Genomic DNA, 57,671 nt, shown 5'->3' with positions numbered 1-57,671 from the left:
CCAAGTTGGTGGCGCTGGCCGCCCTGATGCCGATCGTGGCCGGCATGGGCGGCAACGCCGGCACCCAGGTGCTGGCGCTGATGGTGCGCGGCCTGGCCCTGGGCCAGATCGGCGCCTCCAACGTGATCGTGCTGCTGCGCAAGGAACTGTCGGTGGCGCTGATCAACGGTCTGGCGCTGGGCATCGGCCTGGGCCTGATCGTGCTGCTATGGTTCAAGCAGCCGCTGCTGTCGCTGGTGATCGGCTCGGCGCTGACCATCAACCTGCTCACCGCCGCGTTGGGCGGCGTGCTGGTGCCGCTGACGCTCAAGCGCCTGGGCTTCGATCCGGCGCTGGCCGGCGGGGTGATCCTGACCACGCTGACCGACGTGATGGGCTTCCTCAGCTTCCTCGGCCTGGCCACGCTGGTCCTGCTCTAGCGCGGCGGGCGCTCGCCGCGGGATTGCGCCGGTCGGCGGCATCGCGGAGACAGGAAGCGCCGGGGACAGGAGCGAACCGCACGCGGCCGCCGCCGCGGCGCGGAGGCGCCGACCTCGACGTACGTGAAAGGCCTCGACGCCATCCACGGTTGCGGCACCACGCAGCAGGCGCACGACACGGCGCCGCGGGAAGCAACGTCCGACGCCGTCATCGCCGCATCGGCAGGCCCGACCGGACGAGACGCACGCCATGCGCCGCGCCGCCAGGTCGACCGACCCGCAGCGCTCATCCCCAATCCCCAATCCCCGCCCCATTGCACGCCCTCCCTCGCCCGGGGTCAGCACCTGACGCGCTACCCCGCCACCGCCGCCGGCTGACTGGCGCATGTCCGCCGCCGCTGCCCGGGTTGTCGCGGGGATGCCCCGACCACGATACTGCGGGCTTACCATCCGAGGGCCGGCCATGTCGATGCGTTCGCTGCTGCTTCTGCTGTGTCTGTCGATGGTCGGATGCAGCAGCCTGCCCAGCGACCCGTCCACCGGCCACTTCGTCAGCCGCCAGCTCACCCTCGACGGCCGCGTCTATCGCTACCAGGTGTTCGTGCCGGCGCCGGCGCATCGCCAAGGTCCGGTGCCGGTGGTGCTGTTCCTGCACGGCTCCGGCGAGCGCGGCGACGACGGCCGCGACCAGACCACGTCCGGACTGGGCCCGTACCTGCGCCGCCACCTGGCCGATTTCCCGGCCCTGGTGGTGATGCCGCAGGTGCCCGACGGCGAGGAATGGAACGGCGTCAACGCGACCATGGCGCTGCAGGCGCTGGACGACAGCAGCGCCGAATTCAACGGCGACCCGCAGCGCACCTACCTGACCGGCATGTCGATGGGCGGCTACGGCACCTGGGAGATCGCTCTGAAGCAGCCGCAGCGCTTCGCCGCGCTGGTGCCGATCTGCGGCGCGATCCTGTCCCCGCACGAGGACCGCGAGTACCTGGTGGTGACGCCGGTGGCCTACCTGGCCGATCCCTACAGCGCGCTGGCGCAGCGCCTGCGGCACGTGCCGGTCTGGATCTTCCACGGCGCCCAGGACGACGTGGTGCTGCCGCACGACGACCGCAAGATCGTCCGCGCGTTCAAGAACCTCGACGCCGACGTGCGCTATACCGAGTACCCGCAGGGCAACCACAACGCTTGGGATGCCACCTACCGCGATCCCAAGATGTGGCAGTGGCTGTTCGCGCAGAAGCGCAGCGACGCCGCCACGCCGACCGCCGCCGACAACTGAGCCACCGGCCTGCGCTGCGCGCGCGTGCGCGACGGTGCAGCCGGCCAGGCCGCGCGCCGCCGGTCCTGGAGCACCGCTCAATGCAGCGGGATGCGTGCGACACCACCGGATGCTCGCGGCGCAACGTGCACACTGCCGCCACGGCGCGGCCGCAGACCGAGCCAGTGACGCCCCACCTGCACAGCGCGGCGGCGACACCCCACCCCGGCGCGGAGTAGCGCAAGCACATCGCCGCGCTGTCGGCTGCACGGCGCCGCGCGAAAGCGCGTACAGTCCGCGCTTTCGCGCACAGGCCGAGCATGGCGACCGCCCCCTCCTCATCGCAGACCGCCTTCCACGCCCGTTTGCGCGCCCTGGAACCGAGTGCGGCGACGATCGCCGACGCGGCGGTTCCGCCGTTGCTGGTGCCGGCATGCGACGACGCCACCGCCCTGCAACTCAGCGACAGCGGACGCTGGCTGCTGCAGGTGCTGGACGCGCTGGAGGCCCTGCACCAAGCCGCACAAGCCACCCGCCTGTCCGCCGATGTGCTGCGGCGCGACCAGAAGTTCGCCCCGCCCGGGCGGCCGTCGCTGCACCTGGTGCAGTTGCGCCAGCAGCAGGCGGCCGCGCAACAGGCCGTGCGCCGCGCCAACCAGGCGCTGGCCCAGGCCGCTGCCGGCTTCGTGCGCAGCGCCGGACTGACGCCGCCGCCACGGATCGCGCCGGTGGCGTTCGTGCAGGGGTGGATCGCGCGCCATCTGCGGTAGAGCCGGGACCCGTGATCCGGGACCGGGAAGCGCGGGAGCGACGTCCGGGCACCGCGAATAATGACGGGCAGTCTGTGGCAGGAGCGGCTTCAGCCGCGACGAGGCGTTCCCGGTAAAGCCTGTCGCGGCTGAAGCCGCTCCTACAACGGCGTGATGCGTCGCCGACGCGGGGCATTCGAGGTGCGCTGAAGCCGCTTCCACCAAGCAAGCTGGATCCAGCTTGAGTGTGGCGAAAGCGAGCGACCAGAGGCGCCCTTCTTTCGCGTTTGACCGCTATGCAGCGAGGCTTGGCGGGACCGTCGCGATCGCGAAGCGAAGCTGGACCCGGCCAGCACCGCGCGGGACATCGCTTGCGCTGTTTCCCGGGCCCCGGGTCCCGAGTCCCGGCTTCATGTCCCACACGCTATCCTTCCCCGCCCCACGCCTGCCCCGACGCCCCATGCCCGCGCCCGCCCCCATCGCCCTCCCCTGCCCTGTCGCGGCGACCTCCTCGCGCGCGCGCCTTGGCGCCCGCGCTACGGCAACAGCGGCATGAGCATGCCCGGCGCGCACACGGCCAATCTCGCCACCTGGGGCATCTGCGCACTGGCCACGGCCGGGGTGATCGCGCGGCCGTTCAAGCTGCCCGAGGCGTGCTGGGCGGTGGGCGGCGCGCTGCTGCTGATGGCGCTGGGGCTGATGCCCGGCGGCGAGGCCTGGCAGGCGGTGCTCAAGGGCCTGGACGTCTATCTGTTCCTGATCGGCATGATGCTGCTGTCGGAGACCGCCCGCGCCGAAGGCCTGTTCGACTGGGTGGCGATGCATGCGGTGAACCTGGCCAAGGGTTCGACCCAGCGCCTGTTCGCGCTGGTGTTCGGCGTCGGCATCGTGGTCACCGCGTTCCTGTCCAACGACGCCACCGCGGTGGTGCTGACCCCGGCGGTGTACGCGGCCGCGCGCAAGGCCGGGGCCAAGCCGCTGCCGCTGCTGTTCGCCTGCGCGCTGATCGCCAACGCCGCCAGCTTCGTGCTGCCGATTTCCAACCCCGCCAACCTGGTGCTGTACGGCGGCAAGATGCCGAGCCTGGGCGCGTGGATGGCCGCGTTCGCGCTGCCGTCGCTGCTGGCGATCGGGGTGACCTTCGCGATGCTGCGCTGGGCCGAGCGCAAGGACCTGACCGGCCGCTGCGCCGCGCGCGTGGACACGGTGCCGCTGACCCGCGGCGGCACCTTCGCCCTGGTCGGCATCCTCGCCACCGCCGCGCTGCTGGTGGGCGTGTCCGCGCTGGGCCTGGACCTGGGCCTGCCGACCTGCCTGGCCGGCCTGGCCACGCTGGGCGTGGTCTGCCTGGGCGGCCGGCAGTCGCCGCTGCCGATGGCCAAGGCGGTGTCGTGGTCGGTGCTGCCGCTGGTGGCCGGCCTGTTCGTGCTGGTGGAGGCGCTGTCGCGCACCGGCGTGATCGGACTGCTCGCGCGCACCCTGGCCGACGCCGCCGCGCAGTCGCCGCAGGCCACCGCCGGCATCGCCGGCACCGTGCTGGCCTTCGGTTCCAACCTGATGAACAACCTGCCCGCCGGGCTGATCGCCAGCACCACCGTGGCCCAGGCGCAGCCGCCGCAACTGGTGGTGGACGCCCTGCTGATCGGTGTGGACCTGGGCCCGAACCTGTCGATCACCGGCTCGCTGGCAACCATCCTGTGGCTGACCGCGATCCGTCGCGAGGGCGAGGACGTGGGCTTCTGGCGCTTCCTCAAGGTCGGCGCGCTGGTGATGCCGCCGGCGCTGCTGTGCGCGCTGGGCGCGCGCCTGCTGCTGGGCTGAGCGGCGCGCGTCCATTTCGCGGGATCAGCGCAACGCGCGTCGCGGCTGAAGCCGCTCCTACAGCGGAATTGCTGCGAGCTGTCGGTGCGGTGGTAGGAGCGGCTTCAGCCGCGACAGGCATTACCGCGGACGCCTGCCGCGGTTGATCCCGCGAAAAGGCGACCAGCGCCGCCCTCCAGCGACACTCACGCCGCAAGCGAAACCCCCTGTGGGAGCGACTTCAGTCGCGACGCGCAGCACCCTCCGGCCATCGGCAAACCAGCGGGCCGAAAACCCCTCCGCAACGGCATGCCCCCAACGGGGCGGCTGCGCCCTACCCCGCGCGCAGCCGCCGCGCCACGCCGCTGACCAGCGCGATGGCCGCGGTCAGCGCCGCCATCGACAGGAACTGCGTGCGGGTGTCCGGCGAGGCCACCAGCAGGCCGAAGATCAGCGCCAGGATCGCCAGCGCCAGCACCGTGAGCACCGGATAGCCGCGCATGCGGAACGGCAGGCGGGTGCCGGCGCGGTCGGCGCGCGCGCGCAGGATCAGTTGCGACAGCAGCGAGATCGTCCAGACCAGCAGGCAGGTGGCGCCGACGATGTTCAACAGCACCGGCAGCACCCGGTTGGGATACAGCAGTTCCAGCACCGCGGCGACGAAGCCGAACAGCACGCTGGCCAGCACCGCCAGCCACGGCACCTGCTGCCGGCTGGACGCGGCCAGCGCGCGCGGCGCTTCGCCGCGCTGGGCCAGCGAGAAGATCATCCGCGAGGCGCCGTACAGATTGGCGTTGAGCGCCGACAGCAGCGCGATCACCGCGATCAGGGTGATGCCGGTGGCGGCGCCGGGGATGTTGGCCGCCTGCAGCACCGCGGCGAACGGCGACCGCAGCGCCTCGCTCTGCCACGGCACCACCGCGATGATCACGCTCAGCGAGCCGATGTAGAACACCAGGATGCGCCAGGCCACGGTGCGGATGGCGCGGGCGATGCTGCGCTCCGGGTCGGCGGTCTCGGCCGCGGCCACCGCCACGATCTCGGTGCCGCCGAACGCGAACACCACCACCAGCAGCGCGGCGCCGATGCCGGCCAGCCCCTTCGGCGCGAAGCCGCCGTTGCCGGTGACGTTGGACAGGCCCGGCGAGGCCACCCCGGGCAGCCAGCCGGCCAGCAGTGCGATGCCGACCAGGATGAAGCCGACGATCGCCGCGACCTTGAGGATGGCGAACCAGAATTCGAACTCGCCGAAGTTGCGCACGCCCAGCAGGTTGATCGCGGTGAAGGCGGCCATGAAGGCGATCGCGGCCAGCGGCACCGGCAGGCCCGGCCACACCGTCGCCAGCAGGCCGGCGGCGCCCACCGCCTCGGCGGCGATCACGATCACCAGTTGCAGCCACCACAGCCAGCCCACGGTGGCGCCGGCGGTCGGCCCCATCGCATCGGCGGCGTACACCGAGAACGCGCCGCTGGCCGGCTTGGCCGCCGCCATTTCGCCCAGCGCGTTCATCACGATGATCACCAGGGCGCCGGCGACCAGGTAGGAGACCAGCACCGCCGGCCCCGCCGCGTGCACGCCGACGCCGGAGCCCAGGAACAGGCCGGCGCCGATCGCGCTGCCCAACCCCATCATGATCAGTTGCCGCGGTTTCAGCGCATGGCGCAGGGCGGGAGCGGCGGCAGGCGGGACAGGCGCGGACGGATGCGACATCGGCTCGGTCGGGTCGGGTGCGGGAAACGCGACACGATACAGCCTGACGGCGACGGCGTGCGGCTGCGCGTGCGTTTGGCCAGTTGCGGCCACCGATCGCCCCACCCCCGCGGCGTGGCTGCTGCACCGCAGCGCCGATCCGCGCATGCGGCGGCGGAACGGGCCCCGCGCCCCGATGTGGGCGACCTCCCTGGCGCGCGCGTCCCTCCCCGGCAGCACTTGGGAACGGCACGATCGGGACGGAGTACGGAATAACCTTACATTCAGTCGCCAGGCAAATTCTTCGCATCCCGTTGATTTTGCATATTGACAGCGATACTAACGTCAGAAATACTGAACTCGACGCCCGCCAGATCTCCTATCTCCGTACCTGCCGATGAGGGCGCGAACGCGGAGCCAGGCGGCGGCAGGCGACGACGGACCGGGAGACGGCCCGTTGCGGGCGTTCCGGCCGGAAAGGACCACGGCCACCGCTCGTCCCATGGCGTACAGGTCCGTACATCCAGACAAGGAGAGACACCATGATCAAACCGCTGCTGACCCTGACCATGCTGGCGGCCACGCTGGCCGTGCCCCGCCTGCAGGCCGCCGAGCGCGTGCCGCTCAACGCCGCCGATGCCATCCAGGGCATGGGCGAACGCCTGCCCGTCGGCAAGAAGAACGTCAGCCTGTCGCCGCTGTTCAAGGTCTACACGTTCGAGAAGGCCGGGCTGCGTTTCGTGCAGATCAACTCGCTGCAGGACGAGGTCATCACCGTGCTCACCGCCACGCCGGGCACCGAGGCGCGGCTGCCGATCGGCAGCGCCGCCGAGGAGCAGATGATCGCGATCAACGACGCGAAGAACCAGCCGCTGGGCATGGTCACCGCCGCGGCGAGCTGCCCGTGCAACGCCACCGTGGTCTACCGCGACGCCAACACCACCATCGTGGTGGTCTACGGCTCCAACGGCGAGTACATCACCTCGTACGTGATCAAGACCCCGCGCAGCGGTCCGCCGCAGTAAGCCCCTCCATGCGCCGCGGCCGCACCCGGCGGCCACGGCGCGCTTGGCTGCTGACGGCCATGGCCCCGGTCGCCCGATGGGACCGACCGCCGCCGCATCCGGCGAGGGCGATGCCCTGCGCATGCGGCGTCGCTCCTGCTGGCCCCGAAGGACGTCCGCCCGGGCGCCAGCCGACGTTCGCACAGCACGTCTCCGCGGCGGCCCACCGCCCGCCTACTCGCATCCAGTGCTCCATCGCGCACGCCGGGCAGCGACTCGCAAACGCAAGCGGCCGCCTTCCGAAGAAGACGGCCGCACAACAGCGGTTCGCAGCAGCGGACCGCGTCGGATCAGAACTCCTGCCAGTCCTTGTCCAGCGCCACCGCCGCCGCGAACGCCGGCGCGCGTCGTGCCGGCGCGGCCGCGGTCTGCGGGCGCGGGCTGCGCGTGGTCGTCGGCGCGACATTCCTGGCGCGCGACGGCGACGGGGCTGGCGACGGCGCTGCAGCATGCGTGCCCTCCAGCTTGAACAGCGCCACCGCCTGGGTCAGCTCCACCGATTGCTGCTCCATCGAACGCGCCGCCGCCGTGGCTTCTTCCACCAGCGCCGCATTCTGCTGGGTGCTCTCGTCCATCTGGGTGACGGTCTGGTTGACCTGCTCGATACCCGCCGACTGTTCCTGCGAGGCGGCCGAGATCTCGCCCATGATGTCGGTGACGCGCTGCACGGATGCCACGATCTCCTGCATGGTGCTGCCGGCCTGGTCGACCAGCGACGAGCCCTCGGCGACGCGGGTCACCGAATCGTCGATCAACGCCTTGATCTCCTTGGCGGCATTGGCCGAACGCTGCGCCAGGGTGCGCACCTCGCTGGCGACGACCGCGAAGCCGCGGCCCTGCTCGCCGGCGCGCGCCGCTTCCACCGCCGCGTTGAGCGCCAGGATGTTGGTCTGGAACGCGATGCCGTCGATGACGCCGATGATGTCGGCGATCTTCTTCGACGAGGCCTCGATCCCGCTCATGGTCTCGACCACCTGGCCGACCACCGCGCCGCCCTGCGAGGCCACCGCCGCTGCGCCGCTGGCCAGCTGGTTGGCCTGGCGGGCGTGTTCGGCGTTCTGCTTCACGGTGGAGGTCAGTTCCTCCATCGAGGCGGCGGTTTCTTCCAGGCTGGCGGCCTGCTGCTCGGTACGGCGCGAGAGGTCATCGTTGCCGGTGGCGATCTCGCTGGCAGCGGCATTGATGCTGACCGCGGCGGTCTGGATGCGGCCGACGATGCCGGTCAACTGGTCGGCGGTGGCGTTGGCGTCGTCGCGCATCTGCGCGAACACGCCCTGGAAGTCGCCTTGCATGCGCGCGGTCAGGTCGCCGGAGGCGATGGACTGCAGCAGGGACGACAGCTTGCCCAGGTTGCGATCGCTGACCTCCATCATCGCGTTGAGGTCCTGCACCATCAGCCGGAAGTCGTGCTGGAAGCGGTCGGCGTCGCCACGGGCGCTGAAGTCGCCGGCCGCGGCGGCCGCGGCCAGGCGCTTGATCTCGGTGTTGATCGCCAGCAGGCTGGCCTTGGCCGCATCCATCGATTCGTGCAGTACCGCGCGGCTGCCGGGCAGGCGACGCGCGTCGCGGCGCAGGTCGCCGTTGGCGTATTCGTTGAGCACGTCGATCGCGTCGACGATCGCGTCCAGGTGCTCGAACATCATGGTGTTGATGCCCTTGCTCAACTCGCCGTACACGCCCGGGAAGTCCTGCGGCATGCGGTGGCGCATGTCCTTGTCCGCGTGCAGTTCGATCATCAACGCGGTCTCGTGGGAGAAGCGCTGCAACTGGGTCTGCATGCGGCCCATCGCCAGCAGCAGGCGGCCGGGTTCGTCGCGCGCGTCGGTAGCCACGTCGTTGTCCAGGCGCCCGTCGGCAATGGCCTCGGCGGCGCGGGTGGCGCGGGCCAGCGGCACGGTGAGGCTGCGGGTGATCATCCACGCCAGCAGGCTGCTGACCAGCACCACCGCCAGGCCGCCGGCGATGAGCATAGCGCGCCCACGCGCCATCGCCGCCGTCGCGGCCGCATAGGCCTCGCTGCTGCGCGAGGCCTGCAGATCGGCATAGCGGGCGATGGCGTCCTGCCACTTCTGCGTCAACGGCGCGGACTGCGCCATCAGCAAGGCCAGCGCCTCATCCGGCTTGCCGTGCATGCCCAGATCCATCACCCGGTTGTTGATGTCCACGGTCATCTGCCGGGTGCGGTCGACCTCCGCCAGCACGGCCTGGCTCTGCGCGCTGCTGGGAATGTCCCCGACCCGCTTGCGTGCCGCCAGGTAGCGCGCGCGCTGTTCGGTGATGACCCTGGCGAAACGCAGATTGTCTTCCTGGGAGGTCGGCAACACGATGTTGCGCACGTTCACGGCGATGAGCGAACACGCGTTGAGCATCTCGTTGGAGGTGCGGATCGAGACGATGTTGCGGTTGACGATGCCGTCCAGCCGCTCGCGCGCCTGGAACAGGGTGAACAGCCCGGCGACGACCAGCGCCGAGGACAGCAGGATGAGGATGCCGAACGCGGTGGCGAGCCGGGCGCCAACGTTGTAGCGCTGAAGGAAAGCAATCATGGAAAAGGCCTGTCTGGGGGAATGAAGAGGCAATGGAGCGCCCCGAATCGCGCACGCGACCACTGGCCGTCGTGCGCGCCGGCATGGAAACAAGATGAACAACCCGTGAAAAAGCGTTCCGAATCAAACGCTTGATGACGCAGCCCGCTTACCGTGCGGGCAAAGTAACGGCGCTTCCGCGCGCGTCTTGAGAGGCGATTGCAAAGAATTTATTGAACGCCCTCAGGCACATCATCGGCGTGTGGAGGGCATGCTCACACAGTGCCCGGATCGGCGTTTTTGCGTGAAGGCTGCGTGTACGTCGTGTTGCAATGGACGGCATGGCGCTTGCTTGCGGTAGAAACGCGAGGCCAGAAAAAAAGATGAGCGATTGCGCACCGCGCCGCCCGTCCATGCGCACGGCGCAGGCCAGGAGCGCGATCGCAATCACGCCTTGATATCGACAGGGAACGCGGGGTCGCGCGCCAGCAGCCAAGCACGTCAGCGGATACGCCATGCCGTGTGTGCGATGCGTCGGGCGCACGCGGGACGGCCGTTAAGGTGAAGCAGACCGGCACACGCCCGCCTGCGCGGCGTGCACGCGCGCAGAACGAAGACGGGGATGAGGGCAGCGCGCGGCGCACAGGCACGCGGCCTGGCATCGGTCGGCACCAGATCGTCGCGCCGAGGCAGGCACGGCATCGCGGCCGCACCAGCGGGCGTCCAGGCTGCTGGACGCGATCCCGGCAGCAGCACGACCGCCGGCCTTCGACAGAACGGGCGGCGCGCCTTGCGCCGCCCGCCCGATGACACCCGTGCTACGATTCAGAATTCCTGCCAGTCCGTGTCCAGCGCCACGGCCGCAGCCGGCTGCGCCGCGTGCCGTACCGGTGCGGCGGTGGCCGTGGCCACCGCCGGGCGGACGCTGCGCTTGCCCGCCGACGTCGCGCTGGCCTGGCGCCGCGGCGCCTGCGCCACCGGCGCGGCCGCCGCGGCGTCCAGCTTGAACAGCGCCACCGCCTGGCTCAGTTCCACCGCCTGCTGCTCCATCGAACGCGCCGCCGCACTGGCCTCTTCCACCAACGCCGCGTTCTGCTGCGTGCCCTCGTCCATCTGGGTGACGGTCTGGTTGACCTGCTCGATGCCGGCCGTCTGTTCCTGCGAGGCCGCGGAGATTTCGCCCATGATGTCGGTGACGCGTTGCACCGAGCTGACGATCTCGGACATCGTCTTGCCGGCCTGGTCGACCAGCGCCGAGCCTTCGGCAACGCGGCTGACCGAGTCGTCGATCAGCGTCTTGATCTCCTTGGCGGCATTGGCCGAGCGCTGCGCCAGCGTGCGCACTTCGGTGGCGACGACCGCAAAACCGCGGCCCTGGTCGCCCGCACGCGCGGCTTCCACCGCCGCGTTCAAGGCCAGGATATTGGTCTGGAAGGCGATGCCGTCGATGACGCTGATGATGTCGGCGATCTTCTTCGACGAGGCCTCGATGCCGCTCATGGTGTCGACCACCTGACCGACCACCGCGCCGCCCTGCGAGGCCACCGCGGCGGCACCGACCGCCAGCTGGTTGGCCTGGCGCGCATGCTCGGCGTTCTGGCGCACGGTGGAGGTCAGTTCCTCCATCGAGGCGGCGGTCTCTTCCAGGCTGGCGGCCTGCTGCTCGGTACGGCGCGACAGGTCGTCGTTGCCGGAGGCGATCTCGCTGGCCGCGGCGTTGATCGATACCGCCGAGTGCTTGATGCGGCCGACGATGCCGGCCAGTTGTTCGGCGGTGGCATTGGCGTCGTCGCGCATCTGCGCGAACACGCCGCTGAAGTCGCCGTGCATGCGTGCGGTCAGGTCGCCTGCGGCGATCGCCTGCAGCAGCGTCGACAGCGCCTGCAGGTTGCCGTCGGCGGTGGCCATCAGTTGGTTCAGGCTCTCCACCATCACCCGGAAGTCGTACTGGAAGCGCTCGGCGTCGCCGCGCGCGCTGAAGTCGCCGTCGGCGGCGGCGATCGCCAGCTGCTTGATCTGCCCATTCATCGCCGACAGGTTGGCCTTGACCTCGTCCATGGTCTGGCTCAGCACCGCTTCCTCGCCAGGCAATCGGTCCATGTCTTGCGACAGGTCGCCGATCGCATAGCGGCCCATGATCTGCGCCAGGCGGTTCTTGACCGCCAGATGCGAGGCCACCAATGCATTGGTCTCGGCGGCCATGCGCCCGTAGTCGCCGGGGAAGGCCTGCACTTCGATACGGTGGCTGACTTCGCCCGCGTCGTGGCGCTTGGCCATCTCCAGTTGTGCGCCGATCAGGTTGCGCACCTGTTGCTGCATGCCCTGCATCGCCACCATCAGACGGCCGGTCTCGTCGCGGGCATCGGTACGCACGTCGTTGTCGAGCTTGCCGTTGGCGATGTCCTCGGCAACGCGGGTAGCGCGGGTCAGCGGCACGGTCAGGCTACGCGTGATCAACCAGGCCAGCACACCGCTGACCAGAACCACGATGGCGCCGCCGGCCAGCAGCAAGGCACGGCCGCGGCCCATCGCCACCTGGGCGCTCGCATACGCCTTGGCGCTTTGCTCGCGCTGCCGGTTGGCGTAGGTGTCGATCGCCTCGCGCCACAGATTGGTCGCCGGCGCCGCCTTGCTCATCAGCACCTTCAGCGCCTCTGCGTCCTTGTCGGCCATGCCGAGATCCAGCACCTCCTGGTTGGCACTGCGTGTGCGCTGGTAGGCAGCGTCGATCGTCTTGCGCATCTGCACGCCGACCGGACTGGTGTTGGGAATCGCGTACAGCTTGTCGTGGGTCTGCTCGTAGTACTGGCGCTGCTGCTCGATGACCCTGGCGAAACCCTCGTTCTCTTCATGGGAGGTCGGCAGCACGATATTGCGCAGGTTGATCGCGATCTGCGAACTGGCGCTGCGCATTTCGCTGGCGTAGGCGAAGATCTGCATGCGTCGATTGACGATGGTATCCATCAGTTCGCGGGCCTGCTTCAACGTGAGCAGGCCCGCGACGACGAGCGTACAGGAGAGCAGGATGAGGACGCCGAAGGCGGATGCGAGCCGCGTCCCGACGTTGTAGCGCTGAAGGAATCCGATCATGTGGAGGGCACCAGGTGAGAAAAGGAGAGGAGCCCGCGCCACGACCGGGATCGCGCAAGACAACGTCAGGCCTGCGGCCTGGACGCGATGCGACGGAGAAGAAGGACAACACACTTCCACCGACCGCATCAGGAACGTCCCGTGCGGGTACTCGCTTTAGGTAACGGCGGCGCCGTCCGATTCTTGATGCGTAACTGCGCACATTTTTTACGATGCACCAACATCGGGAAAAGGGACGCACAAGAATGGGGAAAAAGACCTCTGGGCACCATACGGCATCAAATTCACGTGAAAACGGCAGATCCCGGTCGACGGACACCGCCGCGCACGCTGCGCAACGCGGCACCGGACAATCTCCCGAAATGCCGCAAACGGCATACATTTGGTGACACTTCCATGACAGCCGCCTCCGCGCCGCGGCGCGGAGGCGGCCACGCCTCACTCCGCCAGATGGGTGCCGGCGCCGGCGGTGGCGATGACCTTGGCCTTGACCTGCGCGGCGGGAATCGCCGTGTACAGGTAGCCCAGCGGCTCGGGATAGGTCTTGGACGAAATCCAGGTGGTGGCGTTGGCGTAGGGCTTGCTGGTGCTCTCCGGCACGGTCCAGGTGATGCCGTTGCCGACGTAGTTGTTGATCAGGTCCCAATAGCCGATCTCGCTGCTGTCGCGCGAGGTGACCGGGTTCTTGATGTTCTCGAAGTAGTTGGCTTCGATCAGCGCCACCCCGCCCATGCGCACGTTGATGCCGGAGGTGAAGACGTTGTTGAAGTAGTTGTTGTAGATGTGGCTGAGCCCGCGCCGCTGCAGCGGCAGGCGCGATTCCACGTTCTCGAAGCGATTGTGGTGATAGGTGGTGCGTGCGGCGGCGTTCTGGGTGTCGCTGTCGCTGTAGCCGTTGAGTGCGACCTTCTGGTAGTCGTGGATGTAGTTGTACGACACGGTGACGTGGTTGACGCCCTTCTTCATGTCGATGCCGCCGTCGAAGGAGGCGTCGCCCGCGCCCGGGCACTTGGTCAGCGAGGCGAAGATCGTGTTGTGGTCGATCCAGATGTTGGACGGCTGGCCGCTGGAATTGCCTTCCAGCGCGATCGAATCGGCATCCTCGCCGCCGGGCAGCAGGCCGATGGTCATGTTGCGGATGATGACGTTGTGCGCGTTGCCGACCACGCGCACGCCGAAATTGGCCGAGGAGCCGTTGGCGCCCTGGATGGTGATGTCGCGCTTGTTCTTGATCTGCACGGTCTTGGCCGGCAGTTTCCATTGGGTGCACACGTCGGTGATGCTGGCGAAGTTGAAGCTGCCGGTGTAGTGGAGCACCAAGCCACCGGAACCGGCGTAGTTGTCGATCGCCGCCTGCATCGCCTCCATCGTGGCGACATTGACCGGGATGGCATTGCCGCCGCCGGTGGTATTGGCCCCGTAACCGACGGGGCCGGCGAAGGCCGGGGTGGCGCCTGCGGCCAACGCGAGCGCCAGTGCGCCCCTGCGGAATTGCTGCTGCATGATTGTCTCTCCCAGTTGTCGCGATGAGTGCGGGACGCATGGCGCTGCGCGCATGCGCCGGCACGGGGCGTGGGGGCCGGCGGCATTCTTGGAATGCGCGCTGCGGCCCACGCAATCGCCGCGACGCCGAACTGGAACCCCGCGCCCCGTTCGCGACGCAGGACAGGACAAGCGGACACGCACGGTCCGCAGGAGACAGACAGCGACAGCCGGGGACAGGCCGTCTACACGCGCGCCGCGTGGGCCACAGGTCGTCGACAATGACGGCGAACGCACGCGCATCGCACGCAGCGCGATCGAGGCCGGTGCACCGCATCGGGACAAGCGCGCACTGGCGGCGCGCAACGGCAAATGTTGCGGCCGCAGCACGTTTGCGCGGGCCATCCGACGCCGACGACGGCGCGGATGGCCGCGGCGCGATCAGCTCACCGTATCGAGGCGGTTGTCGCTGCGGTCGGCGTCGGGCAGCACATGATCCGGATCCAGGGTCACGTGCAGCACCTTCTGCGTGCTCGGCACGCGGATCTGCGGCTGGACCTGCTGCATCCAGGTCTCCACCGGCACGCGCTGGTCCAGGTGGCTGCCGTCGGCGAAATCGATGCGCAAGGTCGCCGGCATCACCAGCTTCTGGCGGCTGCGCAGGGTCACCAGCAGGCCCTTGGCGGGGTCGTGGTCGACATAGGCGGCCGCGCGCACGCCCATGTCCAGCTGCCAGTTGTTGAAGTACCAGCCGCGCCACCACCAGCTCAGGTCCTCGCCGGACTCGCTCTCCATCAGCCGGAAGAAATCCGACGGCGTCGGATGCTTGTAGGCCCAGCTGGCGATGTACCTGCGGAACGCCGGATCGAAGCGCGCCGGGCCGAGGATCTGTTCGCGCAGCAGCACCAGGCCCAGCGCGCCCTTGAAGTAGGTCAGCGGATGCCGGTAGGTCTCGCTGGTGGCGTCGGCGCGATCGAGCAGGGTCGGCGCCTGCGCGTCGGCCAGCAACGGCAGGATCTCGTCCACCGGGTTGCCGCCGCCGGGCGCGTACTCGCCGTCGCGCTTGGGTGCGAATTCGCCGTGGTTGATCGCGTCGGAGGCGTAGACGTCGATGAAGGTGTTGAAGCCCTCGTCCATGAACGCATGGCGGCGCTCGTTGGAGCCGACGATCATCGGGAACCAGCCGTGGCCCAGTTCGTGCGCGGTGATCCAGAACAGCTGCTTGCCGCCGTCCTCCATGTCGTCGAAGACGATGCCCGGATACTCCATGCCGGCGCCATGGCCGCCCAGGTTCACCGCCGCCGGCCAGGGGTACGGGTACCACTGCGAGAAGTGTTCGATCGAGGCTTTCACAAACTCGGTGGAGCGGCCCCACTTGTCGGTGCCCACCGCGCTGCGCGGATACACCGACATCGCCAGCGCATGCTTGCCCTCGGGCAGGTTGATCCGCGCCGCATCCCAGACGAACGCCGGCGAGGCGGCGAAGGCCACGTCGCGGGTGTGGTCCATGTGGAAGCGCCAGGTCTGGGTGCCGCTGGCGCTGGGCCGGCTGGCCGCGGCGCCGATCTCGTCGGCGCCGCGGATGGTCACCGTGCGGTCGCTGGCGGCCGCCTGCGCCAGGCGCTGGCGCTGGGTGGCGGTGAGCACCTGCGCCGGGTTCACCAGTTCGCCGGAACCGGCGACCAGGTAGTCCCACGGCACCGTCACCGCGTAGTCGAAATCGCCGTACTCCAGGTAGAACTCCGCCCCCAGGTAGGGCTGCGTGTCCCAGCCGCGCAGGTCGTCGTACACGGCCATGCGCGGATACCACTGCGCGATCTCGTAGATGTCGCCGTCGGCGGTGGGGGTGACCGCGGTACGGCCGCCCCAGATGCCGGGGACGGTGTAGGCGTAGTCGATGTGCAGCTTGAGCGCCTTGCCGCTGTCCAGCGGCTGCGGCAGGTTCACGCGCATGCGCGTGTCGTCGATCAGGAAGGTCGCCGGCACGCGCTTGCCGCCCTGCTCCAGTTCCACCCTGGCGATGCGGTAACCGTCGGTGGTCTGCGGCGCGGGCCGGTCCGCGCGCGCGGCACGCAGGGTGCGGGCGCGGGCATCGGCGCGGTACAGGTTCTGGTCCAGCTGCAGCCACAGCACGTCCAGCGCGTCCGGGCTGCGGTTGCTGTAGGTGATGGTCTCCTGGCCGCGCAGCGTGTGCGTGGCCGGCTCCAGGGTGGCGTGCAGGTCGTAGTCGACGCGGTTCTGCCAGTACTGCGGGCCCGGCACGCCGCCGCCGCTGCGGTAGGCGTTGGCTGGGTGCGGCAACTGCAGCGGCGCGAACAGCGCCTGCGGATCGTAGGCGCCCGGGCGGTCCGCGGTGGCGCTGGCGGTGGCGGGTGTGGCGGTGCCGGCCTGGGCGGCGGCGACAAGCGGAAGGCAGGCCGCGGCGAACGCAGCGCGGCGCAGAACAGGGTTCATGGTGGCGTCCGTGGGGAGGATCGCCGCCGATGGTAGGCCGAATCGGGATGGCGCGGATGTGCCGATCGCCATCTTCGGGTGCGATGCCGTCTTAGGCGCGGCTCAGGGCATCGCGCATCACGACGGGACGTGTCCTGTAGCAGCGGCGGCTGCCACGACAGGCGCGACCGGGAATGCCCGGTCGCGGCTGAAGCCGCTCCTACGGAAGTGCCGAGCGCGGGCCTCAGCCCAACAGCGTCTCCAGCACCGCCATGCGCACCGCCACGCCGTTGGCGACCTGGCGCAGGATGCACGACTGCGCGCCGTCGGCGACCTCGTCGGTGATCTCCACGCCGCGGTTGATCGGCCCCGGATGCAGCACCACCGCGTCCTTGGACGCGCGGCGCAGGCGCTCGGCGGTGAGGCCGTACTGGCCGTGGTAGTCCTCCAGCGAGGACACCAGGCCTTCCTCCATGCGCTCGCGCTGCAGGCGCAGCATCATCACCGCGTCCACGCCGTCGAGCATGGCGTCGAAATCCTCGCCGACCACGCAGCCGTCCAGGGTGTCGTCGTCGGGCAGCAGTGCGCGTGGACCGCACACGCGCACCTCGCCGGCACCGAGGGTGCGCAGCGCGTGCAGGTCCGAGCGCGCCACCCGCGAATGCTTGACGTCGCCGACGATGACCAGCTTGAGCTTGGAGAAGTCGCCGCCCTTGGCGTGGCGCAGGGTCAGCATGTCGAGCAAACCCTGGGTGGGATGCGCGCTGCGGCCGTCGCCGGCGTTGATCAGCGCCGTGCCCTCGCCGGCCGCTTCGGCCAGACGCTCCACCGCGCCATCCTCGGGGTGGCGCACGACGAAGCCGCGCACGCCCATCGCTTCGAGGTTCTTCAGCGTGTCGCGCGCGGTCTCGCCCTTGCGCGTGGACGAGGTGGAGGCGTCGAAGTTCAGCACGTCGGCGCCGAGCCGCTGCGCGGCCAGGTGGAACGAGCTGCGGGTGCGCGTGGACGGTTCGAAGAACAGCGTGCACACCGCGGTGCCGGCCAGCACACTGCGCTTGCCGACCCGCCCCACCGCGGCGTCGCGGATCTGCCCGGCGCGATCCAGCAGTTGCAGCAGGGTCGCGCGCGGCAGCCCTTCCAGGGTCAGCAGGTGGCGCAGGCGCCCGTTCGAATCGAGTTGCGGATCAGTCATGGCGGGTCCGGGCAGGGGATCAGGAAAGGGGAGTGGCGTCGTCGGGCGCGGCCAGCCAGCGCTCCACGATCACCGCGGCGGCCACCGCGTCCAGCGCGGCGGCGTCGCGGCGGCGCTTGCGGCCGGCGGCACGGTCCACCGCGAAGCGTTGCGCGGCTTCGACCGAACTGGAACGTTCGTCGACCAGCACCACCGGCAGGCGGTAGCGCGCGCCGAGTGCGCGGGCGAAGGCATGCGCGCGCTTGCGGTTGGGCTGGTCGGCGCCGTCGAGGGTGAGCGGATCGCCGACCACCAGGCCGTGCGGCCGCCATTCGGCATGCAGGCGGTCCAGCGCCGGCCAGTCCGGTCCCTGCGCGTGCACGTCGATCACCGCCAGCGCGCGCGCGCCGCTGCCGAAGCTGCTGCCGACGGCCACGCCGATGCGGCGGTGGCCGACGTCGAAACCGAGCACGGTGCCGTCGCGGCGGATCGTCGCGGGCGCGGCGCTGGCAGGCGCGGGTGCGCTAGCCTCAGGCAGACCGGACTCAGGCATGCCCGCTGTAGTCGGTGAGGCGGAACAGGTCCACGCCGATGCGCCCGGCCGCGGTCTGCCAGCGCCGCTCCAGCGGCAGCTCGAACAGCAGCTCGGCATCGGCCGGCGCGGTCAGCCAGCTGTTCTCGCCCAGTTCGTACTCCAGCTGGCCGGCGCCCCAGCCGGCGCAGCCCAGCGCGACCACCGCGTGACGCGGGCCTTCGCCGCGCGCCATCGCCTCGAGCACGTCGCGCGAGGTGGTCAGGAACAGGCCGTCGCCGAACGCCAGGCTGGAATCCCAGCCATGCGCGCCGTCGTGGATGACGAAGCCGCGCTCCGGATGCACCGGACCGCCGCTGAGCACCACCTGCTCGCGCAGCGTGGCATCGATGGTCTCGATGCCCATCTGCTCCAGGACTTCGCCGAGCGTGTACTCGGAGGCGCGGTTGACCACCACGCCCATCGCGCCGTTCTCGTCGTGCTGGCAGATCAACGCCACGCTGCGCGAAAAGTTGGGATCGGACAGCGCCGGCAGCGCGATCAGCAGTTGGTTGGCCAGAGGCGTGGGCAAAGCGGACATGGCGCCATTCTATCGTCCCTCCCGCGTGCGCGCTGCGTGTGGGCGGCGGCAGGCTGCCATAATCCGCCCGGTCGCGGCCCCGACCGGTCGCCCAAGGAGCACGCACGCATGGACACGCCCCCCGACCTGCCGCGCCAGACCCGCGCCTTCATCGTCCTGGTGGCCCTGCTGCAGGGCGCGCTGCTGTACCTGGCGCAGCGCGGCGCCGAGAGCGGCCTGTGGCCGTTCGGTGCGCTGGGCGGACGGGTGTGCTGGTACACCCTGGTGCTGACCGTGCCGACCATGACCCTGCTGTCGGTGCGGCACCTCGGCGCGCTGCGCCTGTGGCAGCACACCATCGCGGTGGCGATGCTGGTGGCGGCCCTGTCCGCCTGGGCGGCCTGGAACGCCACCGGCGCGCCCGGCCTGCGCGCCGGCGAGGTGCTGGGCCCGTTCGGCGCGACCCTGGCGCTGGCGATGTTCGTGCTGCTGCCGTGGCTGCAGTGTCGGCTGCAGCACGGGCGCTGGCAGGCGCCTTACCGCGACCTGTTCGAACACGCCTGGCAGAACGCGCTGACCCTGGCGCTGGCGCTGCTGTTCGTGGGGATCTGCTGGCTGGTGCTGTGGCTGTGGGGCGCCCTGTTCGCGCTGGTCAAGCTGACCCTGTTCCGGGACCTGTTCCGGCAGACCGCCTTCGTCTATCTGGCCACCGGCACCATGTTCGGCCTGGGCCTGCTGATCGGCCGCACCCAGCAGCGCGCGGTGCAGGTGATGCGGCAGATCCTGTTCGCGATCTGCACCGGGCTGCTGCCGCTGCTGGCGTTCGTGGCGGTGCTGTTCGCGCTGAGCCTGCCGTTCACCGGCCTGCAGCCGCTGTGGGAGACCCGCGCCGCGGCCAGCCTCCTGATCGCACTGGTGGCCACGCTGGTGGTCTTCGTCAATGCGGTGTACCAGGACGGCACCGCCGCCGCGCCCTACCCGGCCTGGCTGCAACGGGTGATCGACGCCGGGCTGCTGAGCCTGCCGCTGTACGCGGGGCTGGCGCTGTACGCGCTGTGGCTGCGCGTCGACCAGTACGGCTGGAGCGCCGAGCGCTTCGCCGGGGTGCTGGTCGCGGTGGTCGCCTGCGGCTACGCAGGCGGCTATGCCTGGGCGGCGCTGCGCCCGGGCGCACGCTGGCTGCAGCCGCTGGCGCCGGTGAACCGGGTGCTGTCGTGGACGGTGATCGGCCTGGCGCTGGCTGCCAGCTCGCCGCTGCTGGACCCCTACCGCCTCGTCGTCGGCGACCAGTTGCAGCGCCTGGCCGACGGGCGCACCAGCGCGGCGCAACTGGACCTGGCCTATCTGCGCTTCGACAGCGGCCGCCGCGGCTACCGCGCGGTGCAGGCGCTGCGCGAGGTGCCCGCATTCGCCGACGACCCGGTGCAGCGCGAGCGCCTGCAACGCATCCTGCAGCGCCAGCAGCGCTGGGGCGGCGACAACGACGCTGCGCCACGCAGTACCGATCCGCTGCAGGTGCGCCAGCGCATCGCGCTGGCCGCCGGCAGTACCGAGCCGGACGCCGCGTGGTGGCAGGCGCTGCTGGCCGGGCACATCGAGGACGGCAACTGCCGGCGCGAGGGCGCGCAGTGCGTGGCGCTGCGCCGCGACCTGGACGGCGATGGCCACGACGAGGTGCTGCTGTGCAATGCCGGCGCCGGCTACGGCGTCGAATGCCGGGTCCATACCGACCCGGGCAGCGGCTGGCGCGACGTGGCGCGAACCCATTTCTTCCCGCGCCGCGGCGACAACGCCGAGGCGCTCTACCAGGCGCTGCGCGACGGCAAGCTGCAGGTGCTGCCGCGGCGCTGGCCCGACCTGCAGCTGCCGGGGGCCCGGCGGACCGAGCTGGACGCCGCCGACCCCAACGACCAGACCGACTGACGGATACCCGCCATATGAGCAGCTACTGCGATCTCGCCATCGGCCACCCCGTGCACGGCCATTACCACGACCACGAGTACGGCGTACCGCAACGCGCCGACGCCGACCTGTTCGAGCGGCTGGTGCTGGAGATCAACCAGGCCGGGCTGAGCTGGGAGCTGATGCTGAAGAAACGCGCCGGGTTCCGCGCCGCCTACGCCGGGTTCGACGTGGACACGGTGGCGGCCTTCGGCGAAGCCGACGTGCTGCGCCTGCTCGGCGACGCCGGCATCGTCCGCAACCGGCTCAAGGTGCAGGCGGCGATCCACAACGCCCAGGTGATCCGGGGCTTGCGGGCCAGCCACGGCAGCTTCGCCGCCTGGCTGGACGCACAGCATCCACGCAGCAAGGCCGAGTGGATCACGCTGTTCAAGCGCACCTTCCGCTTCACCGGCGGCGAGATCACCGGCGAGTTCCTGATGAGCCTGGGCTACCTGCCCGGCGCGCATCGCGCAGACTGCCCGGCGTTCGCGCGCATCGCGCAACTGGATCCGCCGTGGATGCGCGCCGGCTGAGCCAGCTGGCGCGCGAGGACCGGCACGACACGGCCTTGCCGCCGCCTGCACGGGCACTGCACGAGGCCGACGGCATGGTCGGCGCATGGCCATGCGCATCGGTATTTCCGGCTGGCGCTACCCGCGCTGGCGTGGTGTCTTCTACCCGCCAGGGCTGACCCAGCGGCGGGAGCTGGAATACGCCGCGCGGTGCTTCCGCTCGGTGGAACTCAACGGCTCGTTCTACTCGCTGCAGACCCCGAAAAGCTACGCCGCCTGGCACGACGCCACGCCGCGCGACTTCGTGTTCGCGGTCAAGGGCCCGCGCTTCGTCACCCACCTGAAGCGGTTGCGCGACTGCGAGCAGCCGCTGGACAATTTCTTCGCCTCCGGCCTGCTCGCGCTGGGGCCGAAGCTGGGGCCGCTGCTGTGGCAACTGCCGCCGTCGCTGGCTTTCGACCACGACCTGCTGGATGCCTTCCTGGCGCTGCTGCCGCGTACCAGCGAGGCCGCCCTGGCGCTGGCGCGCAAGCGCGACAGCACGCGCATGCGCGATCGCAGCCTGCTGCAGATCGACCGCAACCGGCGCCTGCGCCATGCGCTGGAAGTGCGCCACCCCAGCTTCGCCACGCCGGAGGCGGTGGCCTTGCTGCGCAAGCACCGGGTGGCGCTGGTGCAGGACGACACCGCCTGCAAGTGGCCATACCTGGAAGACGTGACCGCCGACTTCCTGTACTTGCGCCTGCACGGCGATGCCCAGCTCTACGCCAGCGGCTACGACGACAAGGCGCTCGACACCTGGGCACAGCGCATCGCCGCCTGGCACCGCGGCAGCGAGCCGGCCGATGCGCAACGCGTCGGCCCGCGCGCACCGGCCCGCGTGCGACGCGACGTGTACTGCTATTTCGACAACGACATGAAGGTACATGCGCCGTTCGACGCGCGGCGCCTGGCGCAACGGCTGGGCGTGCCGACGCCGTGTCCCGCCCGTGGCAACGAAGATGCTTGAGCGCCGCGCCGCGCCGCGCGGCGCACGCGTCAGGCGGCCAGCCGGGCCTGCCAGAACGGTGCCTGCGCCCAGCGCCGCTCGCGCGCGTACAGCGCCTCGCGCTCGCGCAGATAGGTGCGAAAGCGCGCGAACACGCCATCCTGGTACGCCATCAGCGGCGCCGTGCCGGCGCCCTGCAGGTGCGCGGCCAGTGCCTGCGCGGCGGCCTCGCCGTCCTGCAACGCCTTGACGATGCCATGGGCGGTCAGCGGATCGTAGGCACTGGCCGCATCGCCCACCGCCAGCCAGTCCTCGCCCACCACGCGACTGAGGATCGCTGACGGCCCCAGCGCCGCGACCAGACCATTGGCCTGGGCCAGCGTCGCACCGCCCTGCTCCAGCCAGCGCGCGACATGCCGCGTCTCATGCGCCGCCGCCAGCCAGACCGACGCCTCCAGGAACTGGCGCTGCCGCCGCGGCTCCAGCGCCAGCGCCACCATCATCCGCGCGTCCGGCAACTTGGCCGCGTACCACCAGCCGTCCGCGCAGGCTTCCAGCAGCGCCTGCGACGGAATCGTTTCGGCCTGCTCCAGCGCGAACACGCCGGCGACGAAGGCCAGGCAGTCCACTTCGTTGCGGGCCACGCCCAACCGCCGCACCGCCGCGGCAGCGATGCCGCTGGCATCCACCAGGAACCCGGCGCGCAGCCGGCGCACGTCGCCTTCCCCGCCGTGCAGGTCCAGCACATGGTCGCCATCGGCGGCGCGGCCGACCGCGCCCAGGCGCAGGCCGCGCAGCAGCGTGCCGCCCTGCGCCGGCACCGCGGCGGCCAGCATCGCGTCGAAGGCGGCGCGGTCCACATGCCAGCCCTTGCCCTGCCCGGCCACGATGAAATCGTTGTAGCCCAGTTCCGGCCGGCCCCAACTGGCGCAACTGCCGGCCGAGGCCAGCGGCCGCTGCGCAAGGAACGCCTCCCACACGCCCAGCCGCTGCAGCGCCGCACTGGCGGTCGGCGCCAGCGCCTCGCCCAGCCGCCAGCCGGCGGCGCGGCCCATGTCGATTACCACCACGTCCTCGATGCCGCGCGCGGCCAGCGCCAGCGCGGTGGCGCAGCCGGCCACGCCACCGCCGACGATGGCGACGGTGCAGCGGTGGTTTGCGCTCATCGGCGTGTGGCGTGCAGACACGCCATGTGCTCTCGACGCGCGCGCGTCATACCTTCGGATCGACGGGAACATTGGCCATCGGCCAGGGCGCCACGAATTCCTTGCCCGGATCGAACTGGCTCGCCACTTCGAGGAACAACTCGGGCGGATACGGCGGCTTGCCGGGCACCTGCGCGATCTGCGCGCCACTGATGACGAAGCCGACCCTGGACCAATTGGCGACGAAGTCCGCGTACGCCTGGAAGCGTCCGGCCCTGGTCGGATACGGGCTGTCGGTGCCGGCGCCGCGCACCGAGTACACCTGCGGTCCCAGGTACCAGGTGTCGTCGTCCGGATCGACCTGACACAGCGCCGCCGGGTACACCGCGAACGGCCGCTCGGCCGGCCACGACCAGAACAAGGTGTTGTTCGGGTTGACCGTTTGCTGGCCCGGGTTGGGATCGGGCAGATGGGTCGCGCAGGAGTTGTAGTCGGTATGCCAGGGCACCGACATGAACTTGGACAGGTCGCCCGGCTCCACCGGATGCGTTTGCAGCGGCACATAGCCAAAACTCAGGAACGCGCGGTCCTTGCTCGCCTTGCTGTAGTCCAGCGAAGCCTGGTTGATGCGGAACGGACCGCAGTCCTGGGTCTTCCAGTCCTGCACGTAGAGATTGATGTCGCGAATCGGGAACGACACCTCGATGCCCGGGCTGTAGCGGCCGCCGAGGCAATTCTGCAACGTGACCCTGTCCAGCAGTTCGCCGGAACCCAGCTTCGGAGCGTCACCCTGCTTGCATTTTTTTTCGTGCCACTGGCTGAGCAGGAAGTACTGGGTGGCACTGACGCTGAGGAAGCTCTTCTGCGCGTCGCCGAGCGACAGCGGCATCATCGGCGAGCCGGTCTCTGTGTCGGCGGCCGAGGCCGGGTCGCGGATCAGCGTCTTCAGGTTGGGAATCTTCGCGCCCGGATCGTCGGTGGGCTGGATCTGTCCGATCATGTCGTGGCCCTTGACCGCGCCCGACGGCAGGTTGGTGTTCCAGCGCTGCAGCATCGCTGCATGGAAGATCGGCTGGATGTCGTCGCTGAAGGACGGCTGGTAAGCGCCGACGAAGGCGTTGTTGGCGTACAGCGACGGCACCAACCCCAGTTGGCGCACCCACACGTCGTAGACATCGTCCCAGGTGGAGACCACGTTGCGCGTCTGCGGCGCATAGCCCGGATCGCCGGTGACGTACCACGCGCCCTGCACGCTGGCGGTGCTGCCGTCGGTGAAGATCAGCACGGCATTGACCGGGCCATCGGCGGCATCGTCGTACCACAGGCCGTTCTCGGTCGCATCGTTCAATGCCGGATAGGTGCCGTCGGCCCCTCTCACCGCCGAAGTCCGGGCGAAGCCGCCGGCCACGATCAACGCACCATCCGCCTGCACCCGCAGGTCGCCCAACGAATCGAGCTTGCCGAGCGGCTCGTGCAGCGTGTGGAACATCGACGGGAAGCTGACCGGATAGGACGGCTGCGAGTGGATCGCGCCGCTGGCATCGGCGTAGCTGGCGGTGGTGGTCATGTCGAAGGCGACGACCGCTGCATTGCCTGAGGCGGCGCTGATCGCGCGCGGTCCCGGATCGATGACAAGCTGCAGCAGGCGAACCGGATTGTTTGGGTCGGACGAACCGGCGTAATCCGGATTGCGCAGCCGTGGCAGATACGTTGGATGCGGCCCATACGCCTCGATGCCAATGAACTGTGGATTGTTGTGTTCGTCCAGGGTGACCGTCGAATAGTTGTTGAGCTTCTTGTTGGCCAAGTGCACGGTCCACACGATGTCCTTGACGGTCTTGCCGTCGATCGTGCTGCCGACGTCCACGCGCACGCCGCCGCCGTTGGGATACGCGCCGGAACTGCCACTGGGGTAAGCATAGATGTGGAAGCGCGCGGCCTGGCGCTTGACGTTGCCGGCGGCATCGCGGAAGTCGTGCTCGGCAATCGGCGTGGACTCGGTTCCCGGTTGCACCGGCAGTCCGCCGAACAGGCCGTCGGCGTCGCGGGTACCGGCCGCGGTGACCGGTGCCAAATAGAACTCCTGGCTGTCGCCGACGCGGCCGATGCCGATCGCCGGATGCACGCGAAACACGTTGCTGGTCATGGTGACTTGCTCCTGATCCGGATGAGAGGGGCGTGCCTCAGCGCGACGTGGCCGGCCGCGCCGCTGGCGGTGCCTTCTGCGGCACCTGCGCCTGGAAGTAGTCGTTGATCACCACGTGGCTGATGTTGACGTTCAGCCCCGGCAACGACTGCGCGCGCGGATCGGACGAGATCACCTGGGTGGTGTTGTGGCAGGCGAAGCAGTTGTTCTGCGTGCTCTGCACCTGGGTGAAGGTCTCGATGGTGGAATTGGACAGCTTGATCGAGCCGGTGAGCAGCGGCGGCGCGCCCTTCGGCGTCGGCGAGGGAATGCACTCCAGCGCCGACCCTGGTTGGAATGTGCAATCGGGCGCCAACGCGTCTTCGGCGACGAACCAGATCGCGCCGACCTCGAAGTAGTTTTTCCACACGTCGTGCAACTGCGCCTGCACCGAGGCGTTGATCGACTTGATATTGGGAATGTTGCAGTCCGTCGATCCCAGCGGGCACGGCTTCTGGCCGCCGTAGGGCACCATGCGGCAGACCTGGGTCACCGGGCTCAAGGTCTGGGTCTGCGCGTTCAATGTCAGCGCACCGGCACCCGCGGCGTTGACATTGCATTGTTCGATCGGGGTACCGGCCTTGTAGAACGTCCAGTCCTTGTCGGAGACGGGCTGGCCCGGATCGAGCGGCGTATCCACGTCCGGCGCATTGTCGCGGTGCTCGAACGTGGCCCAGATCATTTCCGGATGGCCGTTGACCGTGCCGCCGATGTGGAAGCCGACCAGCGCCACCATCTGGGTTTCGGTGTCGCCGGTAGCGACGATCTTGCCCTTGCGCATGCCCAGCTTGGCGATCTGCGCCTGGCGGGTATAGAACGTGGACACGTCCTCGCCCGGCTGCACCACCTTCCATGCCGCCTTCAGGGTCATGCTGCCGACCTTAAAGGACTTATGCGGATCGAATGCGCGCAGGGCGTTCGGATTCTTCAGGTTATTGTCGGCGATGAAATCGCCAAAATCTTTATTGGAGTGGATCGAGTAATAGACCGCACGTCCATGGCGATCCACCAGCACGCCATCCGGGCCTGCCTGGTCAATCAGTTCCACCGTGCGCGCCTGCTGTGAGCGACCGATCAACGGATCGAGCACGCCGTCGGCAACGCCGCCGATGCCGTCGCTGCTCATGGTCAGGAAACGCGGCTGCCCGCCCACGTCCTGGGTCAGCCACAGGAAGGCGTTCCACGACCACTGATGGAAGGCGCAATTGCTGCTGGACTGGAAGCCGGCCGAATACGGCGCCGGCGTCTGCGCATGCGGGAACCACGAGGGCGCCGGCGGCGCTGGCGGTGCGCAGGCCTCCGCGCTGGGCGCCGGCCCCGATGCGGGCCGCGGCGTGGGCGTGGGCGTACCGCCCCCGCTGCCGGGATTGGGACCCGGGCCCGGATTCACCGCGGAGCACGCCGCGACCACCACACAGACCAATGCCACGAGTCCCATCGCACGTTTCATCGCACCGCCCCTCGTTCCGTGGAAAAACCCTGAGTACCGGCGTCCGCCGCGGCGCGCCGGACAGGCAGCACCGCGCCGCCACGCAAGCGTGGCGTCGAACATCGTGGTGTACGTCATGCAGGTGGATCGCGCTCCCCGCGATCGCGTGCGCCGTCTGCGCGCACTCATCCTTTCTTCGACAGCAGCATGCGCTGCGTCACACTTGAACAGCAAGACCGTTTCGTAGACACCGCGGCGATTCCGTAGACAGTTGCGGTGCCACATGGCGCAACGCGCAGCGCTGCCCTGCGGGGCATGCACGCCCTGCCTGCGCAGGCGCAGCGCGGGTCGTCCACGCGTCCGCACGCAGGACCCGCGTGGCGCGACGCGCACCGTGCCGATCGCCACGGCGATCGGCGGCGGCGGAACTCACACGCCCATGTAGCGCCCGGCGCGATGGTTGAACATCAGCACCAGGCTCAGCACCACCGCGCCGATCGCCGAGTACAGCACCTGCTGCGGCGCCAGCAGCCAGAACGCCACCGCCATCAGCGCCGCGTCGAAGCCCATCTGCACCTTGCCCGCGCTCCAGCCGCGGCTGCGCTGCAGATACACCGCGAGGATACCGACGCCGCCCAGGCTGGCGCGATGGCGGATGAAGAACAGGATGCCCAGCCCGACCAGCGCGCCGCCGACCAGCGCCGAGAACAGCGGCGTCATCGTCGCCCAGCGCGCCCAGCGCGGCAGCAGATCGGTCAACAGGCCGCAGGCGGCGACCGCGACGAAGGTCTTGAGGGTGAACTCCCAGCCCATGCGCCGCACCGCGAGCCAGTAGAACGGCAGGTTGACCAGCACGAACATCAACCCGAAATTCCAGCCCAGTGCGTAGTGCAGCAGGAAGGCCACGCCGGCCATGCCGCCGATCATCAGCCCGCCATGGGCGAACACCGCCAGGCCCAGCGAGGCCACCAGGGTGGCCAGCAGCATGCCCTGCACGTCCTCGGCCACGCTGTGCCGCAGCGCGCGTGCATCCTGCGCGGTGCCGGCCGAATCCGGCGGCGGGGTCAGCGGTCCGGCCGTGACGACGGCGCCGTCGTCGGGCAACGGGTCCAGGTCCGGACGCAGATCGGAATCGGGAAGGCTCACGGGAGGGGCACGGCGTGGGGGACGGTATTAGACACCAGTTCAGGATGTAGTTGCACATGAAACTTTGAGGACTCGCAGCGGATCGCCCCCAGTACAGCGCCTGCAACCGCGATCAGCGCGCGGCCGAGGTGCGGTGCTGGCGCTTGTCCGCGTACATCTCCGCATCGGCGCGTTCGAGCAGTTCCTCCAGATCCTCCACGTCCAGATCGCGTCGGTTGCACACGGCCAGGCCGAAGCTGGCCGACAGCGCGGTCGCGAAGCCGTCGTCCTCGCCGGGCCTGGCAAGCGCCACCCGCAGCGCGTCGATCAGCGCATGCGCCCTCTCCGGCGTGGTCAACGGCAGGTACAGCGCGAACTCGTCGCCGCCCCGGCGCCCCAGCAACTGGCCCGGCCGCAGGCGGCTCCGGCAGCGCTTGACGAAGGCGCGCAAGGCCGCATCGCCGGCGGCGTGTCCGAACTGGTCGTTGATCGCCTTGAGGTTGTCCATGTCGGCAACGACCACCGCCAGCGGACTCGGGTCCTGCGCGGCCGATTGCAGATGGTTGAGTACCTGCTCCAGGAACCCGGTCCGCGACAGCGCGCCGGTGACGGGATCGCGCACCAGCGCTTGGCGCAGCCGTGTGTTGTCGGCGTAGAGCCCAGGGACGGCCAGTCCGAAATAACTGTTCGCCGCCAGGCTGATCATGGCGAACTGCAGCGCCAGCGCCTGTGCCTCGAGCCGCAGCAGGGGCGTGGCCACCGCGATCAGCAGGCTGAAGGCAGCGATCGCCGACAACGCCTGCAACATCCCGTGGGTATGCACGATCCACAACTGGATCACCACCACCACGAACAGCGCGAAGACCACCGCCGGCTGCCGCGGCAACGCGGCCGCCAGCCACATCACCGCCAGGGTGATGCCGAGCAGCAGTGCGAGCTTGGCCAGATAGCCCGAGACGCTCCCGGCCGGCGCGATCATCCCCGAGATGCGGGGGATGCCGGGCTGCGGCGCGATCCGCAGCGACTCGGCCAGACGCAGCACCGCGACGACCGCCAGCGGGCCGAGCGCCAGCAGGCCGGCGTAGTCGCCGATCGCCCATGGGATCAACTGCGAGAGCAGGGTCGAAAGGTCGATGGCACCGGTGACGGCCAGCCCCGCGCCGCCCAGGCAGGACGACAGCAGCGCGGCCACGCCGCCACCGAGGATGAAGTAGGTGACCACGCGCGGCAGACTGGTCGCGGCGCCGCTCTGGCCCACGCGGCGCAGCAGCCAGGCCAGGCCGCCCCAGATGCAGAACTGCTGCGCGGTGAACAGCAGCGCGTACGCCATGACCGCACGGCCGGGGATCGCAGGGGAGGACGTCGTGCGATAGAAGCTGAGCAGCGTGGCCAGCACGCAGGCGACGGCGATCGCCGGCGCGCCGCGCCGGCCCAGCACCATGAACGTGGCCAGCGTCACCGCCACCGGCGGGAACCACAGGCTCGCATGCGGCTGATAGTCCAGGACCCGCGCCAACTCGAAGACCGCCAGCCACAGCGCCACCAGCACCGCCGACAGCAGCAGCAGCGCGCCGGAACGGCGCGGCGCCGCGGGTGGAAGGGACGGCGTCGCGACGTCCCCGCCTGTCATCCATCCGCCTCCGTGCGCCCCCGGGCGAGGGCCGAACCGGGGCCGGCGAAGGCCGTGACCGAACTGTCGTCGCTGCCGCCCACCACCACCGACGCATCGCCGCAGAAACCGATCGCCCAGCTCATGTTGCCCGCGGCCCAGGTCCAGCGCGGCGTGCTGTCGCTGGCGCTCCAGACGGTGAAACCGCCAGGCGCCCCGTCGGGATACCCATCGGCCACCCCCAACCAGCGTCCGCCGGGATCGAATGCCAGGAAGTTGGGCGAATGCGCGCTGTAGGACGTCCACTGAAGCCGCGGCTCGGCGCCGGTGTCGGCGAACACGGCGACGACGCCGCCTTGCCCGGACTTGGCGTGCGGCAGGTTGCCGGCGACCGCGACCGTGTCGCCGGAACGATCGCAGGCCAGCCCGTAGAGGGTCGTCGCCCCCTCGGGGATCGTCGCGGTCCAGACCGGCGCGCGCGTGTCCGGGAACGTGGCCACGTCGAAGGCGTACAGCGTGCCGTTGCTGCCGCCGGCATAGGCGCGGCGCCCATCGCCGGACAGGACCGCGATGTGGAGGTGGACGTCCTTGGGCGACTGCCAGCGCGTCAGCACCACCGGTTGTCCCGATGCGATCGAGAACAGGATGATCTCGCCCAGATAGCTGGCCACCAGTCCGATGGCGCCGTCGTCGGCGATGCCGGTGGCGACGACGCTGTCGCCGTTGCTGTCGCCGCCAGTGCCCAGCGCGATGCGAGCGGGCTCGGCGCCGAAGGCCGCGTCGCCGTCGCGGTAGAACAGATAGCCCTGGTCGGCGCCGGCCAGCAAGGTCCGCCCGTGCGCATCCAGCGCGACCATGTTGCCGCGGGCGGAAGGCAGCGAGAAGGACAGCAGCTCCTCGCCGCCCGGCACCGCCCAGGCGCCGATGAAGCCCGTGTCCGGACCCTGGCTCTTCCAGCCACAGCTGGCCACGGTGCCGCCATCGGCCGCCACATCGACCCAGTACACGCCCTGCCAGCCGTCGAATTCCTTCGTCAGCAGCCGCTTGCCGGTCCGATCCCAGGCGTAGGTGCCGTAGTGCCCTTCCTCGTCGTCGCACACGTCGGTGCGGGTGGCCGCAGGCGCGACGCGTTCGAAGATCTTGCGTTGCGCCACCGGCACCGCGTCCAGCCCGGGAACCTGCGAGGCGTCGCCGTAATGGTGATAGAAGGTGCCGGCGACGATGACATTGCCGTCGTCGGACACCGCCACCGAGTTGATGTAGTAGCCGGCATGCGGCTGTATCGACCAAAGCACCTCAGGCACGTCGTTCATGGCGGCTCTCCTCTCTTCGGCTGCACAGTCCGCGATGAACGCCGGCGGACAGTTGACTGAAAATACCCCCTGTGGACGAACCGGAAACAACCGCTGCGACCCTGCGTCCGCGTCGTCGCGCCTGCGCCCGGCCCGCGTTCGCCTGCCGGCCCGGCTCAGCGCACTTCGGCGATCTCGACCCCGTCCAGGCCCTGCGCCAGGGTGCGCGCGTCGCCGCCCTGGGCCAGCTTGATGCGCAGGCGCACCTCGTTCTGCGAATCGGCGTGGCGCAGCGCATCCTCGTAGCTGATCTCACCGGCCTGGTACAGCTCGAACAGGCTCTGATCGAAGGTCTTCATGCCCAGGTTGGTGGACTCCTTCATCACGTCCTTGAGCTTGTGGATCTCGCCCTCGCGGATGTAGTCCTGCACCAGCGGGGTGCCGAGCATGATCTCCATGGCCACGCGGCGGCCCTTGCCGTCCGGGGTCGGGATCAGCTGCTGCGCGACCACCCCGCGCAGGTTCAGCGACAGGTCCATCAGCAACTGGCTGCGGCGGTCTTCGGGGAAGAAGTTGATGACGCGGTCCATCGCCTGGTTGGCGTTGTTGGCGTGCAGGGTACACAGCACCAGGTGGCCGGTCTCGGCGAAGGAGATGGCGTGGTCCATGCCTTCGCGGGTGCGCACCTCGCCGATCATGATCACGTCCGGCGCCTGGCGCAGGGTGTTCTTCAGCGCGTTCTCCCAGCTGTCGGTGTCGATGCCGACCTCGCGCTGGGTGATGATGCAGCCCTCGTGCTTGTGCACGAACTCGATCGGGTCCTCGATGGTGATGATGTGGCCGGTGGAGTTCTGGTTGCGGTAGCCGATCATCGCCGCCAGCGAGGTCGACTTGCCGGTGCCGGTGGCGCCGACGAAGATGATGATGCCGCGCTTGGTCATCGCCAGGGTCTTGATCACCGGCGGCAGGTTCAGCTCGTCCACGCTGGGAATGCGCGTCTCGATCCGGCGCAGCACCATGCCGACCTGGTTGCGCTGGTAGAAGCAACTGACGCGGAAGCGCCCGACCCCGGACACGCCGATGGCGAAATTGCACTCGTGGGTCTTCTCGAACTCCTCGCGCTGCGCCGGCGTCATCACGTTCAGCACCAGGTCGCGGCTCTGCTGCGGGGTCAGCGGCGTCTGCGTGATCGGGGTGATCTTGCCATGCACCTTCATCGCCGGCGGCATGCCCGAGGTGATGAACAGGTCCGAAGCCTTCTGGTGCGCCATCAGTTTCAGGAAGGAGGTGAAGTCGATGGTGCTCATGGCCGGCTCCTTCGGAGCTGAGAATCGGGAATGGAGAATCGGGAATCGCAGCAGCGGGCATCCGGAAGCGGAAAGGAGAGTGCGGTTGCTGTTCCCATTCCCGATTCCCTACTCCCGATTCCCGGCCTCACTCGAACAACCGCTTGTCCTTAGCGTACTCGCGGGCCTGGTTGCGGGTGATCAGGCTGCGCTTGACCAGGTCCTGCAGGTGCTGGTCCAGGGTCTGCATGCCGTACTGCTGGCCGGTCTGGATCGCCGAGTACATCTGCGCGACCTTGTCCTCGCGGATCAGGTTGCGGATCGCAGGGGTGCCGACCATGATCTCCCAGGCCGCGGTGCGGCCGCCACCGACCTTCTTCAGCAATGCCTGCGAGATCACCGCGCGCAGCGACTCGGACAGCATCGAACGCACCATCGGCTTCTCGCCGGCGGGGAACACGTCGATGATGCGGTCGATGGTCTTGGCCGCCGAGCTGGTGTGCAGGGTGCCGAACACCAGGTGGCCGGTTTCCGCCGCGGTCAGCGCCAGGCGGATCGTCTCCAGGTCGCGCAACTCGCCGACCAGGATGATGTCCGGGTCTTCGCGCAGCGCCGAACGCAGCGCCTCGTTGAAGCCGTGGGTGTCGCGGTGCACCTCGCGCTGGTTGATCAGGCACTTCTGCGAGGTGTGCACGAATTCGATCGGATCCTCGACGGTGAGGATGTGGCCGTATTCGTTCTTGTTGATGTAGTCGATCATGCCGGCCAGCGTGGTCGACTTGCCCGAGCCGGTCGGCCCGGTGACCAGGATCAGGCCCTGCGGCTGATCGATCAGCTGGCGGAAGATCGGCGGGCAGCCCAGGTCCTCCAGGGTCAGCACTTCCGAGGGAATGGTGCGGAACACCGCGCCGGCGCCGCGGTTCTGGTTGAACGCGTTGACGCGGAAGCGCGCCAGGCTGGGAATCTCGAAGGAGAAGTCGACCTCGAGGAATTCCTCGTAGTCGCGGCGCTGCTTGTCCGACATGATGTCGTAGACAAGCGCATGCACCTGCTTGTGGTCCAGCGCCGGGATGTTGATGCGGCGGACGTCGCCATCGACCCGGATCATCGGCGGCAGGCCCGCGGACAGATGCAGGTCGGACGCCTTGTTCTTGACCGAGAACGCCAATAGTTCAGCGATATCCATACGCTGCTTTTCCCCTTGGGCTGCGACTGGAAGGATGATTCCCCGGCCGGCAGTATAGCGCCCTTCCCTTTGCCGGAACGCCGCCCGTGACCCTCTCAGCGCTGCAACAGATTCGCCTGGACATGGACCGCGCCGCCGACGCCGCAGGGCGGCCGCGCGCGCAGTTGCTGGCGGTGTCCAAGACCCAGCCGGCTGAAGCCGTGGCGGCGCTGGCCGCACAGGGGCAACGCGCCTTCGGCGAGAACTACGTGCAGGAAGCGGCCGCCAAGATCGCCGCGCTGGCCGATGCCGGACTGGAATGGCATCTGATCGGCCACCTGCAATCGAACAAGGCCGAACTGGCGGCGACGCTGTTCGACTGGGTGCAGACCGTGGACCGGCCCAAACTGGTCGCCGCCCTGGCCAAGGGCCGCGCGGGCGCGCAGGCGCCGCTGAACGTGTTGATCCAGGTCAATATCGACGATGAGGCCAGCAAGCATGGCTGCACACCCGAGGCGATCGACGCCCTGGCCGACGCCATCGCCGCGCACCCGGCGCTGGCCCTGCGCGGGCTGATGGCCATTCCCGCGCCCTGGCCCGAGGCCGAGCGCCGCCGCGACGCGTTCGCGCGCATGCGTGCGCTGTTCGAGCGGCTGCGCGCCGCGCATCCGCAGGCCGACACCCTGTCGATGGGCATGAGCGGCGACTTCGCCGACGCCATCGCCGCCGGCGCCACCATGGTGCGGGTGGGCACCGCGCTGTTCGGCGCGCGCGCGCCGCGCGCTCCTGGATGAGCAGGCTCCTGGATCAGCGCGTTCCTGGCTGGATCCACTGCTGTCGCGCCGCATTACCGCAACACCGGTGACAGGGTGGTGACTTGTCTACGAACGCTTCAAAAACGGTTCACTAACATCGGAATTCTGTCGTAGCCCATCCCGTTGAAAAAAATAGGGTTTCGGGATGAATGAAAGGTTCGCTCCGACACTGCTTGCTGAACCATGCGACACGGTTAAAAACCGTTAATTCAGTCACGTTTCAGATGTGCGCGCTTCGGCTTCCATTGCGACGACCGCGGCTCATCCGCAGGTCCATCGCCGAATGTGCTCGGCTCCAACGAGGTCACAGATGCAAGCATCCACCCGATTGCTGTTCGCCTCCTGCTGCATCGGTCTGCTGCACGTCCCCGCGGCAATGGCCGCGCCGACGGCGACGCCGGCCTGGAACAACGAAGAAGCGATGATGTCGCCCGCGGAAGTCCAGGCGCGCACCGCCTGGCGCGAGACCATGGCGCATCAGCCGACGCCGGCGGAAGGCTGCTTCCATGCCAGCTTCCCCGATACGCAGTGGCAAACGGACGTCTGCAAGACCCTGACCCGCCGGGTGCACCCGATCCCGCACAAGATCCTGTTCGGCGCCACCGAAACCACCGGCAACGGTTACGACTACGCGCTGCGGTCGAGCAGCCTGATCAGCAAGGTCGTGGGCAGCTTCCCCCAGGTGACCGGGGTGACCTCGGAGAAAGGCGTCGGCGTGGCGTCCTTCGGCGGCGGCGGCATCCTCGGCCCGAACGAGTACTCGCTGCAGATCAACTCCAACTACAACGCCACCACCAGCGTCTGCGGCGGCCGCTCCGGCTGCACCGTGTGGCAGCAGTTCGTCTACGCCACCGACTACGAGACCCAGGGCCAGGCCGCGGTGTTCATGCAGTACTGGCTGATCGGCTATGGCAGCAGTTGCCCGAGCGGCTGGATGAGCGGCGGCGGCTCGGACTGCTACCGCAACAGCAACGCGGTCAGCGCGCCGGACGTGCCGGCCACGCAACTGGCCAACCTCAAGCTGACCGGTTCGGCCACCGCCAACGGCAACGACACCATCACCTTCACCAACAACGGCACCGCCTACAGCGTCAGCGCCAGGGACAGCGTGGTCAAACTGGCCACGGTGTGGAAGGACGCCGAGTTCAACGTGGTCGGCAACGCCGGCGGTTCCAGCGCCAACTTCAACTCCGGCTCGTCGATCACGGTGAAGGTGGCCGCCACCAACGGCTCCACCGCCGCCCCAACCTGCGCGGCCAATGCCGGCAGCACCGGCGAGACCAACAACCTCAACCTGGGCAGCTGCTCGGTGGCCGGCGGCAGCACGCCGTCGATCACCTTCACCGAGTCCAACTGAGTTCGCCGCGCCGGTCCGCACACAGCGGCCGGCGCGCGCATGCCTGGCACGATCCGGTTGCGCCGCACCGCCGCACTGCGGCGCGGCGCAGCCGCTACCATGACGCTCCCTCTTCGCGACGGTGTTGCGCCATGGCTTCCGCTTCCCCCGACTCCCACGCCGCCGACATCGCCTTCATCGGCGGCGGCAACATGGCACGCAGCCTGATCGCCGGCATGGTCCGGCAGGGCGTCGATCCGCACCGCATCCGCGTCGCCGAACCGGTGGCGGCACTGCGCGAGGCGCTGCGCGCCGACTACGGGGTCCACGCCGTCGCCAGCGCGGCCGAGGCCGCCGACGGTGCGGCGCTGTGGATGTTCGCGGTCAAGCCGCAGGTGCTGCGCGGGGTCTGCACCGAACTGGCCGCGCTGGCGCAGGCGCAGCGGCCGCTGCTGGTGTCCATCGCCGCCGGCATCACCACCGCGCAACTGGACCGCTGGCTCGGCGGCGGCCACGCTCTGGTCCGCGCGATGCCGAACACCCCTGCGCTGCTCGGCGCCGGCGTCACCGGCCTGTTCGCCAGCGCCGGCGTCGATGCCGGCCAGCGCGCCCACGCCGAGCGCGTACTGGCCGCCGCCGGGGTCACCGTGTGGGTCGAGGACGAGGCGCTGATCGACGCGGTCACCGCGGTGTCCGGCAGCGGCCCTGCCTACGTCTTCCTGCTCGCCGAGGCGATGGAAGCGGCGGGCATCGCCCAGGGCCTGCCCGCCGCCACGGCGCGCACCCTGACCCTACAGACCCTGCTCGGCGCGGCGCGCATGCTCACCGAGTCCGGCGAGGCGCCGAGCGAACTGCGCCGCCGGGTGACCTCGCCCAACGGCACCACCCAGGCCGCGATCGAGACCTTCCAGCACGGCGGCTTCGAGGCGCTGACCGCGGCTGCGATCGCCGCGGCGGCCGCGCGCGGCCGGGCCCTGTCCGCCGCCAACGACGACTAAGCGCGGCTGACAATGCGACTGCGCAGCTGCCGAGCGGGCGCGGACGGTGCTCGGCCTGCTCACGGACCACTTGTACACTGCGGTTCCTGCGCGCCGTTCGCCCCCACCTGGCGGCTGCGCGCGACGTTGTGTTCGCCCCCCTGAGCCGGAGACCGCCGATGCGCGTCCTGCCCGCTGCACTGCTGTGTCTGGCCCTGGCCGCCTGCGCGGACCAGGACACCCCACGCCCGGCGACACTGCTCGCCGCCACGCCGGCGCAGGCCGATTTCGGCGCGCTGCGCGTGCACTACAACGCGCTGCCCACGCTGGCGATGAGCGAGGACGTTGCGCGCCGCTACGGCATCGCCCGCGAGGCCGACACCGCGCTGGTGATGATCGCACTGCGCACGCGGCACGACGGCGAGGAAACGCCGGCGGTGGGCACGGTGGAAGCGGTGGCGACCGACCTCAGCGGCCAGCGCCAGCCGGTGGCGCTGCGCGCGGTTCGCACCGACGCCTACACCGACTACGTCGGCACGGTCCGCAGCAGCGCCCACGACCAATTGCGTTTCGTGGTGCAGGTGCGCAGCGCCGACGGCGCCGGCACGGTGCGCTTCACCCGCAATTTCTAGCGCCTGCAGCGTGCGGTGCGCGCCGTCGTCCTGTAGGAGCGGCTTCAGCCGCGACCTGGCATTACCGGGAAAGCCCGGTCGCGGCTGAAGCCGCTCCTACAGAAAAACCGGCACACGCATACCGATCAAGGTGATCACACGTGCGCGTTGTGGGAGGGACTTCAGTCCCGACTGCATGCAGTGTCCGGCGCCGTTGCTCTTCGCTCGTCGCGACCGAGTCGTGACTGAAGGGCACAGTGAATAACTCGCCTCCACCATTCTCAACAAGCTCGGTACCCGCGCCGCAGTGAAGACGATCCCCTGCGCATCATCTGAGCGCGCGCAAGCGCGAGCGCCGTGCCATCCACCGGCATCGCGTCGGGACTGAAGTCCCTCCCACACCCTCTGCTTCGCACATGGCAGCGCCGTCGCGCCCGGTCGCGGCTGAAGCCGCTCCTACAGAAAAACCGACACACGCATACCGAGCATCACGATCACAGGTGCACATTGTGGGAGGGACTTCAGTCCCGACTGCATGCAGTGTCAGGCCTCTTTGCTCTTCGCGCGTCGCTACCGAAGAGCACGGTGAAGAACTAGGTCTCCATCATCCTCGACAAGCTCGGCATGCGCGACCGCACTCGCGCCGCGCTCAAGGCGATCGCCCTCGCATCGTCGTGCACACAAGCGGCAATGCCGCGAAGTCCACCGGTACCGCGTCGGGACTGAAGTCCCTCCCACACCATCTGATTCGCACATGGCAGCGCCGCTCAGTCCTCCGCCCAGCGCTGCGGGCCGTCGCCGTGCGCGGCCAAAGTATCGGCCGGGTTGCTCAGCCGGCAACGGCGCAGCGACAGGCAGCCGCAGCCGATGCAGTCGGTGAGCTGGTGGCGCAGCCGGGTCAGTTGCACGATCCGCGCGTCCAGTTCCTCGCGCCAGGCCGCCGACATCCGCGCCCACTCGGCGCGGGTCGGCGTGCGCGCATCGGGCAGCTGCGCGAAGGCGGCCTTGACGCTGTCCAGCGGCACGCCGACGCGTTGCGCCACGCGGATCACCGCCAGCCGGCGCAGCACGTCGCGGGTGTAGCGGCGCTGGTTGCCGGCGGTGCGCACGCTGCGGATCAGGCCCTTGTTCTCGTAGAAGTGCAGCGCCGACACGGCCACGCCGCTGCGCGCCGCGACCTGCCCCACGCTCAGTTCCTCCTGCATCGCTTGACCTCGAGTCCGGTTGAGGTTGCATGCTGCACGGCCTGCACGCGCCCGTGCAAGCCACGCCAGCCGCTGTCCATCCGCTGCTCAAGGGAATCCGATGCAAGACCACGCCACCACCGCCGATGCCCCGCCTGCTCCTGCCGCTGCCGGCTCCGTGCTGGCGCCGGCTTATCGCGCCACCACCATCGGCATGGTCGCGCTGGTGTCGCTGATCGCCTTCGAGGCGCTGGCGGTAGCCGCGGCGATGCCGGCCGTGGCGCGCGAACTGGACGGCCTGCGGCTGTACGCGCTGGCGTTCGGCGGCACCCTGGCCACCAGCGTGATCGGCATGACTGTGGCCGGGCGCTGGAGCGACCTGCACGGGCCGGCGGCGCCGCTGTGGGCCGGCCTGGCCTGCTTCGTCTGTGGCTTGCTGCTGGCCGGCTTCGCGCCGTCGATGGCGCTGCTGCTGGCCGGCCGGCTGGTGCAAGGCCTGGGTGCCGGGACGATCTCGGTGGTGCTGTACGTGCTGGTCGCGCGGCTGTATCCGCAGGCGATCCGTCCGCGCATGTTCGCGGCGTTCTCCGCCGGCTGGGTGCTGCCGTCGCTGGTCGGCCCCAGCATCAGCGGGCTGATCGTCGAACACGTCGGCTGGCGCTGGGTGTTCCTGGCGGTGCCGCTGCTGGCACTGCCGGCGGCGGCGCTGCTGTGGCCGGCATTGCGGCGCCTGCCGCCCGCCGCGCGCGCGGATGGCGCCAGCGGCGCGGCGCAACTGTGGTCGCTGGGCGCGGCGGCCGGCGTCTGCCTGCTGTACCTGGGCGGCCAGCAGCGCGGGCTGTGGGCGGCGGTGCTGCTGCCGGCGGCGTTGGCGCTCCTGCTGCTGTGCACCTGGCGGCTGCTGCCGGCCGGCACCTTGCGCGCCGCGCGCGGCCTGCCCAGCGTGATCGCGCTGCGCGGCATCGCCGGATCGGCGTTCTTCGGCTGCGAAGCGTTCCTGCCGCTGCTGCTGTCGCGCGAACGCGGGCTGTCGCCGGTGTGGGCGGGCGTGGCGCTGAGCGCCGGTGCGCTGGGCTGGTTCGCCGGCTCCTGGTACCAGGGCCACTGCGGCCGCGACGCCAGCCGCCTGCTGCGGCTGCGCCTGGGTTGCACGCTGATGGCGCTGGGCATCGCGGCGACCACGCTGGCGCTGCTGCCGGCGGTGCCGGCGGCGCTGGCGATCGGCGGCTGGACCGCCACCGGCCTGGGCATGGGCCTGATCTATCCGACCCTGGCGGTGCTGACCCTGACCCTGTCGCCGCCGGCGCGGCAGGGCCGCAACAGTTCGGCGCTGCAGTTGAGCGAGGCGATCGCGGTGGCCACCACGCTGGCGGTCGGCGGCTCGCTGTTCGCCGCGCTGCTGGCGTATTCGGCGGCGGCGGCCTACCTGTCGACCTTCGCCGTCGCCGCGCTCATGGCCTTGCTCGGCCTGGCCGTCGCCGGCCGTACCCAGCCGGCGCCTGGCTAGCGGCCCCGCAGCCCATGCCTGCCGCGTCGTGGCCTGGCGCGCGCGTGGCCGAGGATCGCGCAAACGGCCATCCGTCCGTGGCCGAGCGACGACGCGGCCATGGACGCGCGTCGCGGCCTCCGGACTCCGGCCTGGGCGGGCGCGCCCTAACGCGCGTCCACGCCCCTGGCCCAGGCCTGGATGATGGCGGCGATGGCGCGCACGCCGTCGGTGAGCGCGGCCGGCCCCGGCTGCAGGATCAGCGGCGACTTGATCTCGAACAGTTGCCCGTCGCGCACCGCCGGAATCGCCGCCCAGCCCGACCGCGCGGCGACGCGTTCGGGACGGAAGCGCTTGCCGCACCAGGAGCCGAGGATGATGTCCGGCGCGCGCCGCACCACCTCATCGCCGTCGGCGAGGATCCGCGCCTTGGCCAGCGGCTGCACCGACAGTTCCGGGAACACGTCGTCGCCGCCGGCGATGCCCACCAGTTCGGCGACCCAGCGGATGCCGGTGATGATCGGCTCGTCCCATTCCTCCAGGTAGACCCGCGGCCGCCGCGGCAAGCGCGCGGCCTGCGCGGCGATGGCGTCGAGGCCATGTTGCAATTCGTCGGCGTAGGCCGCCGCGCGCGGCCCGGCGCCGACCAGCGCACCGAGCCGGCGGATGTAATCGAGGATGCCGGCGACGCTGCGATGGTTGGCGATCCACACCTCCACGCCATGCCGCACCAGCTCGGCGGCGATGTCGGCCTGGATGTCGGAGAAGCCGATCGCCAGGTCCGGCTGCAGCTTCAGGATCTCGTCGATCTTGGCGCTGGTGAAGGCGCTGACCTTGGGCTTGTCGCGGCGCGCCTGCGGCGGGCGCACGGTGAAGCCGCTGATGCCGACGATGCGCTGCTGTTCGCCGAGCGCGTACAGGGTCTCGGTCGGCTCCTCGGTCAGGCAGACGATGCGCTGCGGGCCCATGCTCAACGCGCCTGGCCCACGCACGCATGCGCCGCGGCCGCCGCAGCAAGGCAAACCGGGCCGGCGCCGCTCACGGGAACAGCATCCGCTTGCTCCAGTGCCCGGCGGCGTCGGCCTCGTAGCGCCAGCGCTCGTGCAGGCGGTACTTGGCGCCGTACCAGAACTCGAAGCTGCGCGGCACCACGCGGAACCCGCCCCAGCCGTCCGGGCGCGGCACCTCGCGGCCCTCGAAGGTGGCCTCGGCCTTGGCCACGCGGTCCTCGAACTCCTCGCGCGAGGCCAGCGTGCGCGACTGCGCCGAGGCCCAGGCGCCGATCTGGCTCATGCGCGGCCGCGAGGCGAAATAGGCGTCGGCCTCGGCCGCAGCGACCAGTTGCACCTCGCCGTCGATGCGCACCTGCACCCCGTCCTCGCGCATGCGCCGCCACAGGAACAGCAGCGAGGCCTGCGGATTGGCCTGCAGCTCGCGGCCCTTCTGGCTGTCCAGGTGGGTGTAGAACACGAAGCCGCGCGGGTCGTAGGCCTTCAACAGCACCACCCGCGACGACGGGCGCGCCTCCAGGGTGGCCGAGGACACGACCATGGCGTTGTATTCGGCCTCGTCGCTGCTGCGCGCCTCGGCGAACAGATCAGCGAACGTGGACAGGGCTTCGGCGTACAGATCGGGCATGGCGGCAGGCACTCGGCGGACGATGTGCCATTGTCGCGCCATGCCCCGCGCGACGCACGCATCGGCGCGCGCCTGCTCGCGCGCGCCGCCTGCGCGGCGCGCGAGGCGGCATCGGTCTCTGCTAGCATCGGCGGATGAATCCCGCCCCCAACCTGGTGCTGGTCGGCCCGATGGGCGCCGGCAAGAGCGTCATCGGCCGCCGCCTGGCCGAGCGCTTCGGCCTGGTCTTCGTCGACAGCGACCAGAGCATCGTCGAGCGCACCGGCGCCAGCATCGCCTCGCTGTTCGAGCATGCCGGCGAAGCCGGCTTCCGCGAGCACGAGCGCGCGGTGCTGGAAAGCCTCCTGAGCACGCCCGGCCACCTGATCTCCACCGGCGGCGGCGCCGTGCTCAATGCCGACAGCCGCCGCGAGATGCGCGAGCATGGCTTCGTGGTGTATCTGCGGGTCGGCGTGGCCGCGCAACTGCAGCGCCTGCACCGCGACCGCAGCCGGCCGCTGCTGCAGCGTGGCGACCGCGAGCGGGTGCTGCGCGACCTGCACGCGGTGCGCGAACCGCTGTACCGCGAGGTCGCCGACCTGATCCTGGACACCGACCACCTCACCCCGGCCGAGGCCACCGCGCAGCTGGTCGTGCGCCTGGCCGCGTCGTGGAAACTTCCGGAACCCACTGCATGAATGCCGCATCGCGCACGGTCGAGGTCGCTGGCGACCCGGCCTACACCATCCGCATCGGCCCCGGCCTGCTCGACGACGGCGCCGCCCTTGCCGCGCAGGTGCGCGGCCGCCACGTCCTGCTGCTCAGCGACAGCCAGGTGGCGCCGCTGTACGCCGCGCAGGTCCGCGCGGCGTTGCTGGCGGCACGTCCGGACCTGCAGGTCGGCGAGTTCGTGATCCCCGCCGGCGAAGCCTCCAAGACCCTGGACAACTTCGCCGCGGCGATCGCCGCGCTGGCCGCCCTGGGCGCCACCCGCGACGCCTGCGTGCTGGCGCTGGGCGGCGGCGTGGTCGGCGACCTGGCCGGCTTCGCCGCCGCCTGCTGGATGCGCGGGGTGGACTGCGTGCAACTGCCGACCACGCTGCTGGCGATGGTCGACTCCTCGGTCGGCGGCAAGACCGCGGTGGACATCCCGCAGGGCAAGAACCTGGTCGGCGCGTTCCATCCGCCGCGCGCGGTGCTGGCCGACACCGCCGTACTGCGCAGCCTGCCGCCGCGCGAACTGCGCGCCGGCCTGGCCGAGGTGATCAAGTACGGCGCGATCCGCGACCCGCTGTTCTTCGCCTGGCTGCACGCCGAGCGCCACGCGCTGCTGGCCGGCGAGCCGGCCGCGCTGGCGCAGGCGATCGCGCGCAGCTGCGAGCACAAGGCCGAGATCGTCGCCCGCGATCCGCTGGAGAAGGGCGAGCGCGCCCTGCTCAACCTCGGCCACACCTTCGGCCACGCCATCGAGACCGAGCAGGGCTACGGCGCCCCGGACAACGCCAACCTCAACCATGGCGAAGCGGTGGCGGTGGGCATGGTGCTGGCCGCCGCGCTGTCGGCCCGGCTGGGCATGGCCAGCGCGCAGGACACGGCGCAGCTGCGCGCGCTGCTGCAGGATTTCGGCCTGCCGACCGCGCTGCCGGCCGGACTGGCGCCGGAAGCGCTGCTGGCGCGCATGCGCCTGGACAAGAAGAACCTGGCCGGACGCCTGCGGCTGGTGCTGTGGCGCGGCATCGGCCACGCCGAGATCGTCCCCGACGTGGACGAGGCCGAGGTGCTGGCGGTGCTGGCCGCCGGCTGAGCCGGTACAGCGCTTACGCGGCAGTCACCCGCGCGCGCCGGTCGGCTGGCGCGCCTGCACACGCCCGCATCCGCACTCAGCGTGCCTGCCGCCACGCGCGCGGGGTCTGCCCGACCTGCGCCTTGAACACGCGCGACACTGCGGCCTCGCTGCCGTAACCCACCTCGTCGGCAAGCTGCTTCAGCGGCCGTCCTTCGCACAGGCCGCGCTGCACCAGGGCAATGCGCCAGTCCTGCAGGTATTGGCCCGGGGTGCAGCCGAGGGTCTCGCGAAAACTGCGCGCGAACGCACTGCGCGACATGCCGGCACGGGCGGCCAGGCTCTCCAGCGTCCACGGCTGCGCCGGGGCGTCATGGATGCCGGTCAACGCCAGCCGCAGCCGCGCATCGGCCATGCCGGCGAGCATGCCGCCGTCGGCGAGCCCCTGCTCCATCAGTTCGCGGATCACGTGCACCAGCACCACCTCGAACAGACGGTTCAACACCGCCTGGCGTCCGCAATGCTGGGCAAACGCTTCTTCGAACAGCAGGTGCAGCAGCGTCTCACCCTGGCGCAGCGCGTCCAGCGGCAGGCAGATGCAGGCCGGCAAGGCGCGCACCAGCGGATTGGCCGCGCCACCGCTGAAGCGCAAATGCGCGCAGGCGAAATCCGCGCCGCGTTGCGCATCGGTCTCGAAGCGGTGCGGCATGGCCTGCGGGTACAGCAGCAGGCTCGGCCGGTCGATCCGCAGCACGTGTCCGTCGCCGTTGTGGACGACCACGCTGCCCTCGCGCAGCAGATGCAACTGGCCACGGTCGCCGTCATCGAGCCGGTGCAGGCCGCACAGCGTGCCGGCGTGGAAGACCTCGGCACTGACCGAGAAGTGGGTCAACAAGGCGGCAAGGCGGTCGGTCACTCAGGACTCCGGGTAAAGTTTCGTGGACGATTCGCCACCCATCGTATCGCCTTGGCGCGCAAAGTCACTCCTGTCGCCGGCACCCCGCCCGGCATGCCCCAGGAAACCGCCATGAAGACCCTGCTCCCCTTGCTCGCCACCTCACTGCTGGCTGGCGCGATCGGCACTGCCACGGCCGCGACGCCGGCCAATCAGCCGGCGCCGTTGCGCCCGGTCGCGACGTTCCTCGATGCGCTCAACGACAGCGGCGGCAAGCCGATCGAACAGCTCACGCCGACGCAGGCGCGGCAGGTGCTGATCGAGGCCCAGGCCAATACGCCGCTGCCGCCGGCCGAGGTCAGCCGCACCACCATCCAGGCCGACGGCAAGCCGCTGAACCTGGTGATCGTGCGGCCACCGCACAGCGCCGGCCAGGTGTTGCCGGCCTTCATGTTCTTCCACGGCGGCGGCTGGGTGCTGGGCGACTTCCCGACCCACGAACGCCTGATCCGCGACCTGGTCAACGCCTCCGGCGCGGTGGCCGTCTATGTGGACTACACGCCGTCGCCGGAAGCGCAGTATCCGGTCGCCATCCACCAGGCCTATGCCGCCACCCGCTGGGTCGCCGAACATGGCGCGCAGATCGGCGTGGACGGCAAGCGCCTGGCGCTGGCCGGCAACAGCGTCGGCGGCAACATGGTCGCGGCCGTGGCGCTGCAGGCCAAGGCGGCCGGAACGCCGGCGCTGCGCTACGACCTGATGCTGTGGCCGGTGACCGATGCCAGCTTCGACGATGGCTCGTACCAGCGCTTCCAGAGCGGCTACTTCCTCACCCGCAACATGATGACCTGGTTCTGGGACAACTACACCACCGATCCCAAGGCCCGCGCCGAGATCACCGCCTCGCCGCTGCGTGCCACCCCGGCGCAGCTGGCCGGCCTGCCGCCGACGCTGATCCAGACCGCCGAACTGGACGTGCTGCGCGACGAGGGCGAAGCCTTCGGCCGCAAGCTGGACCAGGCCGGGGTGACGGTCACCGTGACCCGCTACAACGGGCTGATCCATGACTTCGGCCTGCTCAATGCCCTGCGCGACGTGCCCGCGGTGCGGACCGCCATCCAGCAGGCCGGCGACGGACTGCGCGAACACCTGAAGTAAGCGCACCACCGGCGGCACGCCATGCAGCGCGCCCGGCTGCAGCGTGCCGCCAACCAGCTCCCCGCGTACTCAGGGCTGGACGTGCTCCAGCGACGCATCTCCACCCAGCGTGCGGTACAGCGTGACCCGGTTGGTCGCCGCGGTCAGTTCGACCGCGACCAGGCTGCGCTGCGCCGCGTAATAGCTGCGCTGCGCATCCAGGTTGGACAGCGCGCTTTCCACGCCGATGCGATAGCGCTGCGCGCTGGCATCATAGGTGTTGGCGGCATCGGCGAGGAGCGCGCGCTGCGCGCGCAGCTGCGCGTCGATGGTGCCGCGCCGGGCCAGCGCATCGGCCACTTCGCCAAAAGCGGTCTGCACGGTCTTTTCGTAACCGGCCACGGCGGCATCGCGCTGCGCCTCGGTGTAGCGCACGTTGGCACGCGCCGCGCCGCCATCGAACACGGTGTAGGCGGCGCCGGCGCCCACCGAGCCGCTGAATGCGTCGTGGGCGAACAGGTCCGACAGCGCCGTGCTGGTCAGCCCCAACAGGCCGCTCAGGCTGATACGCGGAAACAACGCGGCGCGGGCGGCGCCGATCTCGGCATTGACCGCACGCAGTTCGTACTCGGCCTGCACCACGTCGGGCCGGCGCAGCAGGACGCTCGTGTCCAGGCCGGCCGGCGGATCGCCGATGCGCGCCGCGGCCTCCTCGAGCGAGGCCGGCAACAGCGCCGGATCGACCGGAGCGCCCACCAGCAACTGCAAGGCATTGACGTCCTGCGCCACCGCCGTGGTCTGCGCGGCCAGGTCGGACTGCGCGGCGTGCAGCACCTGGTTGGCCTGATCCAGCGCCGAGTGCGGCACGATGCCGCCGTCCACCCGCTGCGCGGTCAGCGCCACGCTGGCGCCGGCGCTGCGCACGGTGTCCTGCGCCAGCGTCAACAGGCTGCGGTCGCTGGCATAGGTCAGCCAGGCCGTGGCGATGTCGCCGACCAGGGTCAGCCGCGTGGCCCGCGCCGCCGCCTCCTGTTCCAGGTAGCGCTGCTGCGCGGCCGCGGTCAGCGCGCGGATCCGACCGAACAGATCGAGTTCGAAGGCGGTGACGCCCAGCCCCAGGTCGTAGTTGCTCGCATAGCCCGCCGCCGGCGCGGCCGCTGCGTTGCCGCCCTGCGTTCCGTCGTTGGCCGGGGCCGCGCCCTTGCCGCGATAGGAGCGCGCATAGCTCGCGCTGGCGCCGACCTCGGGCAGCATTGCGGCGCGCTGGATCCGGTACTGCGCCCGCGCCTGGGCGATGTCGGCGAGTGCGATCCGCAGATCGCGGTTGCTGTCCAGCGCCTGCGCGACGAGCGCCTGCAGGCGCGGGTCGCCGAACACCTGCCGGTAGCTCAGCGACGGCAATGTGGCCTCGTGCTGCGCCAGGTAGGCATCGCCCACCGGCCACGACGGCGGGATCGGTGCGGCGGGACGCACGTAGGCCGGCGTCAGGCTGCACGCCGACAGCAGGGTGACGGCACCGAGCGCGAGCGCGCGCATCAGGCCGGCTCCGGCAGCGACGGCGCCGACGGCGGCGTGGCGCCGTCGCGACGCGCGCGGCGGCGCGCCAGCCACTCGGCCATCGCGATGTGGAAGGCCGGGGTCAGGTACAGGGTCAGCGCCTGCGAGAACAGCAGGCCACCGACCACCGCGATGCCGAGCGGGCGCCTCGCCTCGGCGCCGGCGCCGAAGCCCAGCGCGATCGGCAGCGACCCCAGCACCGCCGCCAGGGTGGTCATCATGATCGGGCGGAAGCGCACCGTCGCCGCTTCGAGCATCGCCGCGCGCGGCTGTTTCCAGCGTTCCTCACCCGAGCGCTCCAGGTCCAGCGCGTAGTCCACCATCATGATGCCGTTCTTCTTGACCAGCCCGACCAGCAGGATCAGGCCGACGAAGCTGAAGAGATTGAGCTCCTGGCGGAACAGCACCAGCATGAGGATGGCGCCGAAGCCGGCCAGCGGCAGCGAGGTCAGGATGGTGATCGGATGCAGCGCGTTCTCGTACAGGATCGCCAGCACGCCATAGATCAGCAACACGGTGATCAGCAGCAGCATCGGCAAGGTCTTCATCGAATTCTCGAAGGCCTGCGCCGAGCCGGCGAACTGGCCGCTGATGGCGCGCGCATCGCCCTTGCCCAGGGTCTGCGCCATCAGGTTGCCGATGCCGGCGGCGGCCTCGCCCAGCGACACGCCGGGCGCCAGGTTCATCGACAGGGTCACCGCCGGCAGGCCGGCGTAGTGGTTGATCGCCACCGGCCCCACGCCCATGCGCACGTCGGCCACCGCGCGCAGCGGCACCATCGGGCCGCCGGCCGCGGTCAGCACCGCGCTGGTGCCGGAACTGCTGTTGGAGGTCTGCGTGCCGATCGCGGTGATGCCCGGGTTCTGGTTGCCGTTGAACGACAGCGCATCCAGGCCGTTGAGGTCGGCCTGCGCCGCGGGGTCGACCTGCAGCAGCACCTCGTACTGGTCCGTGTCGCCGTAGATGGTGCTGATCTTGCGGCCGCCGTACGCGCTGGCCAGGGTGTCCTGCAGGCCGGCGGCGGTGACGCCCAGCGCCGCGGCCTGCTCGCGGTGCAGCACCACCTCGATCTCCGGGTTCTTGAGCTGCAGGTCGCTCTGCGGATCCTGCACCTGGCGCAGTTGCCGGAGGCGTTGCAGGATGATGTCGGACTGGGCGTACAGCGCCTTCTGGTCGGTGGACTGCAGCACGTACTGCAGCGAGCCGTTCGAGGCGGTCGGCCCCATGTCGATCGCCGGCGGATTGCGCATGTTGAGGGTGATGCCCTGGATCGCGGCGACCTGCTTGCGCACGTCCTGGATCACCTGCTCGGCGCTGCCGCTGCGCTCGGACAGCGGCTTGAGCCCGATCAGCAGGCGCCCGCTGTTGCTGAGGGAATTGTCCGAGCCGATCACCGATTCGACGTTGGCCACGTTGGGATTGCGCTGGATGATCTTCACCACCGCCGCCTGCTTGGCGACGAAGTCGGCGAAGGCGGTGCCCTCCGGCACACGGGTGTCGCCGTCGATCTTTCCCGAATCGACCTGCGGGATGAAGCCCTTCTCGACCACGGCATAGACGCCCGCGGTACCGACCAGGGTGGCCACGCCGATGACGCACATCAGGCCGATGCGCTCGGTGGCCCAGGCCAGCGAGCGCGCGTAGCCGCGTTCGCTGGCGTCGACCAACCGGTCGAAGCGCTCGAACACCCAGCCCGTGCTTTTCTTCGGGTCGAGCCAGCGGCTGGCGAGCATCGGCGTGAGGGTCAGCGAGACGATCCCGGACAGGATCACCGCGATCGCGATCACCATGCCGAACTCGGAGAACAGCCGCCCGACCAGTCCGCCCATGAACACGATCGGCAGGAACACCGCCGCCAGCGACACCGTCATCGACAGCACGGTGAAGCCGATCTCGCGCGAGGCGGCGATGGCCGCGTCCATGCGGCTGGCGCCCTGCTCGGCGTGGCGGACGATGTTCTCGATCACCACGATGGCATCGTCGACCACGAAGCCGACCGACAGGGTCAGCGCCAGCATCGAGATGTTGTCGAGGCTGAAGTGCAGCAGGCGCATCACCGCGAAGGTGCCGATCAGCGAGGTCGGCAGCACCAGCGCGACGATCAGCGTCGCCATCCAGCTGCGCAGGAACAGCAGGATCACCACGATCACCAGCAGCAGCGAGCCGAGCAGGGTCCATTCGACGTCCTCGACCGAGGCGCCGATGTAATCGCCGCGGTCGTAGAGCACGTCGAGCTGGGCGTCGCCGGGCAACTGCGCGCGGATCCCCGGCAGCGCCGCCTGGATGCCCTGGGTCACCGACAGCGTGTTGGCGCCCGGCTGGCGGTGGAGGTTGATCTCGATCGCGCGCTGGCCGTTGAGCGAGGCCGCGGTCTGCAGGTTTTCGACGCTGTCCTCGGCATGGCCGACGTCGCGAAAGCGCACCGGCGCACCGTCGGCATAGGTCAGCACCATGGCGTCGAAATCGGCCGCGCGCTTGAGCTGCCCGTCGGCGCGCACAGTGTAGGACCGCGCGCGCCCCATCAGCGTGCCGGCCGGCGCGTTGCTGTTGCCCGCCTGCACCGCCGAGACCACCTGGTCGAAGCCCAGGTGGCGGGCGGCGAGCAGGTGCGGATTGACGAACAGGCGCACCGCATACTTCTGCGCGCCGTTGACGTCGATCTGGCCGGCGCCCGGCACCGAGGCCAGGCGCAGCGCCACGCGGTCCTTGGCGAACTGGTTGAGCAGCGGCAGCGCGATGGTCCTGGAGCGCAGGATCAGGTGCATGATCGGCGCGGCGCTGGGATCCTCCTTCTGGATCTGCGCCGGATTGATCTCGCGCGGCAGCAGCCCGGCCGCCTGCGAGACCGCGTTCTGCACGTCCTGCGCGGCGGCATCGACATTGCGGCTCAACGCGAACTGCAACACGATGCGGGTGCTGCCGACGCTGCTGGTCGAACTCATCGTGTCCAGCCCGGGCAGGCCGCTGAACTGCCGCTCCAGCGGCGTGGCCACCGCCGCGGCCATGGTCTCGGGATTGGCGCCGGGCAGCGACATGTTGACGGTGATGGTCGGGAAACTGACGTCGGGCAATTCGCTCACCGGCAGCGCGAAGTAGGCCATGGCGCCGGCCAGCACCAGCCCGATCATCAGCACCGAGGTCATCACCGCGCGGCGGATGAACAACGCCGACAGGTTCACGCAGGCCGTCCGGTGGCCGCCGCGTTCGGCGTGGCGGGCTGGTTGCCGGAGCGCACCGCGGTGCCGTCGCGCAGTTCGTTGGGCACGGTGAGGATGACGCGATCGCCCGCGCGCAAGCCCTTGGCGATCACCGCCTGCCCGTCGATCATCCGCGCCACGCTGAGCGGCCGCGCCGCGGCGTGGCCATCGACCACGCAGTACACGTACGGCCCCTGCTGTCCCTGCTGCAAGGCACTCTCGGGCACCGACAGCGCCTGCGGGTCCTCTGCCAGGATCACCCGCACGGTGACGAACTGCCCCGGCCACAGCGTGCCAGCGGCGTTGGCGAAACGCGCGCGCAGTTCCAGCGTGCCGCTGCTGGTGTCGAAGGCGTTGTCGAGAAACGCCACCTCGCCGCGATCGAGCAGCGTGCCGCTCACCGCATCCAGCGCCAGCACCGGCAGGCCCAGGCCCTGGCGACCGGCCGGCGCGGCGCGCACGGCGTCGACCTGCACATGCGCCAGGGCGAAGCGCACTTCGATCGGCGTGCTGACATTGAGCGTCACCAGCGCCGTGCTGGAGCCGCTGGACACCAGGTTGCCCGGCTTGACCGCGATGGCGCCGGCGCGGCCGTCGATGGGCGCGCGGACCTGGGTGTAGGCCAGCGACAGCTGGGTCTGTTCGACCTGGGCCTGGTCGGCGGCGACGGTGCCGCGCAGCGAGCGCAGCGTGTCGGCCGCGGTGGTGTAGGTCTTGGGATCGACCGCGCCGGTCCTGGACAGCTTGCCGTAGCGCGCCTCGGTGTCGGCCGCGTCCGCCGCCAGTGCCTGGTCGCGCGCCAGGGTGGCGCGCGCCTGCGCCAGCGCCGCCCGCAGCGGCCGCGGGTCGATGGTGAACAGCAGTTGCCCGGCGTGGACCTGCTCGCCGTCATGGATCAGCACCGACTGCAGCACCCCGTCGGTCTGCGCGCGCACCTCTACGGTCTGCGGCGACAGCAGGGTGCCGGAGGTCTCGATGATGTCCGGCACCCGATGCGGCGCCACCGTCATGGTCTGCACCCGCAACGGCTCCGGTGCCGCCGCGGGTTGCTGGCGATGCGCGCGCCAGGACCAGATGCCGAGGATCAGCAGGCACAGCGCGCCCAACCCGGCGAAGACCGCGACCCGCCCCATGCCGCGGGCGGCGCGTGGCGTGGCCCGCTCTCGCACACCCCGGCGTGGCGCGCGCAACAGCAAGGCATCGTCGAAGATGGCAACGGGCGGCGCGGGAGCCTGTCCCGCGCCGACATCCGGGTACTGCCCAGGGAACCGCCCATCGCTCTGGCTTCGCATGTCGGCCGCGTCCGCACTCGTGGTGAATGGCGATGCCGTGACACCAGGATCTCTGTGCGCACGCAGCGGCATAGCCTGTCCCAATGACGCCAGAACGGCAGTGATGGGCCCGTGATAGAACGCACACCGCGATGCGCAGCCTGCGGCGCCTCTCGCGCCGGCCGTCGGCCGCGCGACGCCCCTGCCAGCACTCGCGACACGCCGCGCGCTGCTGTCGCGCGCGCGGCGTGCCGGATCCTCATGGACTGCCGTCGCGCTCCACCACCAGCACCCGCGCCGGGCCCTGGGGGTGCGCCACGTGCTCGGTGCCCTCCGGCGCATGGAACACGTCGCCGGCCTGCAGCAATGCCGCCTGCTCGACGCCGTGCACGCGCCAGCGCATCTGCACCTGTCCGTCCAGCACCACGAACACCTCCTGGCCGTCGTTGACGTGCCAGACATAGGGCTGGTCGGTCCAGTGGATGCGCACGCCGATCCCGTCCAGCAGCGCCACCGGCAGCGCCTCCCAGGCGCGGGTGCCGGTGAAGTCACGCGCGCGCAGCACCCGCGGCGCGGCGCTCATGCCGCACCCCGCGCGCGGCGGTTGGACTGCAGCACGCTGTCGCGCGGCAGCGGCTGCCGCGCCGCCACCGCCGCGATCCACTGCGCGGTGTCGGCGACCGCAGCGAAGTTGCTGTGGAACACTACCCCGAACACCCGGTGGATCTCCTCGGCGCTGGCCTGACCGGCGGCGTTGGCGTACGGCAGCGCGCCGCTGGCGTCGCCCAGCACTTCCACCGCCAGCCCGCGGTGGAAGGCCTCGTACACGGTCGAGGCGTTGCAGTTGTGGGTCATGTAGCCGGCCACGGTGAGGGTGTCGATCGCCTGCTGCTGCAGCCAGTCGGCCAGGTCCGTGTCGGCGAAGACGCTGGGCCGGGTCTTGCGCAGCAGCCGCGTGCGCGGCCGCGCGGCGACCTGCGGGTGCAGGCCCCAGCCGGCGCTGCCTTCGGCGAACACCGGCGCCTGCGCCGGCGCGGTGTGCTGCACCACCAGCACCGGCACGCCGTGCGCCTGTGCCGCGTCCATTGCGCTCAGGATGTTGGGCAACGACGCAGCCACCGGCGGATGGGCGATCGGCAACGCGCCATCGAAATACTCATTCTGGACGTCGATGACCAGCAGGACGCGACGGGGAGACGGCATGGCAGGGCTCCAGGGCGAAGGGGCGGCCAGTGTCGGCGGCCACGCCCGCGCCGACGAGTGGCCCGAATCGCCATTTTCGCTAAAATCGGGCCATGTCGCCGCATCGCATCGCCGTGGTCGCCTTCGACCGCATCAGCCCGTTCCACCTGGCGGTGCCCTGCCAGGTGTTCGAGGCGCGGCCCGACGCCGACCTGCCGGCCTTCGACCTGCGGGTCTGCGCGGCCGACCCGGGCCCGTTGCGCACCGATGCCGGCTTCGCCATCCAGGTGCAGCACGGCCTGGAAGCGCTGGAGGACGCCGACACGGTGATCGTGCCGTCCTGGCGCGACGCCGCCGAGCCGGCGCCGGCGGCGCTGTGCCAGGCGCTGCGCCGCGCCCACGCCGGCGGCGCGCAGGTGGTCGGGCTGTGCCTGGGCACCTTCGTGCTGGCCGACGCCGGCCTGCTCGATGGCCGCCCTGCCACCACCCACTGGGCGGCGCTGGCGCGCTTCGCGCAACGCCACCCGCAGGTGCGGCTGCAGCCGGACGTGCTGTACGTGGACGACGGCGACGTGCTGACCTCGGCCGGCACCGTGGCCGGCATCGATTGCTGCCTGCACCTGGTGCGCCGCCGCCACGGCGCCGCGGTCGCCAACCGCATCGCCCGGCGCCTGGTGGTGGCGCCGCACCGCCAGGGTGGGCAGGCGCAGTACGTCGAACAGCCGCTGCCGGCCAATCGCCGCGACGCCCTGCTCGGCCCGACCCTGGACTGGATGCTGCAGCGGCTGGAGCAGCCGCTACGCCTGGACGCGCTGGCCGCGCACGCGCGGATGAGCCGGCGCAGCTTCACCCGGCAGTTCCGCCAGGTGACCGGGACCACCGTGGTGCAGTGGCTGGCGCACCAGCGGCTGGTGCGCGCCCAGCAGTTGCTGGAGCGCACCGACCTGCCGCTGGAGCGGATCGCCGCCGACTGCGGCTTCGGCAGCGCCGGCGCGCTGCGCCAGCAGTTCACCCGCGACCTGGGGCTACCGCCCTCGGCCTACCGCCGCGGCTTCCGCACCGGCTGAGCGCCCGCTGGGTTCCGCCGCCCGGGCCACGTCGCCTGCACCGGCACCCGCTACAATCGGCGCATGCGCGTCTTCCTCCAGCAACGCCCCGACGGCAACGAGCCGCCACGCTACCTGCAGTTGACCCTGCAGCCGGACCTGTTCGGCGGCTGGGAGTTGTTGCGCGAAAGCGGCCAGATCGGCGGCCGCGCGCAGCTGCGGCGCGAGCTGTACCTGCAGCAGGACGACGCCCACGCCGCCTTCGAGAAGGCCCGCGACGCCCAGCTCAAGCGCGGCTTCCAGGTCATGTTCACCCGTGGCGCCGACGCGCCGCGCTAAGGAATCCCCCATGCTCAAGAACGACCGCCTGCTGCGCGCGCTGCGCCGCGAGCCCGTGGACCAGACCCCCGTGTGGCTGATGCGCCAGGCCGGGCGCTACTTGCCCGAGTACCGCGCCACCCGCGCCCGCGCCGGCAGCTTCCTGGCCATGGCCAAGACCCCGGAACTGGCCTGCGAGGTGACCCTGCAGCCGCTGGCGCGGTTCCCGCTGGACGCGGCGATCCTGTTCTCCGACATCCTCACCATTCCCGATGCGATGGGCCTGGAGCTGTACTTCGTCGAAGGCGAAGGCCCCAAGTTCCGCCATCCCGTGCGCGACGCGGCGGCGATCGCCCGGCTCGGCGTGCCGGACATGGAGACCGAGCTGCGCTACGTGATGGACGCGGTGCGGGTGATCCGCCGCGAGCTGGACGGCCGCGTGCCGCTGATCGGCTTCTCCGGCAGCCCCTGGACCCTGGCCTGCTACATGGTCGAGGGCGGCGGCAGCGACAACTACGCGCGGATCAAGGCGCTGGCGCTGAACGACCCGGCGGCGCTGCACGCACTGCTGTCGGTCAACACCGACGCGGTGATCGCCTACCTGGCCGCGCAGCGCGCGGCCGGCGCGCAGGCGCTGCAGGTGTTCGACACCTGGGGCGGCGTGCTGAGCCCGGCCATGTACCGCGAGTTCTCCCTGCCCTACCTGCAGCGCATCGCCCGCGAACTGGCGCGCGGCGACGGCGCCGAACGCACCCCGCTGATCCTGTTCGGCAAGGGCAACGCGCCCTACCTGGAGGAGCTGGCCGCCTCCGGCGCCGAAGGCGTGGGCGTGGACTGGACCATCGACCTGGCCGACGCCGCGCGCCGCACCGGCGGCCGCGTCGCCCTGCAGGGCAACCTGGACCCGGCGGTGCTGTACGGCGCGCCGGCGGCGATCGAACGCGAGGTGCAGCGCGTACTGCACAGCTATGCCGACGGCAACGGCGGCGCGCTGGACGGCCACGTGTTCAACCTCGGTCACGGCCTGTCGCCGGACATGCAGCCCGAGCATGTCGGCGCGTTGGTGGAGGCGGTGCAGCGGCATAGCCGGCGTGCTTAGGGGCTGGGATTCGGGATTGCAGTCGCGCGCATGGTCGGCGATCTGACCGTGCGCTCGATTCCTTGCGCTTTTGCGTAGGGGCGGCTTCAGCCGCGACGGCATGGTGCGGGAACGCCCGTCGCGGCTGAAGCCGCTCCTACGAGCGCGCGTGCATGCCGCCGGCTGCGGAGGTTTGCACGGCGCCGATCGCTGAGCGCGGGCTGCATCGCAACGCGCAACGATCGCGGCTCCACGGCACTGCGACGCGATCTGCGCGATCCTATGGATCCCCTCGCGTCGCCCTGCGTGCCGATGTCCGCGCCCTCCTCCGATCCGATCGCTATTCCCAACACGCGCAGTTTCCGTCCGCTGCTGTGGCTGGTGTCGCTGGCCATCTTCATGCAGATGCTGGATGCGACCATCGTCAACACCGCGCTGCCGGCGATGGCGCGCAGTCTGGGCGAGAGCCCGCTGCAGATGCAGTCGGTGGTGTTCAGTTACGCGCTGGCCGTGGCGATGTTCATTCCCGCCTCCGGTTGGATCGCCGACCGCTACGGCACCCGCCGCACCTTCCTGATCGCGATCGTGCTGTTCACCCTGGGCTCGCTGCTATGCGCGGCGGCGCCGCGGCTGCCGTACCTGGTCGCCGCGCGCGTGCTGCAGGGCATCGGCGGCGCGATGCTGCTGCCGGTCGGCCGGCTGGCGGTGATGCGCTCGGTGTCGCGCGCGCAGTTCCTCAGCGCGATGAGCTTCATCGCCATCCCCGCGCTGATCGGGCCGCTGGTCGGGCCGACCCTGGGCGGCTGGCTGGTACAGGTAGCGTCCTGGCACTGGGTATTCCTGATCAACCTGCCGATCGGCGCGCTCGGTTTCGCCGCGGCGCTGAAGATCATGCCGGACTTCTACGGCGAGCAGCGCACCCGCTTCGACCTGATCGGCTACGCCATGCTCGCCTTCGGCATGGTCGCGCTGTCGCTGGCGCTGGACGGCATCTCCGACCTGGGCCTGCGCCACGCCTTCGTGATGCTGCTGGCGATCGCCGGGCTGGCCGCGCTGATCGGCTACTGGCTGCACGCGGCCAATGCGGCGGCACCCCTGTTCCCGCTGCATCTGTTCAAGGTCACCAGCTTCCGCATCGGCATCCTCGGCAACCTGTTCTCGCGCGTGGGCAGCGGCAGCATGCCGTTCCTGATCCCGCTGCTGCTGCAGGTGGGCCTGGGCATGAGCCCGATGGACGCCGGCCTGATGATGATCCCGGTGGCGCTGGCCGGCATGGTCTCCAAGCGCGCGGCGGTGAAGCTGGTGGAGCGCTTCGGCTACCGCCGCGTGCTGATGACCAACACCGTGCTGGTCGGCACCGCGATGGCCAGCTTCCTGCTGTTCGACGCCGGCCAGCCGCTGGGCTGGCGGCTGCTGCAGCTGGCGCTGTTCGGCGCGGTCAACTCGCTGCAGTTCACCGTCATGAACACGGTGACCCTGCGCGACCTGGACCGCGACCAGGCCAGCGCCGGCAACAGCCTGCTGTCGATGGTGATGATGCTGGCCACCGGCTTCGGCGCCGCGGCCGCCGGCAGCCTGCTGGCCGCCTTCAACACCCATCTCGGCGATACCCACGGCGCTACCGCGGCACTGCACGCGACCTTCGTCTGCGTCGGCGCCATCACCCTGACCTCGACCCTGATCTTCTGGCAGTTGCCCGACACCCGGCCGCATCCGAAGCAGGTGGAGGAGGTGGCCGAGTAGCCGAGTAGCCGGGATTGGGGAATGGGGAGTGGGGATTCGCTACGGCGGCGGCGTTGCGGTCTGCCGGATCCTTTGACTCTGGTACGACCGGCTTCGGCCGCGACCGGGCGTTCCGCATGACGTGCGGTCGCGGCCGAAGCCGCTCCTAAGGGAGGCACCGCGCAGGGAGGCACCGCGCATCGCCTACGTCACGTCACTGCTCTCGCCCTTGCCCCCGGCGTCCGGGTTCCCGTTTTCGGGTTCCGGCCTGCCCTCCACCGCCTCGGCCAGCATCTCGCCGGTCACCGGCTTGCGCAGGAAGCCGCTGAAGCCGGCAGCGCGGGCCTGCGGTTCGGCATCGGCGTCGGCGCGGGCGGTGACCGCGATCAGCGGCATGCCGTAGCCGAAGGCGCGCAACTGCCGCGCCAGCGCCAGGCCGTCCAGGCCGGGCAGATCCAGGTCCAACAAGGCGATGTCGAAGCTGCTGGCCGCCGCTTCGGTCAGCGCGGCCAGCGCATGCGCGGCGTGGGTGACGTGGTGGCCGCGCGCGCGCAGCAGGCCGCCGACCACTTCGGCCACGGTCGGGTCGTCCTCGACCAGCAGGATCCGCCGCGGCGCCGCGGCGCTGGCGGACGCGCGGGTGTCGCGCGGCGCCTGCGGCAGCGGCACCGGCGCCCACGGCAACGGCAGGTCGACCACGAAGCGGGTGCCGGCGCCGAGGCGGCTGCGCAGGTCGATGCGCCCGCCCATCGCCACCGCCAGTTCCTGGCTGATCGCCAGGCCCAGGCCGCTGCCGCCGTAGCGCGCGGCGGTGCGCGGCCCGTCGGCCTGCTCGAAGCGCTGGAACAGCCGCGCCTGCTGCTCGGCATTGATGCCCGGCCCGGTGTCGGCCACCTCGAAGCGCACGCCCTGCTGCGGCTGCAGCGGCGCCACCCGCAACTGCACGCTGCCGTGCTCGGTGAACTTGATGGCGTTGTTGAGCAGGTTCAGCAGGATCTGCCGCA

The 57,671-nt window shown here is 70.4% G+C and carries 46 protein-coding genes and 1 other RNA gene (2 of these 47 cut by a window edge); 21 read left to right on the top strand and 26 right to left on the bottom strand.

The window, feature by feature from the left end; all coding sequences use genetic code 11:
* From mgtE to NKJ47_RS07735, 4 genes are all read left to right on the top strand, one after another.
* Positions 1–419, top strand: partial view of a magnesium transporter gene (gene mgtE / locus NKJ47_RS07750; RefSeq protein WP_254460904.1) — the final stretch only. 940 nt of this gene lie to the left of the window's left edge; the window shows 419 of its 1,359 coding nt (coding positions 941–1,359); the start codon falls outside the window, past its left edge; it ends in the stop codon at positions 417–419.
* Between the two features lie 463 nt (positions 420–882).
* Positions 883–1,701, top strand: a complete 819-nt coding sequence (locus NKJ47_RS07745; RefSeq protein WP_254460903.1) for a prolyl oligopeptidase family serine peptidase — start codon at positions 883–885, stop codon at positions 1,699–1,701.
* Between the two features lie 299 nt (positions 1,702–2,000).
* Complete coding sequence (locus NKJ47_RS07740; RefSeq protein WP_254460902.1) at positions 2,001–2,450, top strand: hypothetical protein; 450 nt, start codon at positions 2,001–2,003, stop codon at positions 2,448–2,450.
* Between the two features lie 531 nt (positions 2,451–2,981).
* Positions 2,982–4,250 carry an arsenic transporter gene (locus NKJ47_RS07735; protein ID WP_254460901.1) on the top strand — a complete coding sequence of 423 codons (1,269 nt, stop codon included), beginning with the start codon at positions 2,982–2,984 and terminating at the stop codon, positions 4,248–4,250.
* Between the two features lie 313 nt (positions 4,251–4,563).
* Here NKJ47_RS07735 and NKJ47_RS07730 read toward each other — a convergent pair whose 3' ends face one another.
* Positions 4,564–5,940, bottom strand: a complete 1,377-nt coding sequence (locus tag NKJ47_RS07730; RefSeq protein ID WP_254460900.1) for an amino acid permease — start codon at positions 5,938–5,940, stop codon at positions 4,564–4,566.
* Positions 5,941–6,461: 521 nt separating this feature from the next.
* On the opposite strand from NKJ47_RS07730, the gene NKJ47_RS07725 reads away from it, so the two are divergent.
* Positions 6,462–6,944 (top strand): hypothetical protein, encoded by a 483-nt coding sequence (locus NKJ47_RS07725; protein WP_254460899.1) that lies wholly within the window; start codon positions 6,462–6,464, stop codon positions 6,942–6,944.
* A gap of 329 nt (positions 6,945–7,273) precedes the next feature.
* On the opposite strand, the gene NKJ47_RS07720 is transcribed toward NKJ47_RS07725, so the two are convergent.
* The 7 genes from NKJ47_RS07720 to NKJ47_RS07690 form a co-directional block, all read right to left on the bottom strand.
* Entirely contained in the window at positions 7,274–9,529 is a 2,256-nt protein-coding gene (locus NKJ47_RS07720) for a methyl-accepting chemotaxis protein (protein WP_254460898.1), read from the bottom strand.
* Between the two features lie 804 nt (positions 9,530–10,333).
* Positions 10,334–12,598 (bottom strand): methyl-accepting chemotaxis protein, encoded by a 2,265-nt coding sequence (locus NKJ47_RS07715; protein WP_254460897.1) that lies wholly within the window; start codon positions 12,596–12,598, stop codon positions 10,334–10,336.
* Between the two features lie 438 nt (positions 12,599–13,036).
* Complete coding sequence (locus tag NKJ47_RS07710) at positions 13,037–14,101, bottom strand: pectate lyase family protein (protein ID WP_254460896.1); 1,065 nt, start codon at positions 14,099–14,101, stop codon at positions 13,037–13,039.
* A gap of 420 nt (positions 14,102–14,521) precedes the next feature.
* Positions 14,522–16,534: a M1 family metallopeptidase gene (locus tag NKJ47_RS07705; RefSeq protein WP_254460895.1), complete on the bottom strand. Its 2,013-nt coding sequence runs from the start codon at positions 16,532–16,534 to the stop codon at positions 14,522–14,524.
* A 223-nt stretch (positions 16,535–16,757) separates the two neighbouring features.
* Positions 16,758–17,705 (bottom strand): aspartate carbamoyltransferase catalytic subunit, encoded by a 948-nt coding sequence (locus tag NKJ47_RS07700; protein WP_254460894.1) that lies wholly within the window; start codon positions 17,703–17,705, stop codon positions 16,758–16,760.
* Between the two features lie 19 nt (positions 17,706–17,724).
* Positions 17,725–18,222, bottom strand: coding sequence for a Holliday junction resolvase RuvX (ruvX, locus tag NKJ47_RS07695; RefSeq protein WP_254461370.1), 498 nt, complete (start codon positions 18,220–18,222; stop codon positions 17,725–17,727).
* Positions 18,223–18,229: 7 nt separating this feature from the next.
* Entirely contained in the window at positions 18,230–18,796 is a 567-nt protein-coding gene (locus NKJ47_RS07690) for a YqgE/AlgH family protein (protein ID WP_254460893.1), read from the bottom strand.
* Positions 18,797–18,904: 108 nt separating this feature from the next.
* On the opposite strand from NKJ47_RS07690, the gene NKJ47_RS07685 reads away from it, so the two are divergent.
* The 3 genes from NKJ47_RS07685 to NKJ47_RS07675 all read left to right on the top strand — a co-directional run bounded on the left by NKJ47_RS07685 (position 18,905) and on the right by NKJ47_RS07675 (position 22,240).
* A complete protein-coding gene (locus NKJ47_RS07685) occupies positions 18,905–20,698 on the top strand; it encodes a DUF4153 domain-containing protein (protein WP_254460892.1) in 1,794 nt (597 codons plus the stop codon).
* A gap of 14 nt (positions 20,699–20,712) precedes the next feature.
* Entirely contained in the window at positions 20,713–21,252 is a 540-nt protein-coding gene (locus tag NKJ47_RS07680; RefSeq protein WP_254460891.1) for a DNA-3-methyladenine glycosylase I, read from the top strand.
* An 85-nt stretch (positions 21,253–21,337) separates the two neighbouring features.
* On the top strand, positions 21,338–22,240 hold the full coding sequence (locus NKJ47_RS07675; RefSeq protein WP_254460890.1) for a DUF72 domain-containing protein: 903 nt from the start codon (positions 21,338–21,340) through the stop codon (positions 22,238–22,240).
* A gap of 29 nt (positions 22,241–22,269) precedes the next feature.
* Here NKJ47_RS07675 and NKJ47_RS07670 read toward each other — a convergent pair whose 3' ends face one another.
* From NKJ47_RS07670 to NKJ47_RS07635, 8 genes are all read right to left on the bottom strand, one after another.
* The gene (locus NKJ47_RS07670; protein WP_254460889.1) at positions 22,270–23,385 is read right to left on the bottom strand and encodes an FAD-dependent oxidoreductase; all 1,116 of its coding nucleotides are present in this window, start codon (positions 23,383–23,385) and stop codon (positions 22,270–22,272) included.
* Between the two features lie 46 nt (positions 23,386–23,431).
* Positions 23,432–25,510 carry a LodA/GoxA family CTQ-dependent oxidase gene (locus tag NKJ47_RS07665; protein WP_254460888.1) on the bottom strand — a complete coding sequence of 693 codons (2,079 nt, stop codon included), beginning with the start codon at positions 25,508–25,510 and terminating at the stop codon, positions 23,432–23,434.
* A gap of 37 nt (positions 25,511–25,547) precedes the next feature.
* A complete protein-coding gene (locus tag NKJ47_RS07660; protein ID WP_254460887.1) occupies positions 25,548–26,978 on the bottom strand; it encodes a hypothetical protein in 1,431 nt (476 codons plus the stop codon).
* A 429-nt stretch (positions 26,979–27,407) separates the two neighbouring features.
* Positions 27,408–28,082 carry a YitT family protein gene (locus NKJ47_RS07655; protein ID WP_429002527.1) on the bottom strand — a complete coding sequence of 225 codons (675 nt, stop codon included), beginning with the start codon at positions 28,080–28,082 and terminating at the stop codon, positions 27,408–27,410.
* 154 nt (positions 28,083–28,236) lie between these two features.
* Positions 28,237–29,733 carry a GGDEF domain-containing protein gene (locus NKJ47_RS07650; protein WP_254460885.1) on the bottom strand — a complete coding sequence of 499 codons (1,497 nt, stop codon included), beginning with the start codon at positions 29,731–29,733 and terminating at the stop codon, positions 28,237–28,239.
* Entirely contained in the window at positions 29,730–31,025 is a 1,296-nt protein-coding gene (locus tag NKJ47_RS07645) for a WD40 repeat domain-containing protein (protein WP_254460884.1), read from the bottom strand. Before NKJ47_RS07645 ends, NKJ47_RS07650 begins: the two co-directional genes overlap by 4 nt.
* A gap of 155 nt (positions 31,026–31,180) precedes the next feature.
* Positions 31,181–32,311: a PilT/PilU family type 4a pilus ATPase gene (locus NKJ47_RS07640; RefSeq protein ID WP_043095749.1), complete on the bottom strand. Its 1,131-nt coding sequence runs from the start codon at positions 32,309–32,311 to the stop codon at positions 31,181–31,183.
* 127 nt (positions 32,312–32,438) lie between these two features.
* The gene (locus NKJ47_RS07635) at positions 32,439–33,476 is read right to left on the bottom strand and encodes a type IV pilus twitching motility protein PilT (RefSeq protein WP_254460883.1); all 1,038 of its coding nucleotides are present in this window, start codon (positions 33,474–33,476) and stop codon (positions 32,439–32,441) included.
* Positions 33,477–33,598: 122 nt separating this feature from the next.
* On the opposite strand from NKJ47_RS07635, the gene NKJ47_RS07630 reads away from it, so the two are divergent.
* The 5 genes from NKJ47_RS07630 to NKJ47_RS07610 all read left to right on the top strand — a co-directional run bounded on the left by NKJ47_RS07630 (position 33,599) and on the right by NKJ47_RS07610 (position 37,215).
* Entirely contained in the window at positions 33,599–34,249 is a 651-nt protein-coding gene (locus tag NKJ47_RS07630) for a YggS family pyridoxal phosphate-dependent enzyme (RefSeq protein ID WP_254461369.1), read from the top strand.
* A 349-nt stretch (positions 34,250–34,598) separates the two neighbouring features.
* A complete protein-coding gene (locus NKJ47_RS07625; RefSeq protein WP_307552895.1) occupies positions 34,599–35,627 on the top strand; it encodes a hypothetical protein in 1,029 nt (342 codons plus the stop codon).
* Positions 35,628–35,758: 131 nt separating this feature from the next.
* On the top strand, positions 35,759–36,604 hold the full coding sequence (proC, locus tag NKJ47_RS07620) for a pyrroline-5-carboxylate reductase (RefSeq protein ID WP_254460881.1): 846 nt from the start codon (positions 35,759–35,761) through the stop codon (positions 36,602–36,604).
* A gap of 61 nt (positions 36,605–36,665) precedes the next feature.
* Positions 36,666–36,741, top strand: a non-coding RNA gene (locus NKJ47_RS07615) — sX9 sRNA.
* A gap of 21 nt (positions 36,742–36,762) precedes the next feature.
* Complete coding sequence (locus NKJ47_RS07610) at positions 36,763–37,215, top strand: DUF4426 domain-containing protein (RefSeq protein WP_254460880.1); 453 nt, start codon at positions 36,763–36,765, stop codon at positions 37,213–37,215.
* A gap of 746 nt (positions 37,216–37,961) precedes the next feature.
* On the opposite strand, the gene soxR is transcribed toward NKJ47_RS07610, so the two are convergent.
* Positions 37,962–38,399: a redox-sensitive transcriptional activator SoxR gene (soxR, locus tag NKJ47_RS07605; protein ID WP_254460879.1), complete on the bottom strand. Its 438-nt coding sequence runs from the start codon at positions 38,397–38,399 to the stop codon at positions 37,962–37,964.
* Positions 38,400–38,499: 100 nt separating this feature from the next.
* Between soxR and NKJ47_RS07600 the strand changes: the two genes are divergently transcribed.
* The gene (locus NKJ47_RS07600) at positions 38,500–39,885 is read left to right on the top strand and encodes an MFS transporter (protein ID WP_254460878.1); all 1,386 of its coding nucleotides are present in this window, start codon (positions 38,500–38,502) and stop codon (positions 39,883–39,885) included.
* 146 nt (positions 39,886–40,031) lie between these two features.
* On the opposite strand, the gene NKJ47_RS07595 is transcribed toward NKJ47_RS07600, so the two are convergent.
* Complete coding sequence (locus tag NKJ47_RS07595; RefSeq protein ID WP_254460877.1) at positions 40,032–40,832, bottom strand: cobalamin-binding protein; 801 nt, start codon at positions 40,830–40,832, stop codon at positions 40,032–40,034.
* A 70-nt stretch (positions 40,833–40,902) separates the two neighbouring features.
* A complete protein-coding gene (gene pdxH / locus NKJ47_RS07590; protein ID WP_254460876.1) occupies positions 40,903–41,502 on the bottom strand; it encodes a pyridoxamine 5'-phosphate oxidase in 600 nt (199 codons plus the stop codon).
* A gap of 134 nt (positions 41,503–41,636) precedes the next feature.
* On the opposite strand from pdxH, the gene NKJ47_RS07585 reads away from it, so the two are divergent.
* A complete protein-coding gene (locus NKJ47_RS07585) occupies positions 41,637–42,179 on the top strand; it encodes a shikimate kinase (protein ID WP_254460875.1) in 543 nt (180 codons plus the stop codon).
* A complete protein-coding gene (gene aroB / locus NKJ47_RS07580) occupies positions 42,176–43,285 on the top strand; it encodes a 3-dehydroquinate synthase (protein ID WP_254460874.1) in 1,110 nt (369 codons plus the stop codon). The genes NKJ47_RS07585 and aroB overlap by 4 nt, the downstream gene beginning before the upstream one ends.
* Before the next feature lie 76 nt (positions 43,286–43,361).
* On the opposite strand, the gene NKJ47_RS07575 is transcribed toward aroB, so the two are convergent.
* Complete coding sequence (locus NKJ47_RS07575; protein WP_254460873.1) at positions 43,362–44,180, bottom strand: AraC family transcriptional regulator; 819 nt, start codon at positions 44,178–44,180, stop codon at positions 43,362–43,364.
* Between the two features lie 111 nt (positions 44,181–44,291).
* On the opposite strand from NKJ47_RS07575, the gene NKJ47_RS07570 reads away from it, so the two are divergent.
* Positions 44,292–45,317, top strand: coding sequence for an alpha/beta hydrolase (locus NKJ47_RS07570; protein WP_254460872.1), 1,026 nt, complete (start codon positions 44,292–44,294; stop codon positions 45,315–45,317).
* Between the two features lie 69 nt (positions 45,318–45,386).
* On the opposite strand, the gene NKJ47_RS07565 is transcribed toward NKJ47_RS07570, so the two are convergent.
* From NKJ47_RS07565 to NKJ47_RS07545, 5 genes are all read right to left on the bottom strand, one after another.
* The gene (locus NKJ47_RS07565) at positions 45,387–46,832 is read right to left on the bottom strand and encodes an efflux transporter outer membrane subunit (RefSeq protein WP_254460871.1); all 1,446 of its coding nucleotides are present in this window, start codon (positions 46,830–46,832) and stop codon (positions 45,387–45,389) included.
* Complete coding sequence (locus tag NKJ47_RS07560; RefSeq protein ID WP_254460870.1) at positions 46,832–50,032, bottom strand: efflux RND transporter permease subunit; 3,201 nt, start codon at positions 50,030–50,032, stop codon at positions 46,832–46,834. Before NKJ47_RS07560 ends, NKJ47_RS07565 begins: the two co-directional genes overlap by 1 nt.
* A complete protein-coding gene (locus tag NKJ47_RS07555) occupies positions 50,029–51,183 on the bottom strand; it encodes an efflux RND transporter periplasmic adaptor subunit (RefSeq protein WP_254460869.1) in 1,155 nt (384 codons plus the stop codon). Before NKJ47_RS07555 ends, NKJ47_RS07560 begins: the two co-directional genes overlap by 4 nt.
* A 397-nt stretch (positions 51,184–51,580) precedes the next feature.
* Positions 51,581–51,904 (bottom strand): cupin domain-containing protein, encoded by a 324-nt coding sequence (locus NKJ47_RS07550; RefSeq protein ID WP_254460868.1) that lies wholly within the window; start codon positions 51,902–51,904, stop codon positions 51,581–51,583.
* The gene (locus tag NKJ47_RS07545) at positions 51,901–52,524 is read right to left on the bottom strand and encodes a cysteine hydrolase family protein (protein ID WP_254460867.1); all 624 of its coding nucleotides are present in this window, start codon (positions 52,522–52,524) and stop codon (positions 51,901–51,903) included. Before NKJ47_RS07545 ends, NKJ47_RS07550 begins: the two co-directional genes overlap by 4 nt.
* A 92-nt stretch (positions 52,525–52,616) precedes the next feature.
* Between NKJ47_RS07545 and NKJ47_RS07540 the strand changes: the two genes are divergently transcribed.
* The 4 genes from NKJ47_RS07540 (at position 52,617) to mdtD (ending at position 56,688) form a co-directional block, all read left to right on the top strand.
* Positions 52,617–53,570: a GlxA family transcriptional regulator gene (locus NKJ47_RS07540; RefSeq protein ID WP_254460866.1), complete on the top strand. Its 954-nt coding sequence runs from the start codon at positions 52,617–52,619 to the stop codon at positions 53,568–53,570.
* A 63-nt stretch (positions 53,571–53,633) separates the two neighbouring features.
* Positions 53,634–53,888: a WGR domain-containing protein gene (locus NKJ47_RS07535; RefSeq protein WP_254460865.1), complete on the top strand. Its 255-nt coding sequence runs from the start codon at positions 53,634–53,636 to the stop codon at positions 53,886–53,888.
* A gap of 10 nt (positions 53,889–53,898) precedes the next feature.
* Positions 53,899–54,966: a uroporphyrinogen decarboxylase gene (gene hemE, locus NKJ47_RS07530; protein ID WP_254460864.1), complete on the top strand. Its 1,068-nt coding sequence runs from the start codon at positions 53,899–53,901 to the stop codon at positions 54,964–54,966.
* A 291-nt stretch (positions 54,967–55,257) separates the two neighbouring features.
* On the top strand, positions 55,258–56,688 hold the full coding sequence (gene mdtD, locus NKJ47_RS07525; RefSeq protein ID WP_254460863.1) for a multidrug transporter subunit MdtD: 1,431 nt from the start codon (positions 55,258–55,260) through the stop codon (positions 56,686–56,688).
* Between the two features lie 183 nt (positions 56,689–56,871).
* Here mdtD and NKJ47_RS07520 read toward each other — a convergent pair whose 3' ends face one another.
* A protein-coding gene (locus NKJ47_RS07520) for a hybrid sensor histidine kinase/response regulator (RefSeq protein WP_254460862.1) crosses the window boundary here: on the bottom strand, positions 56,872–57,671 show its 3' end. Its footprint extends 2,779 nt past the window's final position; 800 of the gene's 3,579 nt are visible here — the last part of the coding sequence; its start codon lies off the right edge, out of view — the gene reads right to left on this strand; it ends in the stop codon at positions 56,872–56,874.

It is taken from the genome of Xanthomonas sacchari (assembly GCF_024266585.1).
GTDB lineage: Bacteria > Pseudomonadota > Gammaproteobacteria > Xanthomonadales > Xanthomonadaceae > Xanthomonas_A > Xanthomonas_A sacchari_C.
The sequence above is the reverse complement of the archived record's forward strand: the minus strand, read 5'-3'. Positions and strand labels throughout refer to the sequence as shown.

Bases quoted from the DNA above. Each gene is read 5' to 3' on its own strand.
- NKJ47_RS07745 (WP_254460903.1), top strand. From the start codon at position 883: ATGTCGATGCGTTCGCTGCTGCTTCTGCTGTGTCTGTCGATGGTCGGA.
- NKJ47_RS07740 (WP_254460902.1), top strand. From the start codon at position 2,001: ATGGCGACCGCCCCCTCCTCATCGCAGACCGCCTTCCACGCCCGTTTG.
- NKJ47_RS07735 (WP_254460901.1), top strand. From the start codon at position 2,982: ATGAGCATGCCCGGCGCGCACACGGCCAATCTCGCCACCTGGGGCATC.
- NKJ47_RS07730 (WP_254460900.1), bottom strand. From the start codon at position 5,940: ATGTCGCATCCGTCCGCGCCTGTCCCGCCTGCCGCCGCTCCCGCCCTG.
- NKJ47_RS07725 (WP_254460899.1), top strand. From the start codon at position 6,462: ATGATCAAACCGCTGCTGACCCTGACCATGCTGGCGGCCACGCTGGCC.
- NKJ47_RS07720 (WP_254460898.1), bottom strand. From the start codon at position 9,529: ATGATTGCTTTCCTTCAGCGCTACAACGTTGGCGCCCGGCTCGCCACC.
- NKJ47_RS07715 (WP_254460897.1), bottom strand. From the start codon at position 12,598: ATGATCGGATTCCTTCAGCGCTACAACGTCGGGACGCGGCTCGCATCC.
- NKJ47_RS07710 (WP_254460896.1), bottom strand. From the start codon at position 14,101: ATGCAGCAGCAATTCCGCAGGGGCGCACTGGCGCTCGCGTTGGCCGCA.
- NKJ47_RS07705 (WP_254460895.1), bottom strand. From the start codon at position 16,534: ATGAACCCTGTTCTGCGCCGCGCTGCGTTCGCCGCGGCCTGCCTTCCG.
- NKJ47_RS07700 (WP_254460894.1), bottom strand. From the start codon at position 17,705: ATGACTGATCCGCAACTCGATTCGAACGGGCGCCTGCGCCACCTGCTG.
- NKJ47_RS07690 (WP_254460893.1), bottom strand. From the start codon at position 18,796: ATGTCCGCTTTGCCCACGCCTCTGGCCAACCAACTGCTGATCGCGCTG.
- NKJ47_RS07685 (WP_254460892.1), top strand. From the start codon at position 18,905: ATGGACACGCCCCCCGACCTGCCGCGCCAGACCCGCGCCTTCATCGTC.
- NKJ47_RS07680 (WP_254460891.1), top strand. From the start codon at position 20,713: ATGAGCAGCTACTGCGATCTCGCCATCGGCCACCCCGTGCACGGCCAT.
- NKJ47_RS07675 (WP_254460890.1), top strand. From the start codon at position 21,338: ATGGCCATGCGCATCGGTATTTCCGGCTGGCGCTACCCGCGCTGGCGT.
- NKJ47_RS07670 (WP_254460889.1), bottom strand. From the start codon at position 23,385: ATGAGCGCAAACCACCGCTGCACCGTCGCCATCGTCGGCGGTGGCGTG.
- NKJ47_RS07665 (WP_254460888.1), bottom strand. From the start codon at position 25,510: ATGACCAGCAACGTGTTTCGCGTGCATCCGGCGATCGGCATCGGCCGC.
- NKJ47_RS07650 (WP_254460885.1), bottom strand. From the start codon at position 29,733: ATGACAGGCGGGGACGTCGCGACGCCGTCCCTTCCACCCGCGGCGCCG.
- NKJ47_RS07645 (WP_254460884.1), bottom strand. From the start codon at position 31,025: ATGAACGACGTGCCTGAGGTGCTTTGGTCGATACAGCCGCATGCCGGC.
- NKJ47_RS07640 (WP_043095749.1), bottom strand. From the start codon at position 32,311: ATGAGCACCATCGACTTCACCTCCTTCCTGAAACTGATGGCGCACCAG.
- NKJ47_RS07635 (WP_254460883.1), bottom strand. From the start codon at position 33,476: ATGGATATCGCTGAACTATTGGCGTTCTCGGTCAAGAACAAGGCGTCC.
- NKJ47_RS07630 (WP_254461369.1), top strand. From the start codon at position 33,599: ATGGACCGCGCCGCCGACGCCGCAGGGCGGCCGCGCGCGCAGTTGCTG.
- proC (WP_254460881.1), top strand. From the start codon at position 35,759: ATGGCTTCCGCTTCCCCCGACTCCCACGCCGCCGACATCGCCTTCATC.
- NKJ47_RS07610 (WP_254460880.1), top strand. From the start codon at position 36,763: ATGCGCGTCCTGCCCGCTGCACTGCTGTGTCTGGCCCTGGCCGCCTGC.
- soxR (WP_254460879.1), bottom strand. From the start codon at position 38,399: ATGCAGGAGGAACTGAGCGTGGGGCAGGTCGCGGCGCGCAGCGGCGTG.
- NKJ47_RS07600 (WP_254460878.1), top strand. From the start codon at position 38,500: ATGCAAGACCACGCCACCACCGCCGATGCCCCGCCTGCTCCTGCCGCT.
- NKJ47_RS07595 (WP_254460877.1), bottom strand. From the start codon at position 40,832: ATGGGCCCGCAGCGCATCGTCTGCCTGACCGAGGAGCCGACCGAGACC.
- pdxH (WP_254460876.1), bottom strand. From the start codon at position 41,502: ATGCCCGATCTGTACGCCGAAGCCCTGTCCACGTTCGCTGATCTGTTC.
- NKJ47_RS07585 (WP_254460875.1), top strand. From the start codon at position 41,637: ATGAATCCCGCCCCCAACCTGGTGCTGGTCGGCCCGATGGGCGCCGGC.
- aroB (WP_254460874.1), top strand. From the start codon at position 42,176: ATGAATGCCGCATCGCGCACGGTCGAGGTCGCTGGCGACCCGGCCTAC.
- NKJ47_RS07570 (WP_254460872.1), top strand. From the start codon at position 44,292: ATGAAGACCCTGCTCCCCTTGCTCGCCACCTCACTGCTGGCTGGCGCG.
- NKJ47_RS07565 (WP_254460871.1), bottom strand. From the start codon at position 46,832: ATGCGCGCGCTCGCGCTCGGTGCCGTCACCCTGCTGTCGGCGTGCAGC.
- NKJ47_RS07555 (WP_254460869.1), bottom strand. From the start codon at position 51,183: ATGGGGCGGGTCGCGGTCTTCGCCGGGTTGGGCGCGCTGTGCCTGCTG.
- NKJ47_RS07550 (WP_254460868.1), bottom strand. From the start codon at position 51,904: ATGAGCGCCGCGCCGCGGGTGCTGCGCGCGCGTGACTTCACCGGCACC.
- NKJ47_RS07545 (WP_254460867.1), bottom strand. From the start codon at position 52,524: ATGCCGTCTCCCCGTCGCGTCCTGCTGGTCATCGACGTCCAGAATGAG.
- NKJ47_RS07540 (WP_254460866.1), top strand. From the start codon at position 52,617: ATGTCGCCGCATCGCATCGCCGTGGTCGCCTTCGACCGCATCAGCCCG.
- NKJ47_RS07535 (WP_254460865.1), top strand. From the start codon at position 53,634: ATGCGCGTCTTCCTCCAGCAACGCCCCGACGGCAACGAGCCGCCACGC.
- hemE (WP_254460864.1), top strand. From the start codon at position 53,899: ATGCTCAAGAACGACCGCCTGCTGCGCGCGCTGCGCCGCGAGCCCGTG.
- mdtD (WP_254460863.1), top strand. From the start codon at position 55,258: ATGTCCGCGCCCTCCTCCGATCCGATCGCTATTCCCAACACGCGCAGT.